General features: G+C 64.0%; 51 protein-coding genes (1 of these 51 only partly in view). 29 read left to right on the top strand and 22 right to left on the bottom strand.

Annotated features, from left to right (window positions below; translation table 11 throughout):
- Nucleotides 1-842, bottom strand: partial view of a PhoH family protein gene (locus tag ACIQUS_RS12810; RefSeq protein ID WP_403047503.1) — the 5' portion only. 553 nt of this gene lie to the left of the window's left edge; 842 of the gene's 1,395 nt are visible here — the first part of the coding sequence; it begins with the start codon at nucleotides 840-842; its stop codon lies beyond the left edge, outside the window.
- 338 nt (nucleotides 843-1,180) lie between these two features.
- Entirely contained in the window at nucleotides 1,181-2,308 is a 1,128-nt protein-coding gene (locus tag ACIQUS_RS12805) for a polysaccharide deacetylase family protein (protein ID WP_403047501.1), read from the bottom strand.
- Nucleotides 2,309-2,441: 133 nt separating this feature from the next.
- Here ACIQUS_RS12805 and yaaA point away from each other — a divergent pair, with 133 nt between their 5' ends.
- The 16 genes from yaaA to ACIQUS_RS12725 all read left to right on the top strand — a co-directional run bounded on the left by yaaA (nucleotide 2,442) and on the right by ACIQUS_RS12725 (nucleotide 22,065).
- A complete protein-coding gene (gene yaaA / locus ACIQUS_RS12800; protein WP_403047500.1) occupies nucleotides 2,442-3,221 on the top strand; it encodes a peroxide stress protein YaaA in 780 nt (259 codons plus the stop codon).
- A gap of 825 nt (nucleotides 3,222-4,046) precedes the next feature.
- The gene (locus ACIQUS_RS12795) at nucleotides 4,047-5,363 is read left to right on the top strand and encodes a nucleotide sugar dehydrogenase (protein ID WP_403047498.1); all 1,317 of its coding nucleotides are present in this window, start codon (nucleotides 4,047-4,049) and stop codon (nucleotides 5,361-5,363) included.
- A 56-nt stretch (nucleotides 5,364-5,419) separates the two neighbouring features.
- Nucleotides 5,420-6,910, top strand: a complete 1,491-nt coding sequence (gene alg8, locus ACIQUS_RS12790) for a mannuronan synthase (RefSeq protein WP_403047496.1) — start codon at nucleotides 5,420-5,422, stop codon at nucleotides 6,908-6,910.
- Between the two features lie 37 nt (nucleotides 6,911-6,947).
- Nucleotides 6,948-8,114 carry a PilZ domain-containing protein gene (locus ACIQUS_RS12785; protein WP_403047495.1) on the top strand — a complete coding sequence of 389 codons (1,167 nt, stop codon included), beginning with the start codon at nucleotides 6,948-6,950 and terminating at the stop codon, nucleotides 8,112-8,114.
- Nucleotides 8,115-8,126: 12 nt separating this feature from the next.
- Nucleotides 8,127-9,635 (top strand): alginate biosynthesis TPR repeat lipoprotein AlgK, encoded by a 1,509-nt coding sequence (algK, locus tag ACIQUS_RS12780; RefSeq protein ID WP_403047493.1) that lies wholly within the window; start codon nucleotides 8,127-8,129, stop codon nucleotides 9,633-9,635.
- Nucleotides 9,632-11,113 (top strand): alginate export family protein, encoded by a 1,482-nt coding sequence (locus ACIQUS_RS12775; RefSeq protein ID WP_403047492.1) that lies wholly within the window; start codon nucleotides 9,632-9,634, stop codon nucleotides 11,111-11,113. The genes algK and ACIQUS_RS12775 overlap by 4 nt, the downstream gene beginning before the upstream one ends.
- 18 nt (nucleotides 11,114-11,131) lie before the next feature.
- Complete coding sequence (algG, locus tag ACIQUS_RS12770; RefSeq protein WP_403047490.1) at nucleotides 11,132-12,697, top strand: mannuronan 5-epimerase AlgG; 1,566 nt, start codon at nucleotides 11,132-11,134, stop codon at nucleotides 12,695-12,697.
- A gap of 10 nt (nucleotides 12,698-12,707) precedes the next feature.
- Nucleotides 12,708-14,150 (top strand): alginate O-acetyltransferase, encoded by a 1,443-nt coding sequence (locus ACIQUS_RS12765; protein WP_403047488.1) that lies wholly within the window; start codon nucleotides 12,708-12,710, stop codon nucleotides 14,148-14,150.
- An 8-nt stretch (nucleotides 14,151-14,158) separates the two neighbouring features.
- On the top strand, nucleotides 14,159-15,256 hold the full coding sequence (locus ACIQUS_RS12760; RefSeq protein WP_403047486.1) for a mannuronate-specific alginate lyase: 1,098 nt from the start codon (nucleotides 14,159-14,161) through the stop codon (nucleotides 15,254-15,256).
- Nucleotides 15,257-15,423: 167 nt separating this feature from the next.
- On the top strand, nucleotides 15,424-16,881 hold the full coding sequence (locus tag ACIQUS_RS12755; RefSeq protein ID WP_403047485.1) for an MBOAT family O-acyltransferase: 1,458 nt from the start codon (nucleotides 15,424-15,426) through the stop codon (nucleotides 16,879-16,881).
- Between the two features lie 11 nt (nucleotides 16,882-16,892).
- Nucleotides 16,893-18,050: an alginate O-acetyltransferase gene (locus ACIQUS_RS12750; RefSeq protein WP_403047483.1), complete on the top strand. Its 1,158-nt coding sequence runs from the start codon at nucleotides 16,893-16,895 to the stop codon at nucleotides 18,048-18,050.
- A gap of 13 nt (nucleotides 18,051-18,063) precedes the next feature.
- Nucleotides 18,064-18,720, top strand: coding sequence for an alginate O-acetyltransferase AlgF (locus ACIQUS_RS12745; RefSeq protein WP_403047481.1), 657 nt, complete (start codon nucleotides 18,064-18,066; stop codon nucleotides 18,718-18,720).
- 33 nt (nucleotides 18,721-18,753) lie between these two features.
- On the top strand, nucleotides 18,754-20,205 hold the full coding sequence (locus ACIQUS_RS12740; RefSeq protein ID WP_403047480.1) for a mannose-1-phosphate guanylyltransferase/mannose-6-phosphate isomerase: 1,452 nt from the start codon (nucleotides 18,754-18,756) through the stop codon (nucleotides 20,203-20,205).
- Between the two features lie 119 nt (nucleotides 20,206-20,324).
- Nucleotides 20,325-20,786: a multidrug transporter gene (locus ACIQUS_RS12735; RefSeq protein WP_403047478.1), complete on the top strand. Its 462-nt coding sequence runs from the start codon at nucleotides 20,325-20,327 to the stop codon at nucleotides 20,784-20,786.
- Nucleotides 20,787-20,943: 157 nt separating this feature from the next.
- Complete coding sequence (locus ACIQUS_RS12730) at nucleotides 20,944-21,204, top strand: TlpA family protein disulfide reductase (protein ID WP_403047476.1); 261 nt, start codon at nucleotides 20,944-20,946, stop codon at nucleotides 21,202-21,204.
- Between the two features lie 36 nt (nucleotides 21,205-21,240).
- Entirely contained in the window at nucleotides 21,241-22,065 is an 825-nt protein-coding gene (locus tag ACIQUS_RS12725; protein ID WP_403047475.1) for an SDR family oxidoreductase, read from the top strand.
- On the opposite strand, the gene ACIQUS_RS12720 is transcribed toward ACIQUS_RS12725, so the two are convergent.
- The 4 genes from ACIQUS_RS12720 to ACIQUS_RS12705 all read right to left on the bottom strand — a co-directional run bounded on the left by ACIQUS_RS12720 (nucleotide 22,066) and on the right by ACIQUS_RS12705 (nucleotide 27,162).
- Nucleotides 22,066-23,520 (bottom strand): efflux transporter outer membrane subunit, encoded by a 1,455-nt coding sequence (locus tag ACIQUS_RS12720; RefSeq protein WP_403047474.1) that lies wholly within the window; start codon nucleotides 23,518-23,520, stop codon nucleotides 22,066-22,068.
- Nucleotides 23,517-24,587 (bottom strand): HlyD family secretion protein, encoded by a 1,071-nt coding sequence (locus ACIQUS_RS12715; protein ID WP_403047473.1) that lies wholly within the window; start codon nucleotides 24,585-24,587, stop codon nucleotides 23,517-23,519. The genes ACIQUS_RS12720 and ACIQUS_RS12715 overlap by 4 nt, the downstream gene beginning before the upstream one ends.
- Nucleotides 24,588-24,610: 23 nt before the next feature.
- Complete coding sequence (locus ACIQUS_RS12710; RefSeq protein ID WP_403047472.1) at nucleotides 24,611-26,152, bottom strand: MFS transporter; 1,542 nt, start codon at nucleotides 26,150-26,152, stop codon at nucleotides 24,611-24,613.
- Between the two features lie 104 nt (nucleotides 26,153-26,256).
- A complete protein-coding gene (locus ACIQUS_RS12705) occupies nucleotides 26,257-27,162 on the bottom strand; it encodes a LysR family transcriptional regulator (RefSeq protein WP_403047470.1) in 906 nt (301 codons plus the stop codon).
- Nucleotides 27,163-27,327: 165 nt separating this feature from the next.
- Between ACIQUS_RS12705 and ACIQUS_RS12700 the strand changes: the two genes are divergently transcribed.
- Complete coding sequence (locus tag ACIQUS_RS12700) at nucleotides 27,328-27,780, top strand: universal stress protein (RefSeq protein ID WP_403047468.1); 453 nt, start codon at nucleotides 27,328-27,330, stop codon at nucleotides 27,778-27,780.
- A gap of 109 nt (nucleotides 27,781-27,889) precedes the next feature.
- Here ACIQUS_RS12700 and ACIQUS_RS12695 read toward each other — a convergent pair whose 3' ends face one another.
- From ACIQUS_RS12695 to ACIQUS_RS12680, 4 genes are read right to left on the bottom strand one after another with little or no spacing between them, the layout of a single operon-like run.
- Nucleotides 27,890-28,756: an efflux RND transporter periplasmic adaptor subunit gene (locus tag ACIQUS_RS12695; protein ID WP_403047467.1), complete on the bottom strand. Its 867-nt coding sequence runs from the start codon at nucleotides 28,754-28,756 to the stop codon at nucleotides 27,890-27,892.
- An 11-nt stretch (nucleotides 28,757-28,767) separates the two neighbouring features.
- Complete coding sequence (locus tag ACIQUS_RS12690; RefSeq protein WP_028943216.1) at nucleotides 28,768-28,968, bottom strand: DUF1656 domain-containing protein; 201 nt, start codon at nucleotides 28,966-28,968, stop codon at nucleotides 28,768-28,770.
- Nucleotides 28,958-31,144, bottom strand: a complete 2,187-nt coding sequence (locus tag ACIQUS_RS12685; protein ID WP_403047466.1) for an FUSC family protein — start codon at nucleotides 31,142-31,144, stop codon at nucleotides 28,958-28,960. The genes ACIQUS_RS12690 and ACIQUS_RS12685 overlap by 11 nt, the downstream gene beginning before the upstream one ends.
- Nucleotides 31,141-32,667, bottom strand: a complete 1,527-nt coding sequence (locus tag ACIQUS_RS12680; protein WP_403047464.1) for an efflux transporter outer membrane subunit — start codon at nucleotides 32,665-32,667, stop codon at nucleotides 31,141-31,143. The genes ACIQUS_RS12685 and ACIQUS_RS12680 overlap by 4 nt, the downstream gene beginning before the upstream one ends.
- A gap of 187 nt (nucleotides 32,668-32,854) precedes the next feature.
- On the opposite strand from ACIQUS_RS12680, the gene ACIQUS_RS12675 reads away from it, so the two are divergent.
- A complete protein-coding gene (locus tag ACIQUS_RS12675; RefSeq protein ID WP_285864496.1) occupies nucleotides 32,855-33,802 on the top strand; it encodes a LysR family transcriptional regulator in 948 nt (315 codons plus the stop codon).
- A gap of 72 nt (nucleotides 33,803-33,874) precedes the next feature.
- Nucleotides 33,875-34,846: a 2-hydroxyacid dehydrogenase gene (locus ACIQUS_RS12670; RefSeq protein ID WP_403047462.1), complete on the top strand. Its 972-nt coding sequence runs from the start codon at nucleotides 33,875-33,877 to the stop codon at nucleotides 34,844-34,846.
- A gap of 112 nt (nucleotides 34,847-34,958) precedes the next feature.
- Here the strand turns inward: ACIQUS_RS12670 and ACIQUS_RS12665 are convergent, their stop codons facing one another.
- From ACIQUS_RS12665 to ACIQUS_RS12650, 4 genes are all read right to left on the bottom strand, one after another.
- A complete protein-coding gene (locus ACIQUS_RS12665; RefSeq protein ID WP_403047460.1) occupies nucleotides 34,959-35,897 on the bottom strand; it encodes a glycosyltransferase family 2 protein in 939 nt (312 codons plus the stop codon).
- Entirely contained in the window at nucleotides 35,894-36,265 is a 372-nt protein-coding gene (locus tag ACIQUS_RS12660; RefSeq protein WP_403047459.1) for a GtrA family protein, read from the bottom strand. Before ACIQUS_RS12660 ends, ACIQUS_RS12665 begins: the two co-directional genes overlap by 4 nt.
- Entirely contained in the window at nucleotides 36,259-37,761 is a 1,503-nt protein-coding gene (locus ACIQUS_RS12655; RefSeq protein ID WP_403047458.1) for a glucosyltransferase domain-containing protein, read from the bottom strand. The genes ACIQUS_RS12660 and ACIQUS_RS12655 overlap by 7 nt, the downstream gene beginning before the upstream one ends.
- Nucleotides 37,762-37,837: 76 nt before the next feature.
- Entirely contained in the window at nucleotides 37,838-38,755 is a 918-nt protein-coding gene (locus ACIQUS_RS12650; protein ID WP_403047457.1) for a DMT family transporter, read from the bottom strand.
- 134 nt (nucleotides 38,756-38,889) lie between these two features.
- Between ACIQUS_RS12650 and ACIQUS_RS12645 the strand changes: the two genes are divergently transcribed.
- The gene (locus ACIQUS_RS12645; RefSeq protein WP_403047455.1) at nucleotides 38,890-39,765 is read left to right on the top strand and encodes a helix-turn-helix domain-containing protein; all 876 of its coding nucleotides are present in this window, start codon (nucleotides 38,890-38,892) and stop codon (nucleotides 39,763-39,765) included.
- Between the two features lie 12 nt (nucleotides 39,766-39,777).
- Here the strand turns inward: ACIQUS_RS12645 and ACIQUS_RS12640 are convergent, their stop codons facing one another.
- The 4 genes from ACIQUS_RS12640 to ACIQUS_RS12625 form a co-directional block, all read right to left on the bottom strand.
- On the bottom strand, nucleotides 39,778-40,104 hold the full coding sequence (locus tag ACIQUS_RS12640; protein ID WP_403047454.1) for a DUF3325 domain-containing protein: 327 nt from the start codon (nucleotides 40,102-40,104) through the stop codon (nucleotides 39,778-39,780).
- On the bottom strand, nucleotides 40,104-41,687 hold the full coding sequence (locus ACIQUS_RS12635; protein WP_403047452.1) for a PepSY-associated TM helix domain-containing protein: 1,584 nt from the start codon (nucleotides 41,685-41,687) through the stop codon (nucleotides 40,104-40,106). Before ACIQUS_RS12635 ends, ACIQUS_RS12640 begins: the two co-directional genes overlap by 1 nt.
- Nucleotides 41,687-41,989 carry a DUF3649 domain-containing protein gene (locus ACIQUS_RS12630; RefSeq protein ID WP_403047450.1) on the bottom strand — a complete coding sequence of 101 codons (303 nt, stop codon included), beginning with the start codon at nucleotides 41,987-41,989 and terminating at the stop codon, nucleotides 41,687-41,689. Before ACIQUS_RS12630 ends, ACIQUS_RS12635 begins: the two co-directional genes overlap by 1 nt.
- Nucleotides 41,990-42,064: 75 nt before the next feature.
- Nucleotides 42,065-44,032, bottom strand: a complete 1,968-nt coding sequence (locus ACIQUS_RS12625; RefSeq protein WP_403047449.1) for a ligand-gated channel protein — start codon at nucleotides 44,030-44,032, stop codon at nucleotides 42,065-42,067.
- 217 nt (nucleotides 44,033-44,249) lie between these two features.
- Between ACIQUS_RS12625 and ACIQUS_RS12620 the strand changes: the two genes are divergently transcribed.
- The 4 genes from ACIQUS_RS12620 to ACIQUS_RS12605 all read left to right on the top strand — a co-directional run bounded on the left by ACIQUS_RS12620 (nucleotide 44,250) and on the right by ACIQUS_RS12605 (nucleotide 48,691).
- The gene (locus ACIQUS_RS12620; RefSeq protein ID WP_403047447.1) at nucleotides 44,250-44,744 is read left to right on the top strand and encodes a sigma-70 family RNA polymerase sigma factor; all 495 of its coding nucleotides are present in this window, start codon (nucleotides 44,250-44,252) and stop codon (nucleotides 44,742-44,744) included.
- A 5-nt stretch (nucleotides 44,745-44,749) separates the two neighbouring features.
- Nucleotides 44,750-45,676 carry a FecR domain-containing protein gene (locus ACIQUS_RS12615; RefSeq protein WP_403047446.1) on the top strand — a complete coding sequence of 309 codons (927 nt, stop codon included), beginning with the start codon at nucleotides 44,750-44,752 and terminating at the stop codon, nucleotides 45,674-45,676.
- A 90-nt stretch (nucleotides 45,677-45,766) separates the two neighbouring features.
- On the top strand, nucleotides 45,767-48,106 hold the full coding sequence (gene fecA, locus ACIQUS_RS12610; RefSeq protein WP_403047445.1) for a TonB-dependent Fe(3+) dicitrate receptor FecA: 2,340 nt from the start codon (nucleotides 45,767-45,769) through the stop codon (nucleotides 48,104-48,106).
- A 177-nt stretch (nucleotides 48,107-48,283) separates the two neighbouring features.
- Nucleotides 48,284-48,691, top strand: coding sequence for an HPF/RaiA family ribosome-associated protein (locus ACIQUS_RS12605; protein ID WP_403047443.1), 408 nt, complete (start codon nucleotides 48,284-48,286; stop codon nucleotides 48,689-48,691).
- A gap of 69 nt (nucleotides 48,692-48,760) precedes the next feature.
- Here the strand turns inward: ACIQUS_RS12605 and ACIQUS_RS12600 are convergent, their stop codons facing one another.
- Together ACIQUS_RS12600 and ACIQUS_RS12595 are read right to left on the bottom strand one after the other, a co-directional pair.
- Entirely contained in the window at nucleotides 48,761-49,159 is a 399-nt protein-coding gene (locus tag ACIQUS_RS12600; RefSeq protein ID WP_403047441.1) for a hypothetical protein, read from the bottom strand.
- On the bottom strand, nucleotides 49,152-50,576 hold the full coding sequence (locus tag ACIQUS_RS12595) for a PAAR domain-containing protein (RefSeq protein ID WP_403047440.1): 1,425 nt from the start codon (nucleotides 50,574-50,576) through the stop codon (nucleotides 49,152-49,154). Before ACIQUS_RS12595 ends, ACIQUS_RS12600 begins: the two co-directional genes overlap by 8 nt.
- Before the next feature lie 324 nt (nucleotides 50,577-50,900).
- On the opposite strand from ACIQUS_RS12595, the gene ACIQUS_RS12590 reads away from it, so the two are divergent.
- Entirely contained in the window at nucleotides 50,901-51,200 is a 300-nt protein-coding gene (locus ACIQUS_RS12590) for a DUF3509 domain-containing protein (protein WP_403047439.1), read from the top strand.
- Here the strand turns inward: ACIQUS_RS12590 and ACIQUS_RS12585 are convergent.
- Nucleotides 51,169-51,639 (bottom strand): phosphate-starvation-inducible protein PsiE, encoded by a 471-nt coding sequence (locus ACIQUS_RS12585; protein ID WP_285864511.1) that lies wholly within the window; start codon nucleotides 51,637-51,639, stop codon nucleotides 51,169-51,171. The two genes, ACIQUS_RS12590 and ACIQUS_RS12585, sit on opposite strands and share 32 nt — an antisense overlap.
- A gap of 170 nt (nucleotides 51,640-51,809) precedes the next feature.
- Nucleotides 51,810-52,991: an NO-inducible flavohemoprotein gene (hmpA, locus tag ACIQUS_RS12580; RefSeq protein ID WP_403047437.1), complete on the bottom strand. Its 1,182-nt coding sequence runs from the start codon at nucleotides 52,989-52,991 to the stop codon at nucleotides 51,810-51,812.
- Between the two features lie 154 nt (nucleotides 52,992-53,145).
- Here hmpA and norR point away from each other — a divergent pair, with 154 nt between their 5' ends.
- The 4 genes from norR to ACIQUS_RS12560 all read left to right on the top strand — a co-directional run bounded on the left by norR (nucleotide 53,146) and on the right by ACIQUS_RS12560 (nucleotide 56,813).
- A complete protein-coding gene (norR, locus tag ACIQUS_RS12575; protein WP_403047436.1) occupies nucleotides 53,146-54,699 on the top strand; it encodes a nitric oxide reductase transcriptional regulator NorR in 1,554 nt (517 codons plus the stop codon).
- Nucleotides 54,700-54,779: 80 nt separating this feature from the next.
- Entirely contained in the window at nucleotides 54,780-55,679 is a 900-nt protein-coding gene (locus ACIQUS_RS12570) for a chemotaxis protein (RefSeq protein WP_403047435.1), read from the top strand.
- Between the two features lie 79 nt (nucleotides 55,680-55,758).
- Nucleotides 55,759-56,070: a hypothetical protein gene (locus ACIQUS_RS12565; RefSeq protein ID WP_403047433.1), complete on the top strand. Its 312-nt coding sequence runs from the start codon at nucleotides 55,759-55,761 to the stop codon at nucleotides 56,068-56,070.
- Complete coding sequence (locus tag ACIQUS_RS12560) at nucleotides 56,067-56,813, top strand: YkgJ family cysteine cluster protein (RefSeq protein ID WP_403047432.1); 747 nt, start codon at nucleotides 56,067-56,069, stop codon at nucleotides 56,811-56,813. The genes ACIQUS_RS12565 and ACIQUS_RS12560 overlap by 4 nt, the downstream gene beginning before the upstream one ends.
- Nucleotides 56,814-56,955 lie beyond the last annotated feature (142 nt).

The raw sequence follows: 56,955 nt of genomic DNA, 5'->3' as shown, positions 1-56,955 counted from the left end.
GCGCCGGTCAGGTTGACCAGGTGGATGTCCGGATCGAGCAGGGCGAACAGCGCCAGGCTCTGGTGGATGTCACGCGGCTTCAGGCCCCAGGCTTCCTGGTGCAACAGCGGTTCCTGGTGCAGGTCGAGCAGCAGCAGTTCGTCTTCCTTGATGCCCTTGATCCAGCCGACGAAGCCCTGTTCGTCGATGATGAACTCATTGATGTGCACTGCCGGCAGGTTGTCGATCATTTGCACCCGATGCCAGGTGCGACCGTGATCCTGGCGGGTCTCGACCTTGCTGACCCGGTCCCAGAACGACCCCGTCACGCTGTGATAGCCCTTGGACAGCAGGGAAACGTCGTCAACCAGTTGGTCGGTACTGTAGTCCTCGGCCGCGATCCCGCAGGCGCGGGCCTTGAGGCGCATGTTGATGTCTTTGGTCACCAGCACCACGTCCAGGTCCTTGCGCCGGCTACGCAGCTCAAGCAACTGGTTGATGATGATGTTGTCGTTCAGCGTTTCCGGCAGCAGGCGGTGGGGTTCGTTGCGCGGGCTCATCAGGATCGACAGCAAGCCCTTGGGCCCGCTCTTGCCCCGCTGGATCGGCACGCCCTGCTCGACATCGGCAGGCGAGGCATCGCCCAGGGTCTGGTCGATCAGGCGGATGGCCTGGCGGCATTCGGCGGCGACGGTGTGCTTGCCGGTCTTGAGTTTGTCGAGCTCCTCCAGCACCGTCATCGGTATGGCGACGTGGTGCTCCTCGAAATTGAGCAAGGCGTTGGGATCGTGGATCAGTACATTGGTATCGAGCACATACAGGATTGGCTTGTGGGAGGAAGTGGTGCGTCCTTGGTCATCCATACTCGGTCACCTTTGTCGGGGCCTGACGACGCACTACCAAAGCGGTGCTGCGCCGAGAAGTGGCCGCCGTTCTCCCCGGGTACCGCGTCGTTACGGTCGGGAAGCTCCCACAGACAGGGTGCCCAGTGACGCCACCTGTGCTGCAGGGTTCGGCGGTCTGTCTTCTTGATACCGCAAAACCCATGACCGAAAAAAGCATTTTTACGCATTTTTGAAGTTTATTTTTCGCCAGGACAAATAGCCCTTGGCGCAGGGCCAATGCACCGCTACAGTCATAAATCAGGCCCTGTAAAATGCATGTAACTGTTTCTTTCTGAGCGCCCTTTCCTGTCGGTATTTCAGCTTTTTCCGGCAAAATGCCGGCAATCTTCCCACCCTATCCCCGTCTGCGCCGTGCGCTTGAGCAACCAGGCCACCGCCTCCTGCGCCTTGGGTTGGGCGTCATGAAACTGGATCACCCCGCGTCGCCAGAGCAGCATCAGGGTCAGCACCCGCTGCGCCGACTGTTCGGCACTCAACGCGCCCTGGTCCTGGGCATCGATGTTCCACAGCACCACCTGCAATCCCTGGCGGGCGAAGAACCCCTGGCTGTCGGCCCGACGCTGGCCATAAGGCGGTCTGAACAGCGGCACATACTGCTCGGGCAGATCCGCCTGGACCCGCGCCTGGCTGCGCAGCACCGAGTCCTGCCAGTCTAGCCACTGTCCGTGGGAGCGGTACTGCCAACCCTGGATGCCCACGCACTGGCCTTGATAGAGCGTGCGCAGATCGGCCAGCGAAGTCTTGTCGCGACGCGTCTGCAGGCTGTTGCCGAGCACGAAGAAGGTGGCCGCAAGCTTTTGCCGGCGCAGGTAGTCGGTCAGTGCATCGGTGCTGCTGCCGACCGCCCCCGGCCCCGCGTCGAAGGTCAGCATGAACAGCCGGTCGTTGAGCTCATCGCCGCTGCGTTCCTGATCCGAATAGCGTTCGACCTCGCTGGCGGTCTGCGGGAACAGCGCGGCCTTGCGCAGCAGTTCATTGAGGTACAGCACGTGGAACTCGCTGGCAGGCCCGGACCAGCCGGCGTAGAAGGAGTCACCGGCCACCGCGAACTTCACCGCCTGCTGGCGCAGTTCGGCCTGGCCGTCGATGGCATAGCAAAACGAGGCATCCTGGTCGCAGCTCTGCTGGGCCAGGTCATAGTTGCGCCACAGTTGCCGCCACAGCCGCTGGCGCACCTGGTTGATCGAGGCCAGGTTGATCTGGCGCAGCCCCAGGCGTGCGGCCAGGGTCGGTTCGTCCAGCGCCTCGCTGGCCTGCAGGGCGTGGGCAAAACCGAGGATCTCGGCCCGCGAGGCGACATCGAACAGCGCCGGGCTGTCGAGTTGCTCCGGCCAGTGGCTACGGTCGAACGTCGCCAGCGGCAGCGGCGCGGCGTGGGCGGCAAGACTCAGCAGTCCGCTCAGAAGTACAAAGGCAATGCGCACGATCGGGCTCCCCGGTTTGCTCGCCGCGCACTATAGCGTCAAGCGTCGGGATGGTCTGTGGCTATCGATGTCATAGCTGGAGATCACAGCCCCCGCCCCGTAGAATCGCTCCACGATTTCAGGAGCCCGACCGATGCTGACGGTGATTTCCCCCGCCAAGACCCTCGACTACGACACCCCGCCCGTGACCCAGCGCTACACCCAGCCGCAGTACCTGGACGACTCCCAGGAGCTGATCGTGCAGTTGCGCGAGCTGTCGCCGGCGCAGATCAGCGAGTTGATGCACCTCTCCGACAAGCTCGCCGGCCTCAACGCCGCCCGCTTCGGCAGCTGGACCCCGGCTTTCACCCCGGACAACGCCAAGCAGGCCCTGCTGGCGTTCAAGGGTGATGTGTACACCGGTCTCGATGCCCAAAGCCTCAGCGAGGACGACTTCAGCTACGCCCAGGAGCACCTGCGCATGCTCTCGGGCCTGTACGGCCTGCTGCGCCCGCTGGACCTGATGCAGCCCTACCGCCTGGAAATGGGCACCAAGCTTGCAAACGCCCGCGGCAAGGACCTGTACGCCTTCTGGGGCACGCGCATCAGCGAATGGCTGAACCAGGCCCTGGCCGACCAGGGCGACGACCTGCTGTTGAACCTGGCCAGCAATGAGTATTTCAGCGCGGTCAAGCGCAGCGCCCTGAAGGGGCGGATCATCAACACGGAGTTTCGCGACTTCAAGAACGGCCAGTACAAGATCATCAGCTTCTACGCCAAGAAAGCCCGCGGGATGATGAGCCGCTTCGTGATCCAGGAGCGCATCAACGATCCCGAGCAGCTCAAGCAGTTCGATGTGCAGGGCTACTACTACAGTGCCGAGCTGTCGAAGCCGGACAACCTGGTGTTCCTGCGCGACCATCCGCAGGAGTAAGAGCCCGGGGCTGCCTTGCGCCCCGATCGCAGGCTTCGCCAGCTCCCACAGGTCTGAACTGCCCCCAGAAGTTGGGCAGTACCGATTGTGGGAGCCGGCAGCGCCGGCGATGAGGCCCGAACAAGCAACAAAACGCTGACGCCAAAAATCCGCCACGCCCTCGTTCATTGCAAAACGCCATATCCCCGCTCGCAATTTTTTGACGAATTTCGAAAAATATTTTTCGATACTGGCACATAAATATCCCTCCCCGAGTTCGCCCTTTATATACAGGGATGAAACTACCCGGTGCTATCAAAGTGGAAGTAGTGGCACTTTAAAAAATATTTAAAAAACTTCCACAGACGCCGAACCACCCTCGGAACTTATCCCCTCGCCCATCGCTCATAGCACCCGTAACGATTCTCCAGCCCAGTGTGAGAGATGACCTACAACACTGCTGGAACTGCACAACTGGTGTGCACCCAGCAACTTTTGACTTGAGTATCGACGACTGAAGCCCAGTCGAACCCAGGAGATACGCGCCCGACAGAATCGTCCTAGTGGTTGATTTCAAAGGATTTTATCCACTTGAAAGAGCAAGCACTGCAGTGCCGGAGCACCGGTCTGCAATAAAGACGGCTGCAGTAAAGGGCACGCCATTAGTTATTGGATATTAACTGCCAATTTTGAGTGCAGCGTATTTCGCACTCCACATTTATATGCCTGCGCCCGGTGAAGTGACATCTTTTTGCCACAACTCCGCTCGCCCAGACATTGCTGGTTAATCAACCCGGCCTGGCTCTGCTAGTTGAGCCGGCATGATAAACACATGAGGTGAAAGCGATGCGTATCAGCATCTTTGGTTTGGGTTATGTAGGTGCAGTCTGTGCAGGCTGCCTGTCCGCACGGGGTCATGAAGTGATTGGCGTGGATGTGTCCAGGACCAAGATCGACCTGATCAACCAGGGCAAGTCGCCCATTGTCGAACCCGGGCTTGAAGCCCTCCTGCAGCAGGGTATCGCCAGCGGCCGCCTGCGCGGCACCACCGACTTTGCCGCCGCCATCCGCGACAGCGACCTGTCGATGATCTGCGTCGGTACGCCGAGCAAGAAAAACGGCGACCTGGGCCTTGAGTACATCGAGTCGGTGTGCCGCGAAATCGGCCTGGTACTGCGCGAAAAAGCCAGCCGCCACACCATCGTGGTACGCAGCACCGTACTGCCGGGCACCGTGAAGAACGTGGTCATCCCGATCCTCGAAGACTGCTCGGGGAAGAAAGCCGGCGTCGATTTCGGCGTTGCGGTCAACCCGGAGTTCCTGCGCGAGAGCACCGCGATCAAGGACTACGACCAACCACCGATGACTGTCATCGGCGAGCTGGACACGGCCAGCGGTGATGTCCTGCAATCGCTGTACGAAGAACTCGATGCGCCGATCATCCGCAAAGCCATCGAAGTGGCCGAAATGATCAAGTACACCTGCAACGTCTGGCACGCAGCCAAAGTGACCTTCGCCAACGAGATCGGCAACATCGCCAAGGCCGTCGGCGTCGATGGCCGCGACGTGATGGACGTGGTCTGCCAGGACAAGACCCTGAACCTGTCGCAGTACTACATGCGTCCAGGCTTCGCCTTCGGCGGCTCGTGCCTGCCCAAGGACGTGCGCGCTCTGACCTACCGTGCCAGCAGCCTGGATGTGAAGGCGCCGCTGCTCAACTCACTGATGACCAGCAACGAGTCCCAGGTGCAGAACGCCTTCGACATCATCGAAAGCCACGACAAGCGCAAGATCGCCCTGCTCGGCCTGAGCTTCAAGGCCGGCACCGACGACCTGCGTGAAAGCCCCCTGGTGGAACTGGCCGAACGCCTGATCGGCAAGGGCTACGAGTTGAACATCTACGACAGCAACGTCGAGTACGCCCGTGTCCATGGGGCCAACAAGGATTACATCGAGTCGAAGATCCCGCACGTCTCGTCGCTGCTCAATGCCGACTTCGACCAGGTCATCCACCACGCCGATGTGATCGTGCTGGGCAACCGCGACGAGAAGTTCCGCGCCCTCGCCCAGCAAGTCCCTGAAGGCAAGCAGGTCATCGACCTGGTTGGCTTCATGAGCAAGGCCACCTCCCCGGCCAGCCGCACCGAAGGTATCTGCTGGTAAGCCGGCAGGCGCGGGGCCTTCGGGCTCCGCGCACCACCTCCCCCTACTGGATACGGATGCAGAACATGCAAAGGCTCAAGCACGGCCTGCTTCAGGTCGCCGGTTGGCTGTTCTACGTGAGCCTGCTCATGTTGATCGCCCTGGCTTTGCCCAACTCCATTTTCGACCCCGACTCGAAGGACTTCATCTTCCTCGTCGGCGCCGTCGGCATCTGGCGCTATTCCATGGGTGCCACGCACTTCGTGCGCGGCATGCTGTTTCTCTACGTGGTCTACCCGCTGCTGCGGCGCAAGGTGCGCAAGCTGGGCAGCGCCGCGGACCCGTCGCATGTGTACCTGATGGTCACCAGTTTTCGCATCGATGCCCTGACCACCGCCCAGGTCTACAGCTCGGTGATCCGCGAGGCGATCGACTGCGGTTACCCGACCACAGTGGTCTGCTCGCTGGTGGAAATGTCCGACGAGCTACTGGTGAAAAGCCTCTGGGAAAAATTCAATCCGCCAGACCACGTAACCCTGGACTTCGTGCGCATTGCCGGCACCGGCAAGCGTGACGGCCTGGCCTATGGCTTTCGCGCCATCTCCCGCCACCTGCCCGACGAGAACGCCGTGGTAGCGGTGATCGACGGCGACACCGTGCTCGGCGAAGGCGTGGTGCGCAAGACCGTGCCCTGGTTCAAGCTGTTCGCCAATGTCGGCGGCCTGACCACCAACGAGTTCTGCGAAGTGCGCGGCGGTTACATCATGAGCGAATGGCACAAGCTGCGCTTCGCCCAACGCCACATCAACATGTGCTCCATGGCCCTGTCCAAGCGCGTGCTGACCATGACCGGGCGCATGTCGGTGTTCCGCGCCGCGGTGGTGACCAACCCCGAGTTCATCAAGGACGTCGAGAACGACTCGCTGCAACACTGGCGCCTGGGGCGCTTCAAGTTCCTCACCGGTGACGACAAGTCCAGCTGGTTCAGCCTCATGCGCCTGGGCTACGACACCTTCTACGTGCCGGATGCGGCGATCAACACGGTCGAGCACCCGCCGGAAAAGAGCTTCATCAAGGCCAGTCGCAAGCTGATGTACCGCTGGTACGGCAACAACCTTCGGCAGAACTCCCGGGCCCTGGGCCTGGGTATCCGCCGCCTGGGCCTGTTCACCAGTGTGGTGCTGTTCGACCAGCGCGTGTCGATGTGGACCAGCCTGCTGGGCCTGACCGTCGCGGTGATCGCCAGCCTCAAGTTCGGCCCGGCGTTCCTGCTGGTGTACCTGCTGTGGATCGGCATCACCCGCCTGATCCTGACCATCATGCTGCTGTGCTCGGGCCACAACATCGGCCCGGCCTATCCGCTGATTCTTTATTACAACCAGATCGTCGGCGCGATCATGAAGATCTACGTGTTCTTCCGCCTCGACAAGCAGTCCTGGACCCGCCAGCCCACTGCCCTCAAACGCGACCTCGCCAGCTTTCAACAATGGTTCAACACCTGGTCCTCCCGGACCATGACCTTCTCGGCGGCCAGCATCTTCGTTGCTGTGCTGTTCATGGTCGTGTGAGCCGGAAACCGATTGGATTAAACAGGAACAAATCGCCATGAATACCGCCGTGAACGTCAATGTCGTGCATGAGTCCGAAGCCCAGCGCCAGCACGCCCGGGTGCGCATCCCGGCCAAGTTGCGGTACCTGGGGGCCAGCCGCGAAACCCTGGAAGTGAAGGTCGACGACCTGTCTGCCGGGGGCCTGAGCTTCCATGCCAAGCACCCGTTGAAGGTCGGCGAAGTGCTGCGCGGTCGCCTGCAGTTCACCGTCGACAAACTCGGCCTGGCCATGGACATCGAGTTCCAGGTGCGCTCCTTCGACCCCTCCAGCGGCCGCACCGGCGTGCAGTTCCAGAAGCTTGAACCCCGCGACATCGCCACGTTGCGCCACATCATCACCTCGCACCTGTCCGGCGAGCTGATCACCATGGGCGATGTGCTGAGCACCCTGCAGCGCGACAACTTCACCAAGGCGCGCAAGCACAAGGACGCCGGCGGCGGCCTGAGTGCCCTGGGCCGCCTGCGCGCAGTGACCTTCAGCCTCGGCGTGTTCGTGGTCGGGGTGGCGGCGTTCGGCTTCATCGCCAAGTCGGTCTACGGCCTGTACTTCGTCAGCCATGCCCAGGCCGGCGTGGTCAGCGTGCCGACCACCAACGTCACCATGCCTCGCGACGGCACGGTGCAGAGCCTGGTGGAGAACGGCGGCAATGTGCTCAAGGGCGCGCCGCTGGCCTCCTTCAGCACCAGCATGCTGGACATGCTCAAGGGCCATCTGGAGGACCAACAGCTTGAGCCGGCCAAGGTCGAGGAACTGTTCGGCAAGCAGTTGAGCGGCACCCTGACCAGCCCCTGCGATTGCGTCGTCGCCCGCCAGCTGGTGGACGACGGCCAGTACGCCAGCAAGGGCCAGGTGATCTTCCAACTGATCCCACGCACCACCACCGCTTCGGTTGAAGCGCGCTTCAGCTACCGCCAGTTCGACGACGTCAAACCCGGCACCCGCGTGCACTTCACCGTCGCCGGCGACGACGAGCGCCGCAGCGGCCAGATCGTCAGCAGCACCAGCCTGAACAGCGCCGACCTGTCCTCGGACATTCGCGTGCAGATCACGCCGGATGAAGCCCTGCCCAGCGAACTGGCCGGTCGCCCGGTGGCGGTGGACAGCAATCGTGGCCCGTCGCTGGACTGGCTGATCGACAAAGCCGTGGCCCGTGGGCTCTAAGAGGATCTGCCCATGAATATCACCAACCACTCTGTGGGAGCCGGCATCGCCGGCGATGAGGCCCTCGACCGCCGTGCGCTCGATCGCAGGCTTCGCCAGCTCCCACAAGATCCGCTGTCATCACGCCATGCCCTGGCTTTCTGCGGACTGGCCCTGGCTGTGGCACTGGCCGGTTGCGCCGGCCTGCCCGACCAGCGCCTGGCCAACGAAGCACTCAAGCGCGGTGACACCGCCCTGGCCGAACAGAACTACCGGCAACTCGCCGACCTCGGTTACAGCGAAGCCCAGGTCGGCCTGGCCGATATCCAGGTGGAAACCCGCGACCCGGCCAAGCTCAAGGAAGCCGAAGCCACCTACCGCGCCGCCGCCGATATCTCGCCTCGCGCCCAGGCACGCCTGGGCCGCTTGCTGGCGGCCAAACCGCAGGCCACCGACGCCGAGCGCCAGGAAGCCGAAACCCTGCTGAAGAAGGCCTTCGCCAATGGCGAGGGCAACACCCTGATTCCGCTGGCCATGCTCTACCTGCAGTACCCGCAGAGTTTCCCCCGCACCAACGCCCAGCAGCAGATCGACCAGTGGCGCACCGCCGGTTACCCCGAGGCGGGTCTGGCCCAGGTGCTGCTGTACCGCACCCAGGGCACCTACGACCAGCACCTGGATGAGGTCGAGCGGATCTGCAAGGCCGCCCTGGCCAGCACCGATATCTGCTACGTCGAACTGGCCACCGTCTACCAGAAACGCGCCCAGCCCGAACAACAGGCTGCGTTGATCGAACAGGTAAAGAGCGCCTACCAGCGCGGCGTTATCCCCGCTACCCGGGTCGACAGTGTCGCCCGCGTACTGGCCGACCGCAGCCTGGGCCAGACCGATGAGAAAACCGCCCAGGCCCTGCTCGAACAGGTGGCCCCGGTCAACCCGGGGTCCTGGGTCAGCCTGGCGCAACTGCTCTACGACTTCCCGGAACTGGGCGACACCGATCAGTTGATGGCCTACATCGACAAGGGCCGCGCCGCCGAACAACCGCGCGCCGAACTGCTGCTCGGTCGCCTCTACTACGAAGGCAAGAGCGTGCCGGCCGATGCAAGCAAGGCCCAGACGCACCTTCAAAGCGCCGCCAGCGCCGGTGAAATCAGCGCCCATTACTACCTGGGCCAGCTCTATCGCCGTGGCTACCTGGGCAGTGTCGACCCGCAAAAAGCCGTCGACCACCTGCTCAGCGCCGCCCGCGGTGGCCAGCTCAGCGCCGACTACGCCCTGGCCCAGCTGTTCAGTGAAGGCCACGGCATCCGCCAGGACCTGGTCAACGCCTGGGTCTTCATCCAGCTGGCACAAGCCAACCCCAGCGACCAGTCGCGGGCCCTGGCCGAACAGCTCGACCAACAACTCACCCCGGCGCAGAAAGCCCAGGGCCAGCGCCTGCTGCAACAGGAACGCCAGGCCCGTGGCGCCATGGGCCCCGGCCCCGGCGCCCTGGCCCTGCACGCCGTGCAACAACCCGAACAAGGCGAGGACTCCCTATGACACTCAATCCGTGGATGAAAGCAGGTGTAGGCCTGGGCTTCGCCCTGCTCTGGTCGTGCCCGACCCTGGCGGCCATGACGGCCGAAAAGAACTTCGGCCTGGACGTGAAGATCACCGGCCAATCCGAAGACGACCGCGACCTGGGCACCCGCTCCGGCGGCGACGTCAACGGCCTGGGCCTGGACCTGCGCCCCTGGGTCTATGGCGAGCGCGGCAACTGGAGCGCCTTTGCCATGGGCCAGGCGGTGGCCGCCACCGACATCATCGAGACCGATACCCTGCGCCAGTCGGGCGATGAGGCCGAGTCCGACAACGGCAGCGCCGATGGTCGCGAAGCCGACAAGAGCTACCTGGCCATGCGTGAGTTCTGGGTCGGTTACAGTGGCCTGACCGCCTACCCGGGCGAGCAACTGCGCTTCGGTCGCCAGCGCCTGCGCAATGAAGACGGCATGTGGCGCGACACCAATATCGAAGCGCTGAACTGGACCTTCGACACCACCCTGCTGCGCGCCAATCTGGGCGTGGCCGAGCGCTTCAGCGAATACCGCACCGACCTCACCGAACTGGCCCCGGAAGACAAGGACCGCCTGCACGTCTACGGCGATGTCGCCACCCAATGGACGCCCGGTCACTGGGTCGGCCTGCGCGCCCACCACACGCACGACAACGGCAACCTGAAAAGCCCTGGCGAGACCGTCGACACCCTGGACAAGACCCGCACCGGCGACCTCACCTGGCTGGGTCTTGAGGCCAACAGCGACGCCTACAACTGGCGCAACCAGAACCGCGTCAACTACTGGGGCAGCGTGACCTGGCTGACCGGCGACCGCGACAGCCTCAACACCACCACCGTCAACAGCGAGCAAGTGGCCACCGGCAAGCAGAGCGGCGATGTCAACGCCTGGGCCACGGACCTGGGCATCCGCCTGCGCCTGGACCCCAACTGGCAGGTCGGCGCCGCCTACGCCCGCGGCAGTGGCGGCGGTGGCAGCGACGGTTCGGGCAACTACGAGCAAACCGGCCTTGAGAGCAACCGCTCCAACTTCACCGGTACCCGCTCGCGCGTGCACCGATTCGGCGAGGCCTTCCGAGGCGAACTGGGCAACCTGCAGGCCGCCACCCTGTTCACCTCCTGGCAGTTGCGCGACGACTACGACGCCAGCCTGATCTACCACAAGTTCTGGCGCGTCGATGGCGACCAGAACATTGGCAGCAGCGGCATCAATGCCGTGGTCGACGACAACGGCATCAACCGTCCGCTGATCCAGGGCGAGAAAGACCTGGGCCAGGAAATGGACGTCGTGGTCACCAAGTACTTCAAGCAGGGCCTGCTGCCAGCCTCCTTGAGCCAGTCGATCGACGAGCCGTCGGCGCTGGTGCGCTTGCGTGCCGGCGTGTTCAAGCCGGGCGACGCCTACGGCAAGGAAGCGGACTCGTACATGCACCGCGCGTTCGTCGACGTGGTCTGGCACTTCTGATGCCTGGAGTGCACTGATATGAGCCTTCAATCGAACACCCTGCAGCGCCTGCTGGCCGGCACCCTGTTGCTGGCCAGCAGCATCGCCCTGGCCAACAGCCAGGCGTCGGCGCCGCTCGCCAAAGGGCTGCAGCAGGCCAAGACCTACACAGTCAGCAGCGCGCCGATCGAGCCGCTGCAGATCCCCGCACCGACCCTGCCGGACCTGTCGGGCTACACCGCCCAGGCCGTGCAGAAAAAGATCGAGCGCACCCGCAAGGGCAAGGTCTCGGTGCGGCGCATGCTGCAGGAAAACGCCCTCAAGGAGTTCATCGGTGGCGACAACAAGATGGCCGAATGGGTGGCGCGCCAGCACGGCATTCCCCAGGCGATCTTCATCGATGACGGCCATGTCGACTTCACTGAACTGAGCAAGCACGTGCCCCGGCAGTACCTGAGCGAAACCGCGCCAGGGGTTTACCTGGCGCGCCTGCCGATCGTGGTCGGGCAAAAGGGCGTGCTGGAGATCGACGCCAAGGTCAAGGAGCTGCGCCTGTCCCAGGAGGGCGGTTCGTTCATCGTCAACGACGGCAAGCTGTTCGTCACCGACAGTAAAGTGACCGGCTGGCGCGAGAAGGACAACGGTCCGGCCACCTTCCGCTCGCCCAAGGAGTTCCGCCCGTTCCTGCTGTCCTGGGGTGGCACCCAGACCTACATCGTCAACAGCAAGATGGCCAGCTTCGGCTACGCCAAGTCCAAGTCCTACGGTGTGAGCATTTCCCAGTACACGCCGAACATGGCCAAGCAGATGGGCCGCCCGGAACCCACCGGCTGGATCATCGGCTCTGAATTCAGCGACATGTGGTACGGCTTCTACTGCTATGAGACCAGCGACTTCGTGGTCAAGGACAGCACCTACCGCGACAACATCGTCTACGGCATCGACCCCCACGACCGTTCGCACCGGCTGATCATCGCCGGCAACACCGTCTACGGGACCAAGAAGAAGCACGGGATCATCGTCTCCCGCGAGGTCAACGACAGCTGGATCATCAACAACAAGAGCTTCGACAACAAGCTCTCGGGCGTGGTGATCGACCGTAACAGCGTCAACAACCTGATCGCCTACAACGAGATCTACCGCAACCACACCGACGGCATCACCCTGTACGAAAGCGGCGACAACCTGATCTGGGGCAACAAGCTGATCAACAACCGTCGCCACGGCATTCGCGTGCGCAACAGCGTGAACATCCGCCTGTATGAAAACGTCGCCATGGCCAACGGCCTGGTGGGTGTCTACGGGCACATCAAAGACCTGTCCGATACCGACCGCGACATCGCCCTGGACCCGTTCGACACCAAGGTCTCGCTGATCGTGGTCGGCGGCGAGCTGGCGGCCAATGGCAGCGGCCCGCTGTCGATCGACTCGCCCCTGAGCGTCGAGCTGTACCGGGTCTCGATGCTGGCGCCGAGCAAGGCCAACGGCATCAGCTTCTCCGGTGTGCTGGGTGAGCGTCAGGACGAGATCCTCGACCTGATGGTGCGCCAGCGCAAAGCGGTACTGATCGACCCGGTCGAACGCCAGACCGAAATGGCGGATTGAGGAAGCCTACATGACCCCACACCTGATGAAACTGCTTGGCCTCAGTGCCGCCCTGCTGGCGACCGGCAATGCGGCCCGTGCCGCTGAAGTACAGGCGCCGAGCTTTACCGCCGAGCCCTGCTGCCAGCTGTGTCCCGAAGCCCATGACGCCAGCCGCTACACCACCCGCTACCAGCAGAACTTCACCACCCTGGTACAGGCCCAGGGCGACTGGCTGTTCCGTACCCGCGAAGACCTGCGCACCGAATTCGACACCACCCCGGCCGGCTACCGCCGCCTGCAGCAACTGCACGATGCCTTCAAGGCCAGGGGCGTGGAACTGGTGATCGTCTACCAGCCGACCCGTGGCCTGGTGAACCGCAACATGCTCAACCCGGCCGACAAGGCTGCCTTCAACTACGCCAAGGCCCTGGGCAACTACCAGGCCATGCTCGGGCGCTTCAGCAAGATGGGCTACAACGTGCCCGATCTCTCGCCGCTGACCAACGAGCAACTGGCCGCCGCCGACCAGGGCAAGGATTTCTACTTCCGTGGCGACCAGCACTGGACGCCCTACGGCGCCGAGCGGGCGGCGAAGATCGTCGCCGACACCGTGCACAAGATGCCGGCGTTCGCAGGCATCCCCCGGCGTGAGTTCGAGAGCCACAAGTCCGGGCGCATGGGCAAGACCGGCACGCTGCACAACGTCGCCGGCCAACTGTGCGGCACCAGCTACGCGGTGCAGTACATGGACCAGTTCATCACCGAACCCAAGGGCGAGAGTGGCGGCGGCGACCTGTTCGGCGACGCCGGCAACCCGCAGATCACCCTGGTCGGCACCAGCCACAGCGGCAAGAACTACAACTTCTCGGGCTTTCTCGAGCAGTACATCGGCGCCGACGTGCTCAACGTCGCCTTCCCCGGTGGCGGCCTGGAAGGCTCGATGATCCAGTACCTGGGCAGCGATGAATTCCAGAACAGCCCGCCGAAGATTCTCATCTGGGAGTTCTCGCCGCTCTACCGCCTGGACCAGGAAACCATCTGGCGGCAGATGCTCGCCCTGGTCGACAACGGCTGTGAAGGCAAGCCTGCGCTGATGAAGGCCAGCACCACCCTCAAGCCCGGCAAGAACGAGCTGATGGTCAACGGCAAGGGTGGCGTGATCAAGGACCTGGTCAATGGCCGCCACCAACTGGACATCCGTTTCGAAGACACCTCGGTCAAGGTGCTGCAGGCCACCCTGTGGTACCTCAATGGTCGCCATGAAGACGTGAAGATCGAGAAACCGGAAACCTCCGACACCGACGGCCGCTTCGCCTTCCAACTGCGCGAGGACGAAGACTGGGCCAGCCAGACCCTGCTCGCCGTGGAGCTCCAGGGGCCGCAAAGCGGCAGCCAGAAAGTCGAGGCCACGCTCTGCAAACGCAACCAAATTCCTGGCACTGCGCGGCATACCGCACAGGCCGGTTTGTGAGGTACACCATGCACATGAGCAAAGTTGCCGCCCCCGCCCTGCTCGCCCTGGCCCTGTTCGGCCCGGTCGCCCAGGCCGCCGGGCTGGTTCCGCCCCAGGGCTACTACGCCGGCATCGAGAAACTCAAGAGCGGCTCCGGCGGCTACCGGTGCGAGGCCATTCCCAAGCCATATACCGGCAAGCTGTTGTTTCGCAGCAAGTACGAAGGCTCGGACGGCGCTCGCGCGACCCTGAACAAGGCCTCGGAAAAGGCCTTCCGCGACTCCACCGCGAGCATTACCACGCTTGAGCGCGGCGTCAGCCAGCAGGTCATGCAGTACATGCGCGATGGCCGCCCGCAGCAGTTGGACTGCACCCTCGAATGGCTGGGTGCCTGGGCCCGCGCCGATGCGTTGATGTCCACCGACTACAACCACACCGGCAAGTCCATGCGCAAATGGGCCCTGGGCAGCCTCAGTTCGTCCTGGCTGCACCTGAAGTTCTCCAGGTCCCAGCCCCTGGCCGCACACCAGCAGGACGCCGAACTGATCGAGAAATGGTTCGCGCGCCTGGCCGACCAGGTGGTCAAGGACTGGAGCGGCCTGCCGCTGGAGAAAATCAACAACCACTCCTACTGGGCCGCCTGGTCGGTGATGGCCACGGCCGTGGTCACTGACCGCCGCGACCTGTTCGACTGGTCGATCAAGGAGTACCGGGTAGCCGCCAACCAGGTCGACGCCCAGGGCTTCTTGCCCAACGAGCTCAAGCGCAAGCAACGCGCCCTGGCCTACCACAACTATGCCCTGCCGCCGCTGGCGATGATTGCCAGCTTCGCCCAGGCCAACGGCGTCGATGTGCGTCCCGAGAACAACGGCGCGCTCAAGCGCCTGGGCGACCGGGTGCTGGCCGGGGCCAGGGACCCGAGCCCCTTCAAAGCGAAAAACGGCGAGAAGCAGGACATGCACGACCTGAAGGTCGACAGCAAATACGCCTGGCTCGAGCCCTGGTGCAGCCTCTACCGCTGCAGTGCCGATGCGCTGCAAAAGAAGCACGACATGCAGCCGTTCAAGAACTTCCGCCTGGGCGGTGACCTGACCCGGGTCTATGACCCGCAGGCCGGCCTGTAGGAGCGGGCTTGCCCCGCGATTGCATGCTTTCAGCCCCATCGCATCGCGGGGCAAGCCCGCTCCTACAAGGACAGTGCAAGACAAGGTTTTTGTGTGCTCCCCCGCTGACTTTCACGGGGGGTTTGGGGGGCTGCTGCCCCGACTGATAACGACAAGGAGAGATCGGGATGGTGTTTTCGTCCAACGTGTTCCTGTTCCTGTTCCTGCCGATCTTTCTCGGCTTGTACTACCTGAGCGGGCAACGCTATCGCAACGCACTGTTGCTGCTGGCCAGCTACATCTTCTACGCCTGGTGGCGGGTGGACTTCCTCGCCCTGTTCGCCGGGGTGACCCTGTGGAACTACTGGATCGGCCTGAAGGTCGGCGCCGCCGGCGTGCGCAGCAAGCCGGCCCAGCGCTGGCTGCTGCTGGGCGTTGCCGTGGACCTGTGCATCCTCGGCTACTTCAAGTACGCCAACTTCGGCGTCGACAGCCTCAACGCGATCATGACCTCCTTCGGTCTTGAGCCGTTCATCCTCACCCATGTGCTGCTGCCGATCGGCATCTCGTTCTATATCTTCGAGTCGATCAGCTACATCATCGACGTGTACCGTGGCGACACCCCGGCCACGCGCAACCTGATCGACTTCGCCGCCTTCGTGGCGATCTTCCCGCACCTGATCGCCGGCCCCGTGCTGCGTTTCAAGGACCTGGCCGACCAGTTCAACCACCGCACCCACACCCTGGACAAGTTCTCCGAAGGCTGCACGCGGTTCATGCAGGGCTTCATCAAGAAGGTGTTCATCGCCGACACCCTGGCGGTGGTCGCCGACCAGTGCTTCGCCCTGCAGAACCCGACCACCGGCGACGCCTGGCTCGGCGCCCTGGCCTACACCGCGCAGCTGTACTTCGACTTCTCCGGCTACAGCGACATGGCCATCGGCCTGGGACTGATGATGGGTTTCCGTTTCATGGAGAACTTCAAGCAGCCCTACATCAGCCAGTCGATCACCGAGTTCTGGCGGCGCTGGCACATCAGCCTGTCGACCTGGCTGCGCGACTACCTGTACATCACCCTGGGCGGCAACCGCGGCGGCACCGTCGCCACCTACCGCAACCTGTTCCTGACCATGCTGCTGGGCGGCCTGTGGCACGGCGCCAACTTCACCTACATCATCTGGGGCGCCTGGCACGGCATGTGGCTGGCCATCGAGCGGGCCCTGGGGCTGGACACCAACCCGCAGCGCTTCAACCCGGTCAAGTGGGCCTTCACCTTCCTGCTGGTGGTGGTCGGCTGGGTGATCTTCCGCGCCGAGAACCTGGAGGTGGCCGGCCGCATGTACGGCGCCATGTTCAGCTTCGCTGACTGGCAGCTGTCGGAACTCAACCGCGCCAACCTCACCAGCCTGCAAGTGGCGACCCTGCTGGTGGCCTACGCGACCCTGGCCTTCTTCGGCCTGCGCGACTTCTACCGCAACGCAAGGCCGGCGCCCAAGGCCAGCCCCGTCGCCGTGCAGGCCGACGGCAGCCTGAGCCTGGACTGGGGCCTGTACCTGACCCGGGCGCTGGTACTGCTGCTGTTCGCCGCCTCGATCCTCAAGCTCTCGGCGCAAAGCTACTCGCCGTTCCTCTACTTCCAGTTCTGAGCGAGCCGACCATGACCCGATCATTACGCAAACTCTATTCCCTGCTGTTCCTCGCCCTGTTGCTGGGCCTGGGCCTGTGGTCGCTGGGGGGCCTGAGCGGCTTCCAGCGCACGGCGCAGATGAGCGTGCTCGACGGCAAGCTGGCCAAGGCCGCCGAGACCTACTACGACGAGCAGTTCCCGCTCAAGCGCATCGGCACCAACCTCTGGGCGGCGCTGGACTTCAAACTGTTCAACGAAGGCCGCCCCGGCGTGGTGCTGGGCCGCGAGCACTGGTTGTTCAGTGACGAAGAGTTCAAGCCGATCGCCGACAGCGACCAGTTCGAACAGGAAAACCTGGCACTGATCCGTGGCGTACGCGACACCCTGCAGCAGCGCGGCATCCAACTGGTGCTGGCCATCGTCCCGGCCAAGGCGCGCCTGTACAGCGAGTACCTGGGTGAACAGACCCCGTCCACCCTGCACAACGACCTGTACAACGAGTTCCATGCCCAGGCGCGCCAGGCCGGCGTGTTCGCGCCAGACCTGCTGGCCCCGCTGCAAAGCGCCAAGGCCCACGGCCAGGTGTTCCTGCGCACCGACACACACTGGACGCCGATGGGCGCCGAAGTGGTCGCCCAGCAGCTGGCCGAGGCCATCGGCCGGCAGAACCTGCTCAACGGCGAGCCGCAGCAGTTCGTCACCGAGCAGCGCCAGAGCGCCCCGTACAAGGGCGACCTGACCAACTTCCTGCCGCTCGACCCGTTGTTCAGCCATCTGTTGCCACCGCCGGACACCCTGCAGCAACGCAGTACCCGTCCGGCCGAAGGCCCGGCACAGGACGGCGACGCCCTGTTCGCCGACAACGAAATCCCGGTGGCGCTGGTCGGCACCAGCTACAGCGCCAACGCCAACTGGAACTTCCTCGGCGCCCTGCAGCAGGCCCTGCGCAGCGACGTGGTCAATTACGCCGAAGACGGCCATGGCCCGCTGCTGCCAATGCTCAAGTACCTGCGCAGCGATGCCTTCAAGAACAGCACCCCGCAGGTGCTGATCTGGGAGTTCCCGGAACGCTATCTGCCAATGAAGAACGACCTGGGCGACTTCGATCCGCAGTGGGTCGCCCAGCTGAAGAAAACCCGAACTGCCAACCAAGACCTGGCCCAGTCGTCCATCCGGACGCAACACTGAAGAGGAAATACCCATGACCCTGCACACCACCAAGCACCGCATCGCCAAAGCCTGCGCCCTGGCCGCAGGTCTGAGTCTGCTCTCGCTGCAGGCCCTCGCCGGCGCCGACGCCGCGCTCTACGGCCCAAGCGCGCCGAAAGGCTCGACCTTCGTGCGCATCTACAACGCCGGCAACCAGGCGGTCAGCGCCAGCGTCGGCACCACCAAAATCAACGACGTGGCCGCCCAGGCCAGCAGTGACTTCAGCTTCATGCCCCAGGGCGACTACAGCGCCCAGGTCGGCAGCCAGAGCCTGCCGGTCAAGCTCGCCTCCGATCACTACTACACCCTGGTCAACAACGCCTCGGGCAGCCCACAACTGGTCGAGGAACCGCCGTTCAAGAACAAACAGAAATCCCTGGTACGGGTACAGAACCTCAGCGACCAGGCCCTGACCCTCAAGACCGCCGACGGCAAGACCGAAGTGGTCAAGGCAGTAGCCGCCAAGGCCCGCGGCGAGCGCGAGATCAACCCGGTCAAGGTCAGCCTGGCGCTGTATGAAGGCGACAAGAAAGTCAGCGACCTCAAGCCCGTGGCGCTGGAGCGCGGCGAAGCCGCGGTGCTCTACGTCACCGGCTCCGGCAGCAACCTGTCGCCGGTCTGGGTCAAGCGCCCGGTATCGACCCGTTAATCACCTGCCTCTTTCAATCTTCGGAGAACACTCATGATTCCAGTCATCCTGTCCGGTGGTAGCGGTTCGCGTCTGTGGCCCCTGTCGCGCAAGCAATTCCCCAAGCAGTTCCTGGCCCTCACCGGTGAACACACCCTGTTCCAGCAGACCCTCTCGCGCCTGGTGTTCGAGGGCATGGACAGCCCCATCGTGGTCTGCAACAAGGACCACAAATTCATCGTCAGCGAGCAACTGGGCAACCTGAAGCTGCAGACCCAGGGCATCCTCATGGAGCCCTTCGGACGCAACACCGCCCCGGCCGTGGCCCTGACCGCGATGAAGCTGGTCAACGAAGGCCGTGACGAGCTGATGCTGGTGCTGCCCGCCGACCACGTGATCGACGACCAGAAAGCCCTGCAACGCGCCCTGGCCTTGGCCACGGTGGCGGCCGAGCGCGGCGAGATGGTGCTGTTCGGGGTGCCGGCGACCAAGCCGGAAACCGGCTACGGCTACATCAAGTCGAGCCAGGACGCGCTGCTGCCCGAAGGTGTCAGTCGAGTGGCCCAGTTCGTCGAGAAGCCGGATGAAAAGCGCGCTGGCGAGTTCGTCCGCGCCGGCGGCTATTTCTGGAACAGCGGCATGTTCCTGTTCCGCGCCAGCCGCTTCCTCGAAGAGCTGAAAAAACACGATCCGGACATCTACGACACCTGCCTGCTGACCCTGGAACGCAGCGTCGAAGACGGCGACAACCTGAGCATCGACGAAGCCTCCTTCGCCTGCTGCCCGGACAACTCCATCGACTATGCGGTGATGGAAAAGACCCAGCGCGCCTGCGTAGTGCCGCTGAGCGCCGGTTGGAGCGATGTCGGCTGCTGGTCGTCGCTGTGGGACGTGCACGAGAAGGACGACAACGGCAACGTCACCAAGGGCGACGTGGTGGTACAGGACAGCCGCAACTGCATGATCCACGGCAACGGCAAGCTGGTGTCGGTGATCGGCCTTGAGAACATCGTGGTGGTCGAGACCAAGGACGCGATGATGATCGCCCACAAGGACAAGGTCCAGGGCGTCAAGCAACTGGTCAACACCCTCAACGAACAAGGCCGCAGCGAGACCCAGAACCACTGCGAAGTGTACCGGCCGTGGGGCTCCTACGATTCGGTGGACATGGGCGGGCGTTTCCAGGTCAAGCACATCACCGTCAAACCGGGCGCCAGCCTGTCACTGCAGATGCACCACCACCGCGCCGAACACTGGATCGTGGTGTCCGGCACCGCCGAGGTGACCTGCGACGAGAACGTGTTCCTGCTCACCGAAAACCAGTCAACCTACATCCCGATCGCCTCGGTGCACCGCCTGCGCAACCCGGGCAAGATCCCGCTGGAGATCATCGAGGTGCAGTCGGGCAGCTACCTGGGCGAGGACGATATCGAGCGTTTCGAAGACATCTACGGGCGCTCGACGCCGATCGAGCGCGGGATTTCGATCAAGACCATCGCGCAGTAAATCCCCCTCGCGGGGCAAGCCCGCTCCTACGGTAGGAGCGGGCTTGCCCCGCGATGCTTTTTGAGGCCCACCCGATTTCCAGTTAGGATAAAAGCTCACTGGCACTCAAGGCTTCGCCCATGCTGATCGGCGCCCTGCTCATCCTTACCTGGCTGGTCCTGCTGCTGCGCTACCCGGCCAAGGCCCTGCCCATTTCCCTGGCCGCCGTGTTCGGCCTCGGGCTGGTTGCGCTCTGGGTGGTCTGGCAGGACAACCGCGAATCCAGCCAGCTGGCACGCCTTGACCTGCGCCTGAGTTACGCCCCCGACCAGTGCCCCGCCGACCGTCCACTGCGCGTGCAGATGAAGAACGGCAACGACGTACCGCTGCAAAACGTACGCTGGCGCGTGGCCGCCTACGCCCCGGGCGACAGCGTCAACCTCAGCGAAAACACCTACAGCGCCCCCCGCTATCGTGGCCCCGAGTTGCAGCCCGGTGCCGACTGGAGCGAGTGCGTGCCCCTGCCGCCACTGCGTTCCGGGTATCGTCCACAATCGCTGGAGTTTCGGGCCGAACAACTGCAAGGCAGTTTTGCCAACTAGTATTTTTGTCAGTTACCGACTCCGCGAAAATGGCGTTCAATCAGGCCAACTCATTACTGCCTGGAATCAGCCTATGGGACAGCTCGTGGAAATCCAACCCAGTGAAATCGATCGCCTCAGGCAACTGTCAGGTAGCACTGCTCGCCAACGACCCACTGTGATTTTCCTGCATGCCAGGCACTGTCAACCCTGTGAACAGCTACGCCCGCAAGTCGAGCAGGTAGCCAGCAACACCCCCGAAGTGGACTTCTATGCCTTGGCCGCCGAAGGGCAACGCCACCTGTGCAAGCAACTGGGTATTGTCGGCTTCCCGGCGCAAGTGTTCATCGATCGCAACGGTAACCGAAGCGTGGTGATGGGCAGCGACTGGAGGCATATCAACAAGGCACTCGATAAGCTGCTGGAAGTGCACGTATGATCGGGCACTCCCCCTCTTCTGCGCTCAGGTTCGCTCATGCCCATTGTCCTCATCACGGGTTGCTCCAGCGGTATCGGTCGTGCCCTGGCCGACAGCTTCAAAAACGCAGGCTTCGAGGTCTGGGCCACCGCCCGTAAAGCCGACGATGTGGCGCAGCTGCAGGCGGCCGGTTTCAAGAGCCGTCAACTGGACGTCAATGATGCCCCCGCCCTGCAACGCCTGAGTGAAGAAATCGAAAGCGCCCATAACGGCCTCGACATCCTCATCAACAACGCCGGCTACGGCGCCATGGGCCCGTTGCTCGATGGCGGCGCCCCGGCCCTGCGCCGACAGTTCGAAACCAATGTCTTCGCCCTGGTCGGCGTCACCCGCGCGCTGTTCCCGGCATTGCGTCGCAACAAGGGCCTGGTGGTGAACATCGGCAGCGTCTCCGGGGTACTGGTCACGCCGTTTGCCGGTGCCTACTGCGCCTCCAAAGCGGCGGTGCATGCCCTGAGCGACGCCCTGCGCCTGGAGTTGGCGCCCTTCGGTGTGCGGGTGATGGAAGTGCAGCCCGGCGCGATCGCCTCGCAATTCGCCAGCAATGCCGGACGTGAGGCTGAACAGGTGATCGAGGAAAACTCGCCCTGGTGGCCGCTGCGCGAAAGCATTCGCGCCCGCGCCCGGGCATCCCAGGACAAGCCGACTCCGGCCAGCGAGTTCGCTGAAGGCCTGCTCAAGGCAGCACGACAGCCACAGCCTCCAGCGCTGCTGCGCCTGGGCAACGGCAGCCGTGCCCTGCCATTGCTGCAAGCCTGGCTACCCCAGGGCTTGCTGCAACGCGTGCTGAAAAAGCGCTTCGGCCTCGACGGCGTACTCTGATCAGCCCTGTGCGGCGAGCTGCGCAGTCTGCTCGAACGACTGCCAGCCGCCGCCCAGCGACTTGTACAGACCGACCAGCGCCTGGGACACCGCTGCCGAGCTTTCGACCCACTGCTCCTCGCTGGCCAGCAAGGCGCCCTGCACGCTGAGTACGTTGAGGAAGTCCACCGCGCCCTCGACGTACTGCTGCTGCGCCGCCTGCAAGGCGATGCGGTTCTGCCGCACGGCTTCGGCCAACAGGTCGCGGCGCAGCTGGCTGGCGTTGTACAGGCGCAGCACATCATCGATTTCATGCCAGGCGCCCAGTACCACTTGCTGGTAGTGCAAGGCAGCTTCCTGTTGCTGGGCCTGGCGCAATTCGAGCACGCCGCGCAGGCGCCCGCCCTCGAAGATTGGCAGACTCAGCTGGGGGCCGATACCGAAGCGGCGCGAGTCCCAACTGCCGAAATCGGACAGTTGCATGGACTGGAAACCGACATTGCCCGACAAGCGAATGCTCGGATAGAAGTCGGCCTTGGCCACACCGATGCTGGCCGTGGCCGCATGCAGTTGCGCCTCGGCCTTGCGGATGTCCGGGCGACGCTGGGCCAGTTCCGACGGCACGCCAATGGCAAAGCGCTGTTGCGGGGCCGGCATGGCAGCAGGTGCCAGCAGCTCAGCCTGCAAACTGCGCGGCGGCTCGGCCAGCAACAGGCTCAGGGCATTGATCAACTGCGCCTGGCGTTCTTCCAGGATCGGCAGGCGCGCCTCGATCGAGGCCACCTGGGCGCTGGCCTGGGCCACGTCCAGGGTGGTGGCGACGCCATCGCGCAAGCGCATTTGCGACAGGCGCAGGCTGTGCCGGGACACGTCGAGGTTTTCCCGGGTCACGGCCAGGGTTCCCTGCACCGCACGCAACTGGATGTAATCGCCGGCCGTCTCCGCCAGCAGTGCCAGCAACACACCACGACGATCGTTCTCGGCCACCTCGACCACGGCATCGGCGGCTTCGACCTGACGCCGCACCCGGCCCCACAGGTCCAGCTCCCAACTGGCCACCAGGTCGCCCTGCCAGAGGTTGAAAGCCGACTTGCCGCTGTGGCCGGAAGGGTCGCTCAAGCCTTCGGCGCTGTTGCGGGCGCGGTTGTAGCCAGCGCCCAGATCGGCGGAAGGGGTTTGCTCGGCGGCGATGCTGGTGCGCAACGCCCGGCTTTGCGCCAACCGCGCCGTAGCGATCTGCAGGTCGAGATTGCGCTGGCTGGCGCGTTCGATCAGGTCGCTGAGCCTGGCGTCATGAAAGCTCTCCCACCAGCGTTGTTCCAGCGGTTCGGCCACGGCCTGGCTGGGTGCGGGCGTTTCCTGCAACGGCGCCCAGTTGGCCGGGGCCTGGCTGGCAGGCTGATGGAAATCCGGGCCAAGGGTGCAGCCGGCCAGCAGGCTCAGCAACAAGGGACTGAAGGCGAACGAAGGCTTCATCGGGCGCTGACCTCATGGCCGGTGGAGAGCTTCGCGCCGGTGTCGATTTTCGCCACCACCGACATGCCCACCCGCAGGCGCTGGAGCAAGGGCTGGTCGGCATCGAAGACGATCTTCACCGGAATGCGCTGCACCACCTTGGTGAAGTTACCGGTGGCGTTGTCCGGCTTGACCGCCGCGAAGGTCACCCCGGTGGCCGGAGCGATACTCTCCACCCGGCCGTGCAGGTACTGGTCGGCGAAGGTATCGACACGAATCTGCACCGGCTGCCCGGGCTGCACGTGGGTCAGCTGGGTTTCCTGGAAGTTGCCGACCACATAGGCCTGTTCCAGCGGCACCACCGACAAAAGCCGCGCCCCCGGATTGACGTAGGCTCCGACCCGCACTGCGCGCTCGCCGACCATGCCGTCGATCGGTGCCTCGATACGGGTGTAGGACAGCTCCAGCTGCGCCCGTTCCAGGCTGGCCTGCGCATGCTTGAGGCCCCCTTCGGCGCTGTCGACCTGGGCGGTGAGGATGTCCACCTGCTTACGCGCAGCGGCCAGTGCCGCTTCGGTGTTGGCCAGCCGGGCCCGGGCCTGGTCGACCCGGCTGCGCGCCTGCTGGGCGTTCTGCACGGTACCGGCGCCCTGCTCGGCCAGGCGGCTGTGACGGATCAGCTCATGGTTGGCGAAGGCCAGTTCGGCCTGGTCGGCATTGACAGCCGCCTGCGCCTGGGCGATCAGCGAGGCCTGGCGCTCCAGGGTGGCGCGGGCGTTGTGACGCTGGGCAGTGGACACCAGCAGTTGTGCCTGGGCCGCCGCCAGGGCGGCCTGGTAGTCACGGTCGTCGATCACCGCCAGCAATTGTCCGGCCTTGACCTGCTGGTTGTCCTCAACCAGCACCTGCTTGATGAACCCTGCCACCTTGGGGGCGATCACGGTGTAGTCGGCCGACACATAGGCGTCGTTGGTGCTCTGCTCGGCATCGCTGCCCAGCAGGCTCGGGCCGACGATACCCGCCAGCCCGGCCACCACCAGGGCAGCGACGATCAAGGCGGTTTTTCGATGCGTTGTTGTAGTCGTCATGTCGTTCTCTCAAGGCCACGAAGCTAGGCCACCGCACGCGGCGGATAGATCCGTGTAGGTACAAAAGGAATCAGCAGGATCAGCGCCGCAGCCAGCACCGCCATGCACAGGTAGAGGTCGGCCGAGGTCAGCACCAACGCCTGCTCGTGGATGCGCCGGGCCAGGCCAGGGGTGCTGCTGTCGGCCAGGGGGGAATTGCCCAGGCTGTCGACCAGCGCGTTGGAATGAAAATGCCGGCGAATCGTGGTCAGGGCTTCGAGCAACCCGGTGGCGACCACCGAGGCCAGGCCCTTGATGGTGTTGAACCAGGCCGAGGCAAACGGCCCGTCCTGCGGGGTCATGCCACCGGTGGCGAGCATCAGCAGGGGGATCACCGACATCGGCTGGGCAAAGATGTGCAGCAATTGCAGCAGGTAGAAGTTGTCGCGAATCCACACGCTGGTGAGCTGGGTACCCAGCACGCACGACAGCGACAGCATGCCCAACCCCGCCGCCAGCACCCAACGGCAATCCACCGCGCGCAGGTTGCACAGCGCGGCCACCAGAGGCAGCGCCAGGAGCTGCGGCAAGGCCACCAGCAGCATCAAGGGGCCGGTCTGCACCGGACGATAACCCTGGATCTGGGCCAGGTAGCTGGAAGGGATGACGATCGCTGCGGTCAGCACGATCAACACACCGAACAACGTGACCAGGGCGTGGGTCAGGTTGCGGGTCTTGAGCATCTGCAGCTTGAAGAACGGCAAGGGCTCGGACCACTCGTTGAACAGGAACAGCGACAGCAGCACCAGGCCGCCGCCGAGCAGCCAGCAGATCAGCGTCGAGCTGAACCAGCCCATGCGGTCGCCCAGGGTCAGGCCGATCACCAGCGAACAGATCGCCGGCAGCCCGAGCAACACACCGCGCCAGTCGAGCTGCTTGAAGCGCTCCAGGCGCAGCGGATCCTGGGGCAGGCCCCAGGCCACACACGCCATGGCCAGCAACGATGGCAGGATGATCTGCCAGAACGCCCACTGCCAGCCGACGTATTCGGTCCACAGCCCCGCCAGCGGCGTGCCCAGGTTGGGGCCGAAGGTGGCGGTCAAGGCGTAACCGGCCAGGCCATAGACCTTGATCCCCGGCGGCAGGAAACGCAGCGCGACACTCATCAGCATCGGCGGCAAGGCACCCGAGGCCAGCCCCTGCAAGGTGCGCAGCAACATCAGGCTGGACAGGTCGGGCGCATAGGGTTGCAACAGGCCCAGCAGGGCAAAGGCCGCGATGGCACAGAGGGTGAAGCGGCGCAGGGAAAAGGTCGCCGCCAGCCAGGGCGAAAAGGCCATGGCCGACACCGACGCCGCCGCGTACACCGCGATCAGCCAGGCGCCTTCATCGGCACCGATGAACATCCCGCCACGGATATCGGCCAGCGAGGCCTTGGTGACCATCTCGTTGAGGCCGGCGCACAGCACCGCCAGCAACACACCCAGCAGGCCGACCAGAATGCGCGTGCCGAAGGCTGCCGGCGCTGCGGGAGCGGCAACAGGTGTCGGCACGACAGGTAAAGGAGTCGCGGTCAGCGAGCTCATGACAGGCATCTCCGGGCTGGTAAGGAACCCGAAGAAGTTTACGAAGGGGCAATGTTAACGAAAATCGACATATTGACAGCTTACTAGTGCAGCAAACGCAATCCTCAGACAGGTTCGCTGCAGCAGGCCTTGAGCGTCTGTCGCAGCCAGCGGTGGGCCGGGTCGTTGTCAAAGCGTGGGTGCCAGGCCTGCATCACCGTCACCCGCTCCATCGGCAGCGGAATGGCGAACGAGCGCAACGGCAGGCCCAGCTTGTTGACGCTGTTGAGGATGTTGGCCGGCATCGGCAGCAGCAGGTCGGAATCGGGCAAGGAGAACATCGCCGAGTGAAAGCTCGGGGTAATCAGTGCCACCCGCCGCTGAACCTTGTAGTGGGCAAGTTCGACATCGATCGGACCGTTGGCCCGGCCACGGCGCGACACGCTGATCTGCGGGTAGGCGGCAAAGCGTTCGGGCGTAATTTCGGCGTCGAAGATCGGGTGGTCCTGACGCGCCAGGCCCACGTAGAGGGTGTGGAACAGGCTCTGCATCTTGATCTCGGGCCCCAGGTCGATGGTCGAACTGACGATCAGGTCGGTGCGTCCGTCGCGCAGTACGCTGTCGTCGTCACCGACGCTTTCCGGCACGAAACGCAGCACGGTACGCGGCGCCTGCTCATGCATCATGCGCAGCAGTTGCGCGCCGTAGAGCGCGATGAACAGGTCATTGGTGCGGATGTTGAATGCCCGGTCCAGGGTGCTCAGGTCGACTTCTTCGCGGCTGCGGAACACCAGCCCGGCCTGCTCGACCAGGGCCCGCACCTGCTCGTGCAGGGCCAGCGCCCGGGGCGTGGGCACCAGGCCCCGGCCGGCACGGACCAGGATCGGGTCGCCGATGGCCTCGCGGATGCGCCCCAGGGTCCGGCTCATGGCGGCTGGGCTTAGGTTCATGCGGCGCGCCGCGCCCACCACGCTGCCCTCGTCGAGCAGGGCGTCGAGGGCGACCAGCAGGTTCATATCCGGGATCTGCATTGCCAGGCATCCATGAACAAGAGTGAAGAAGGGAGGGATCTTAGCAGCTCGGCCAGCACCGACAGCTTGCGCCGGACGCAATCACACAGTGCACGGCAGGCCATTTATCCGCACCGGCGGTTGGCCAACAATGGGCGGCTCGACATTGGTCTTATGGAGTCCTGCATGCTCAGTCCGGTCTTGATCGCCATCGATGGTTCCAGCGCTTCGCGGGGCTTGCTGGAGCTCGCGCAACGGTTCTGCCTACCCAACCACCACCGCCTGCAGGTGATGCTGGCCATCGATAGCGCCTTTGCCTTGAACGACGGGCACGGGACGATCAGTCTCTACGAGCAGCAGGAATTTCCGGCGGCCACTGAAGAGCAGCGGCACGCCAACCAGGTGGTTGCGCAAGCCTTGCAGCAACTGCGGGCCCAGGGCTTCGCGTGTGAAGGCAAGCTGGTTCAAGCAGAGCCGGTGGCGGCGATCGTGGCCCAGGCCCGACAGCTCGATTGCACCTTGATCATCATGGGGCATCGGCATCTGAATCGAATGGGGCGGCTGCTGGATCCTTCGATCAGCAGCAAGGTCATCGATCAGGTCGACTGCCCGGTGCTGGTGGATTCGCGGCAGGTCTGAACCTTCCAGGGCCGCTCTGCGGCCCATCGCAGGCTTCGCCGGCTCCCACACGAGTCGGGGTTGCTCCGGCCCCTGTGGGAGCTGGCGAAGCCTGCGATGAAAGCACGACCTAACCCTGGTCTTTCGCCGGTTTGACCACCACCGTACAGGTCGTCCCCGCCGCCAGCAGGAACCCCTCCGGCACTTCGTCGATGTGAATCCGCACCGGCACCCGCTGGGCCAGGCGCACCCAGTTGAAGGTCGGGTTGACGTCGGCGATCAGCTCACGGCTTTGCGGGTTGTCGCGGTCGTAGATACCGCGGGAAATACTCTCCACATGGCCCTTGAGCACCTCGCCACTCATCATCTGCAGCTCGGCCTGGTCGCCCACCTTCACATGGGGCAGCTTGGTTTCTTCGAAGAAGCCGTAGACCCAGAACGAATCCTTGTCGACCACCGCCATCTTCGGCTCACCGGTGCGCGCATAGTCGCCACGATGGACGTTGAGGTTGGTCACGTAACCATCGACGGTGGCCAGGATCTTCGTACGCTTGAGATCCAGCTCGGCAGCGGCCAGTTGCGCCTGGGCCTGCTGGTAGTCGGCCAGGGCCGAGTTGGCGATGTTGCTGGCGTCGTCACGGTTCTCCCGGGAGATCACCAGGTTGTCCATATCGGCACGGCGATGGGCGTTGACCTTGCGCATCTCCCAGGTGGCCTTGCGCGAGGCCACCAGCGCCTGGGCCTGGCGCACCGCCACTTCGTAGTGCTCGGGGTCGATCTGCATCAAGAGGTCGCCCTTCTTCACCAGTTGATTGTCGCGCACCGGCACATCCACCACATAGCCCGGCACATCGGCGGCGACGTTGATGATGTCGGCGCGTACCCGACCGTCGCGGGTCCAGGGCGTGTTCATGTAGTGCAGCCACAGCTGACGGCCGATCACCACGGCAGCGGCCAGCACGAGCAAGGTGGCGATCAGGCTGAAAAACTTTTTCATCAACAAGGGTCTCAACGGTAGAGAGTCAGGGCCATGGAACCGAACAGGCAGATAAACAGGCACAGGCGCAGCAGCGCCGGGTGCCAGAAGAAGCGGTAGCCATCATGGCTGGCAATAAAGCGGTCCAGGCCCCAGGCAAGCCCGGCGGCAAACAGGAACATCAAGGTCATGGTCGGCATGTAGACGCCATGGAAGGCGATTTCACGGGGCATGGGGCAGTCCTTGCGCCGGGGCCAGGGCGGCCAGCGGCGACTGGGGGTCGAGCAGTGAAGTACGGATGAAATGCAGGTAGCTCTGCACCCGGCGCAAGGCCGAGGTGTCGAAGTGCCGGGCAAAGGGTTCGTCGGTGGCCTGCACGCGGCTGATGGCGTGATCCACGGCGACCAGGGCGCGCTCGTGGTTGCTCGCGCTCGGTTGCAGGAACAAGCGCGCCAGGGCGCGGCCCATGACCCGGATCGCCTGGCGCCAGGGTTGCGATTCGGCGTAGCACGGGTGCACCGGCAGGATCGCCTGCTCCTTGCGCAGCTCGATGATCGCGTGGCCGACCTCCAGCACCAGGAACATCCAGCGCAGCAGCTGGCTTTGCACCAGCGGCTTGCCGGCGGCCAGGCCATAGGCCTGGTGCAGCAGGTCGCGGGTACGACTCTCGAAGGCCGAGCCCAGGCCGCGCAGGCGACCGCTGATGGCGAACAGCACCTGGCCGCGCAGGTCCTGCTCCAGGCGGCTCCACAGCCAGCGGCTGTTGGGTGGCAGGATGATCGCCCCGGCAGCGGCACAGACCAGCATGCCGATGACCATGGCGATGTAGTCATTGATGAAGTTGTAGGGGTTGTAGACCGTCAGGTTGTCCGGCACGGAACCGGTGGCGAAGAAGATCAAAAGACCCAGCCCCACCCCGGCATAGGCCGGTCGCGAAGCCAGGAAGGCACCGAGCACGAACACCGGGGCCAGCACCAGGCACAACAAGGGGAAGCCATCGATCCAGGGGAACACGAAGAAGGTTTCGAAGAAGCCGACGAAGGCGCCGAACAAGGTGCCGCAGGCCATCTGGAACGACATGCGCTTGGGGTTGGGCGTGGCCGCCGACAGGCCCACGGTGGCGGCGGCGATCAGCGTCATCATCGCCCCGCTGGGCCAGGCCGTGGCGATCCAGTAGCTGCCCAGCACCAGCAGGATGAACGATGCACGCAGCCCGGCCGCCAGCGACACCATCCAGTTGGTCTGGGCCACGTAGGGCTCGTCCCACTGCTCGCGGGCATGGTTGTGATCGGCCAGCGATGCGTGGGTCAGGGCGTAGCTGTGCAGGTCGTCGACGAAGCGGTAGAGCAGTTCGTAGGCGGTGTGGAAGTCCAGCAGGTCGGCATCGCTCGGCCCGCTCTCGACAAAAGCGGCACGCAGGCTACGCACTCGCTCCGGCAAGCCTTCCTTGTAGGCCGCCAACTGTTCGGCCAGGCGCGCGGCGTCGGCATTGGTCAGGGCCCGGCCGGCATAGCCGTCGAGCAGTTCGGCCAGTGCCTTGAGGCCCGGTTCGATGGCGGTGACGATCTGCAACGGGCCGCGCAGACGCAGGCGTTCGAGCAACTGGTGCAAGGCATTGAAGCGCGTGGTGATGGCCATGAACTCGCTGTTCATGCGCCCCAGGCGGCCATTGCGGCGGCGCATGTGCGGGTCTTCGAAGGCGGTGACATTACGCAGGCTTTCCAGCCCCACCGCTTCGGCGATAAAGCGCACGTTGCTGCTTTCGAAGCGATCGCGCTGGCTGTCGCCACGCAGGCCTTCGGCGACGAAGCCGGCAAACACCCCAAAGCGCTGGTACAACGCATTGCGCATCGCCGCACTGGCCGACTGCGGCAGGATCGCGGCACTGACCAGGGTCGAGACCAGGATCCCCAGGGAAATCTCCAGCACCCGCCAGACCGCGGCCATGAAGGCGCCATCCGGGTGCTGCAGGGCCGGCAGGCCGACCATCGCCGCGGTGTAGCCGGCGAGGACGAAACCGTAGGCCTGGAAGGTCCGGTAGCGCATGGCACCGGCGGAGCACAGGCCGACCCAGATCGCCAGGCTCGGCAGGAACAGCTCGGTGTTCTGTGGAAACAGGGCGATCAGCAAGACCATCATCGACGAGCCGGCCAGGGTGCCGAGCAATCGCCAGAAACTCTTGGCGAACACATGCCCGCTCTGTGGCTGCATGACGATGAATACGGTGATCATCGCCGTGCGCGGCTGCGGCAGCTCCAGGCGCATGGCCAGCCACAGGGTGAGGAAGGCGGCGCTGAGGACCTTGAAGATGTAGACCCAGGTCACCCCGTCGGTGCGCGCCCACTCGAAGAAACCGCGACGCCACTCAAGGCTCGCCAGCCAGCGAAACGGCAAGCTCAGTGTGCTCATTCGGCATGGCCCGGTTTGTCGAAGATCGCCAGGGTTGCCGGTGTCCTGGGGGCCTGCTGCTTATCCTCGTCCGGCACATCGCTGCCCGCCCCCAGGCCGCCGCCCAGGGCGGTGACCAGCTCGGCATGGGCGGTCAGGCGCGCGGCCTGGACCTGCTGCTGGATCTGCTGCTGGCGGAACAACAGGGTCTGGGCGTTGAGCACGTTGAGGTAGTCGGTCAGGCCGCGCTGGAAGGCGATCATGGCGATGTCGTAGGTCTTCTGCGCCGAGGCCACCGACTCGGCGGCAAAGTGCTGCTGCTCGTTCATCGACTCGCGGCGGATCAACTGATCGGAAATGCCCTTGAGCGCCTCGACCACGGTCTGGTTGTAGTGCGCCACGGCGATGTCATAGCCGGCGGACGCCACGCCCAGCTGCGAGCGCAGACGGCCGCCATCGAAGATCGGCAGGCTGATGGCCGGGCCGACGTTGTAGTTGAACTTGCGCCCGGTGATGAACTCCAGCGGACCGCCGCCGGTGGCCATGAAACCAAGCCCGCCGACCAGGTCGACGTTGGGGAAGAAGCCGGCGTGGGCGACATCGATGCCCCGCGCCTGGGCCGCCACCTGCCAGCGGGTGGCCACCACATCCGGACGCTGGCCGACCAGCTCGGCCGGCAGGGCCGAGGGCAGTTTCAGCGGCGCACCGAGGCTCAGGCTCGGGCGCTGCAATTGTGCGCCCTCGCCCGGTCCCTTGCCGGCCAGTGCCGCCAGTTGATTGCGTGCCAGGGCGATTTCTTCGTTCAGGGCATCGAGCTGGCGGTGGGTTTCCGGCAGCGGCGTCTGCGCCTGGCTGACTTCGAAGTGGGTGCCGATGCCACCGGCCAGGCGGCGCTCGGCCAGGGCCAGGATCTGCTCCTGCTGTTCAAGCTCGGCCTTGACGATATCGCGCTGGGCAAAATGCAGGGACAGCTGGATGTACACCTTGACGATGTTGTTCTGCAGCTCCAGCTGTGCCTGACGCAATTGCGCCGCGCTCATGTGGGCCATGTCCACCGCCTGCTCGCTGGCATTGCGCTCGCGACCCCAGAGGTCCAGGGCGTAGCTAAAGCCCAGCGCGGCGTTGTTGTCCCAGGTGTTGGCCCCGGACAGCGCGCCAGGGCCGTAGAACTGGTCTTCCGGCCAGTTGTGGCGCTTGAGTGTCGCCTGGCCGTTGACCTGCAGTTTTTCCGCCGACTCGACCACGCCGGCCATGGCCTTGGCCTCACGCACCCGGGCCGCGGCCATGGCCATGCTCGGGCTATCGTTGACAGCCAGGGCAACCCAGCGATCGAGTTGCGGGTCGCCGTAGGCGCGCCACCACTGCTGGGCGGGCCAATGGGCATCACGGGCGGCCTCGCGGATCGCCTCGTCGGTGGCCAGGGTATTGGCTTGCAGCGTCTTGCTTTGCGGGGCAATGCCCCAGGTTCCGATACAGCCGCTCAAGGTCAAGCTAAGGGCACAGACACTGAGCGCATTCAGCGCTCTGATGATGCGACGCGGCACAGCTGCGAATTCCCGACGTAGAAGGTGGATGACGCTTGGAGATGGCAATTCTAGGGGGCGGTCGCACTGGCGATAAGCGTGTATTACTGCGAATCTTTGTTACGAAAACGGCGATAATCCGGCTTTAGTCTGAAGACCGACACCGTAACTTCATGTCACAATTTGTCGTCTACTTTGAGAGCGACCCATGGACACCCTGCAAAACATGCGTGCTTTTAGTTGCGTGGCGCAAGTCGGCAGTTTTACTGCCGCGGCCGTGCAGCTGGATACGACCACCGCCAACGTCTCGCGGGCGGTCTCCAATCTTGAAGCGCATCTGCAAACCCGCCTGCTCAACCGCACTACCCGGCGCATTGCCCTGACCGAAGCCGGCAAACGCTACCTGATGCGTTGCGAACAGATCCTCACCTATGTCGAGGAAGCCGAAGCCGAAGCCAGCGACGCCCACGCCCGCCCTGCCGGGCAGTTGAAAGTGCATTCGATGACCGGCGTCGGCCAGCATTTCGTCATCGACGCCATCGCCCGTTACCGTGAAACCCATCCGGACGTGACCTTCGACCTGACCATGGCCAACCGCGTGCCGGACCTGCTCGACGAAGGCTACGACGTGTCCATCGTGCTGGCCAGCGAGCTGCCGGACTCGGGCTTCGTGTCCCAGCGCCTGGGCATCACCTACAGCATCGTCTGCGCCTCGCCCGACTATGTGAAACGCCACGGCATCGCCCAGAAGCCCAGCGACCTGCTGGGCCATGCCTGCCTGCGCATGGTCAGCCCGGTGATCCCGCTGGAAAAATGGCTGTTCGACGGCCCGGAAGGCCAGGAAGTGGTGAACATCACCCAGGCGCCGTTCCAGGTGAACTCGGCCGATGCAATGAAAACCGCTATCCGCAGCGGCATGGGGGTCGGCGTGCTGCCGATCTACTCGGCCATCGACGGCCTGCGTGACGGCTCGCTGGTACGGGTGATGCCCGAGTACCGCCTGCAGGAGCTGAACCTGTACGCGATCTACCCGTCGCGCCAGTACCTGGATGCCAAGATCAAGACCTGGGTCGAGTACCTGCGCAACTCGTTGCCGGAAATCCTCGCGGCCCACGAAGCGGACCTCAAGACCCACGAATTGCGGATCGCCAACTGAAATCTTGCTGCACAGCGGCGGCGGAGAATGATAGCGTGCTACCCATTGTCCCCCGCCCGCAGGATTTCGCCGATGAAAAAGACCGTCCTTGCCTTCAGCCGCATCACCCCGGCGATGGTCGAACGCTTGCAGCAAGACTTCAACGTCATAGTGCCGAACCCCAAGCTCGGCGATATCAGTGCCCAGTTCAACGAAGCCCTGCCCCAGGCTCATGGCCTGATCGGCGTGGGCCGCAAGCTGGGCCAGGCGCAGCTGGAGCACGCAGGCAAGCTTGAGGTGGTTGCCAGTGTTTCGGTCGGCTATGACAACTACGACCTGAACTACTTCAACGAGCGCGGCATTGCCCTGACCAACACCCCCGACGTGCTGACCGAAAGCACCGCCGACCTGGGCTTCGCCCTGATCATGGGCAGCGCCCGCCGGGTCGCCGAGCTCGACGCCTGGACCAAGGCCGGGCAATGGCAGGCCACCGTCGGCCCGGCGCAGTTCGGCAGCGACGTGCATGGCAAGACCTTGGGGATCGTCGGCCTGGGCAACATCGGTGCGGCGATTGCCCGGCGTGGCCGGTTCGGCTTCAACATGCCGATCATCTACAGCGGCAACTCGCGCAAGCTGGCACTGGAGCAGGAGCTCGGCGCCCAGTTGCGCAGCCTTGACCAACTGCTGGCCGAAGCCGATTTCGTCTGCCTGGTGGTGCCGCTGGGCGCCGACACCCGGCACCTGATCGGCAGCCGCGAGCTGCAGCTGATGAAGCCCAGTGCGTTCCTGATCAACGTCTCCCGCGGACCGGTGGTCGATGAAGCGGCGTTGGTGCAGGCCCTGCAGCAGGGCACCATTCGTGGTGCCGGCCTGGATGTGTACGAGAAAGAGCCACTGACCGAATCACCGCTGTTCCAGCTACCCAACGCCCTGACCCTGCCCCATGTCGGCTCGGCCACCGCCGAAACCCGTGAAGCCATGGCCAACCGCGCCATCGACAACCTGCGCAGTGCCTTGCTGGGTGAGCGGCCACGGGACCTGGTCAATCCTCAGGTCTGGAAGTAATCCCGACATCGCCATCGCAGGCTTCGCCAGCTCCCACAATGGTTCACCTTGCACCTGACCTTGTGGGAGCTGGCGCAGCCTGCGTTCGACCGCGCAGCGGTCGCCAAAGCGCTCACCGCGGCCGGCGCCGCCTGCCCAGCACCTTGCGGATCACATACCGCGGCCGGTGCTTGGTCTCCTGGTAGATGCGACCGATGTACTCGCCCAGAATGCCGATGCCGATCAACTGCACCCCGCCCAGGAACAGGATCGCGGTCATCAGCGATGGATACCCCGGCACATCGGTGCCGAACAGCAGCTTGTCCACCACCATGTACAGGGCAAAACCCAGGGCGAACAGCGACACACCGCCTCCGATGTAGGTCCACAACCGCAACGGCACGGTGCTGAACGAGGTGATGCCATCGAGCGCCAGGTTCCACAAACTCCACGGATTGAACTTGCTCGCCCCGGCCAGACGCGGCGCGCGATCGTATTCAACGATCTCGGTACGAAACCCCACCCACGACAACACGCCTTTCATGAACAGCTGCTGCTCCGGCAACTGGCGGATCGCGGTCACGACCTTGCGATCGAGCAGGCGAAAATCGCCGACGTCCTCTTCGATCGGCGTCGAGGCGATGCGATTGTGCAGCCAGTAGTAAAACCGGGCACTCCAGCGCTTGAGTCGGGTGTCGGCGGAGCGGTCACGACGTTTGGCCAGGACCACGTCGGCCCCCTCCTGCCAGCGCCGCACCAGCTTGGCGATGACCTCGACAGGGTCCTGCAGGTCGACGTCGATGGGCACCACGGCATCGCCATCGGCATACTCCAGGCCAGCGAACAAGGCCGATTCCTTGCCGAAGTTGCGGGAGAAGTTGATCACCGTGACCCACTCGTCGCCTGCCGCCAGCTGCGCGCAGATTGCCTCGGTGTCGTCGCTGCTGCCATCGTTGACGAACAGGATCTCCACCTTCATCCCCTGCAACGACGGCTCGTCGCGCACCGCCCGGTAAAAGCGCTCGATCGTGGCTTGCTCGTTGTACACCGGCACGATCAGGGAGATGTTCATGGTGTCCTGCGCCTGAAGACCACATTGGATGAAAAGCCGTAACCCACTATCAGGCTGATGGTGGAAAAGGTCACCAGGGTCAACCAGGGCGACAGGTGCGCCCAGTCGGAAATAGCCCCCAGCAACAGGCTCAGGCTGCCCATCCCCAGGAGGAACAGCAGGTAGCGCCAGCCACCCGGGCGGATCCCGAAAGTAAATCGGGCGTTGAGGAAGTAGGACAGCGTGGCGGCCACGGTGAAGGCCAGCAGGTTGCTCAGTGCCTGGGACTGGCCCAACGGCAGGTGCAGGATGAAAAACACCATCCAGTGCACCAGCGTATTGCCGATGCCGACCAGCCCGTAGCGGGCGAAGCGCTGCAGGTTCACCACCGGTAGCTCTCCGGATCGCGTGGCGTCTTCATCAGCACGTAGCCGACATCATCGACCAGGTGGATGGCGTAGAACTTGTGATCCACCCGTGGCTGCGGGCTGCGCGCCAGCACCTGCCTGCGGCTGAGCGGCACATGGGAGCCGAAGTTGCTCAGCCCGAGCCGCGGCATCATTTCGGGCAGCAGCAGGAAGTTGATGTTGAGCACGTATTTCAGGGCCGGCATGGCCCGTACCGAGCCACTGGCAGCCGGCAACCACTGGCCGCTGGAGCCGATGTCCAGCACGTAGTAGCGCCGGGCCGAGGCAAGGTCCGGCCGGGCACTGATGTCGTGGGCCAGGGAAAAGCCCACGGCCTGCTGCAACTCCTTCTCCACCAGCAGCACACGTCCATAGGCATAGGCGAACGACAACATGCACAGCAGCGGAATCACCAGCAGCCAGCCCAGGCGCAGGTGCAGGCCGGTCAGCAGGCGATGGGCGAACCACAACACCAGCACCATGACCGTCGCCAGGCCCAGCAAGGTCCGTGCGCCGTCGTTGAACTCAGCGAACAGCAGGGTCAGCCCCGGTATCAACAACAGCAGCATCGGCACCGGCAACAGCAGCGCCAGCAACAAGCCCAGGCGCGCCAGGACGCCATCCTCGCTGCGCAACACACGCACAGCGGCGATCATCACGCCGAGCACCGCCAACGCCAGCAGGCCGAGGATGAACCAGGCCGTTCCCGGTGTGTACAACAGCCCCAGGTGCCCTGCGATCACCTGCAGGCGTTGCTGGACAATGGCCGGCCACTGCCCGTCGAACGCCAGCAAGGACTGGCGCAGCGGCGTCATCAGTTGAAACGCACTGAGGTAATAGAGCAGGCAGCCGCCGAGCAACTGACCAAGGCGCCCCAGGGCGTGGACACAGGTTTGCCGCAAGTCCGCCCCTTGTACCACCTGGCGCAGCACCTCGACACAACAGAGCCCGGCAAACAGGTTGAGGCTGACCTGGTAGAAGCTGGCAGCAATCGCCACCCACACTGCACCGTAGACCAGGTAGCGGCGACGCTCCGGATCGAAGGTGATCGCCAGCACGCTGGCCGCCAGGGACAAGGCCATGGTTGGCCCGTCAAACTGATAAGAGAGGTTCTGTAAAAAAAAAGGGTTGTACCACAAGGGCAGGACCACCAGCACGGCACTGGCATCCGGTGCGACGAAGTAATGCTGCACCAGCCGCGCCAGGGCCAGGGCACTGGCAACCGCAGCCAGCAGCAATGGCAGTGGAAACAGGTTCGGCGCCCCCGGGCCAAAACTCAAGACCGCATAAAGCCAGCCGGTGAGCACCCTGCCCTCGCCCGTCCAGCTGTCGCTGGCCACCTGGGTTCGCCAGACATCATCCATGTAGGTGTAATCGGCCAGCAGCAGCGGCAACAGGTGCAGGCCGATCGCGAGCAGGCAGAACACCTGGACCTCGCGATGAGACAGGTGCCTGCTCCACAGTGCTGATGACAACATGGCCGCTCCCCGCAGCGTGCATTCACTGGCCTAGTCTAGCCAGCGCACGGCACTGCGCACGCCGTGTCGAGGGAAGCTATCCGGCGAGCGGTTTGGCCTGAGCGCTCGAAGGCTTGGCGGCCGCAGCTTGGCGGCGGCGAAACACCAGCACGTTGCCCAGCATCACCAGCACCAGCCCCAGCAAGGCCGGCGCCGTCCACTGATAACCCTCGTAGAAGGCCGAGACGTTCAGCGCCACCAGCGGAAACAACACCGTGCAGTACGCCGCCCGTTCCGGCCCCATGCGACCGACCAGGGTCAGGTAGGCGGTAAAGCCGATCACCGATCCCGGAATCACCAGGTACAGCAGCGAGCCGATGTAGCGAGTGTTCCACTCCATCGCAAAGGGAATGCCGCTGAACAGGCAATACAGTCCAAGCATCGTCGCACCATAGAGCATGCCCCAGGCGTTGGTGGTCATCGGCCGCAGCCCGGCTTTCTGCTGCAGGGTTGACAGCATGTTGCCAGCGGAAAAGCACAAGGTGCCCAGCAAGGCCAGGGCCAGTCCCATCAGGGTCTGCGGGCTGGCCGCATGCCCGGACAGCTCGGGCCAGAACAGTAGCCCCAGGCCGACGAGCCCCAGGCCGCCACCGGCCAGCACATTGCTGGCGATCTTCTGGCCGAAGAAGATCCGCGCATTGAGCGCGTTCCACAGGGTGGCGGTGGAAAACACCACGGCGATCAGGCCGCTGGGGATCCACTGGCTGGCGGTCAGAAAGCACATGAAGTTGACGCAGAACAGGCACAAGCCCTGGGCCAGGCAGATGCCATGCCCCCGCCGGTTCATCGGCTGCAGGCGCCGGCTGAGCAACAGGATGGCGAACAGCACCAGCGCCGCCAGGGCAAAGCGATAGACAATCGACACAGGAATGGCGACCACGCCCAGTTGCCACTTCAGGGCAATCCAGGTGGTGCCCCAGATCAGGACGGTGAGCAGGTACAAGGACAGGTTCATGGCAGCACTCCTTTAACTGGAGGCCAGTGTCTGCCCGTAACGCCGCAGCGCGCTTGCACAAACTTGCGCTTTTCCCGCACGACCCGCTGTCAGCCAGGGCCGACAGGGGTAGGATGGCAGCAGAGGAGAAAACGATGATTCCCCTGAACCAGCTGCAAGTCTTTCAAGCCCTGCACGATTCGCCCAACACCCGCCTGGAACACAGCGCGCAACTGGGCGACGGCATGGTTGCAGCCTTGTGGAACAACCGCGACGACGCCCGCGATTACCACGCACCGAGTCATCACACCCTGTCCTGCTACATCGCCGGCGGCACCGGCACTTTCCGCCGTGACCGGCCGTCGGCCAAGGGCGCGCCGGGCAAGTTGTGCATCCTGCCGGCCGGTCACGAGTCGAACTGGGTGATCAACGGCTCTATCCGCCTGGCACACCTGTACATCACCCAGGAGCAGTTCGCCCTGGAGTGCATCCGCCTGCTGGACCGCGAGCCCCGGGCCCTGCAATTGCAGGAAACCACCTTTCTCGACGATGCCGGGCAGACCGCGCGCTTTCGCCAGTTGATCGCACTGAACTGGGAGGAGCCGGGTGAACGCCTGCTGACCAGCAGCCTGGCCCATGAGCTGGTCGACCATGCCCTGCTGCACCAGGTCGGCCTGCGCCAGGGCCTGCGCCTGAAGGGCGGGCTGGCGCCGTACCAGCGCCGGTTGCTGGCCGACTATGTCGAGCAGCACATCGAGCAGCCGCTGAGCCTGGGGGAACTGGCGGCCTTGTGCAACTTGTCCGAATACCACTTCGCGCGGATGTTCCGTGAAAGCTTCGGCCTGCCGCCGCACCAGTACCTGTTGGCCCGGCGCCTGGCCAAGGCACGTCAGTTGCTGCGATTTGGCGAACTGCCGCTGGTCCAGGTCGCCCTGCTGTGCGGCTTCGCCAGCGCCAGCCACTTCAGCAATCGCTTCCGCCAGGCGCTGGGGGCCACGCCCGGCGAGTACCGGGCGGCGTTCAGGGGCTAGAACGGGCAGGTCCTATCCTGGCAGCACGGCCACTACCGGCCCCAGCACCAGGCTGACACCCAATAGCCCCAACAACAGTTTCGGCTGGTAGGGCAGCAGGAACACCCAGAGCGTCACACCCGCCATCAACACCGCAAACAGTTCGACCAGGCCCATGGCCCAGCCGCTGTGGCGCACCGCCAGCCACAAGGCCAGCACCAGCAACAACCAGCCGCCAATGCGCAAGCCACGCAAGCGCGAAGCAGCGGGCGTGGCGCCGAGCAGCTCCTTGTAGTGTTTTTCCATGGCCAGGCACAGGCTGGCGAAGCCGGCAAAACCGAACAGGGCAACGGCCAGCATCAGTTCACCTCGCTTTCGATCAGGTTGGCGCTGGCCGTTCTGGCCACCTTGGGTGCCCGTTTGGGCGCTGCCACCGGTGCACGCCACATCTTGCCGGCGCCCCAGGCCAGGAACAGGCCGCAGCCCAGTGCCGTCAGGTCGAAGCCGGCCATGGCCCAGTCACCCGCAGGAATCGACTGCAAGAGGCCTGCGTTCGTGGTCAGTTGATTGAGCAACGGCAGGCCGGCCCACAGCAGTGCCGCCAGCCCCAGTTGCTCGGCCCAGGCGCGCCTTCCTGCACGCAGCATGGCGTGCAGCAGCGACAGGGCCCAGAGCAGGAAGAAGCTGTTGATCTCCCAGCCGGCCCGCCCGTCGAGTCCCAACGGCAGCAAGCGGTTGGCCCAGAAGAACGCCGCCACGCCGATCAGCAAACCGCTCATGCTGGCGATGTTCAGCACCTCCACCAGACGCAGTTCGAAAGGCTGGGTGCCGCTCTTGGCATGCTTGAGCTGCCGCTTGCCCAGCCACAGCACCAGGCCGGTGCCGATCACCGCCGTCCCCGCCAGGCCGAAGAAGAAGTACAGCCAGCGCAGCCAGGGTCCGGCAAATACGCCCATGTGCAGGCCATACATGCCCCCGGAAATCACCACTGGAATGGCTTCGAGCTTGCTGTCGCCCTGCAGCGTGCCGCTGACGCCATCGTAGATCCAGCCACCACCGCGCTGGTAGGCGATGCGCTCACCGGCATGGCGGGTAAAGCGTACGCGGGCGTTCTGGTCACCGGGGTTCTGCACCTCGATCCAGCCCAGGCGAGTACCCGGCGCCTGCGCCTGGACCTGCTGGTACAGCGTCGGCAACGGCAGCAGCGGCGCGGCGACGCCGGCCACCTTGACGTTTTCAGGGGCACCGAACAGGTCATTGAAAAAGCCGCGGCTGTTGTCGCCGTAGCTGGCGATGATACTCGCCGGCATGACCATGGACATGAAGATCACCAGGCTGCTGTAGCTGATCATCAGGTGGAACGGCAGCACCAGCACGCCGATGGCGTTATGGCCATCGAGCCAGGAACGCTGGCCCTTGCCCGGACGGAAAGTGAAGAACTCCTTGAAGATCTTCTTGTGGGTAATGATGCCGGTCACCAGCCCCAACAGCATGATGAAGGCGGCAAAGGTCGACAGCCAGCGGCCCCAGGGATGCGGCATCTCCAGCTGGAAGTGGAAGCGATAGAAGAAGTTGCCGCCGCGGGTCTCGCGGGGCTGCAACTCGGCACCGGTGGCAGGGTCCAGGGTCTTGTCGATGAAGTCGCGGCGCCCGGCATTGGCGGCGCGCCAGCTGACGCTCAAGCCCGGCTCGCGGGCATCGGGCAGGCGGATGAACCAGCTGCCGGCACCGGCGGCGTGTTCCTGCAGGTAGGACTGGGCCAGCGCCAGGCTGGCTTCGGGGTCCAGCGCCCGCACCGGCACCTCGGGCTGGGTCCAGTGACTGATCTCCTCCTTGAAATAGGACATTGTCCCGGTGAGGAAAATCGCGAAAAGCAACCAGCCGAAAATCAGACCGGTCCAGGTGTGCAGCCAGGCCATGGCCTGGCGAAAGCCCTCTTTCATCAGTTTTTCATCCAATAGGCCAGGCCATTGATTGCCCCCAGCACCAGGCTCGGCAGCAGTACGCCCAGCCAGGCCTGCCAGGCACTGCGGCTGGCGAAGCACCAGAGGAAGGCCACCAGGTAGAAGAGAAACGACAGCATCATCCCGCTGAGCACCGCCTCGGCCTTGGGCATCGGGGCCAGCAAGGTGATGCAGACACTGGCCATGGCCGCCAGCAGGTAACCGCCAAACACGGCGGCCAGGCATCGTGACGTCACGGCCAGTCGATAACTCAGGGGCATCCCGGCGGCTTTGCTTTTCATGGCATCCATTCCTGGTGAAGAACTGCTAATACTAAATGATTTGTATTCTCACAAGCAAAGCCGCCGGGCGCTCGATCAGAACGAGAAGTCGACGCCCAGGGTGTAGCGCCGGCCATCCAGCACGGTCTGGTAGTTCTCGTAGTCCACTTCCTTGTTGAACACGTTGTAGACACCGGCCAGCAGCTTCAGGTTTTTCGTCACCTTGTAGGTGCCGCCCAGGTCGACGAAGGTGTAGGACGGCGTGCCGTCGGACATGGTGGTCCGGCCCAGGTAGTCGGAGGTCTTGCCGCGGTAGTTGACCCGCGCCCAGGTGCCCAGCTGGTCGGTGTTCTGCCAGTCCAGGGTGGCGTTGAACATGTGCCGTGGCATCTGGTTCAGCGGTTTGCCCTTGAGCGGGCCGCTCTTCTGCTCGGAGTCGGTGAAGGTGTAGTTGGTGGCCAGCGACAGGCGCTGGGTGAGGTCCCAGTCCAGGGTCGCCTCGATGCCACGCATCTGCGCCTCGTCGACGTTCACCCGGTCGCTGATGAACTTGTACGAGGTGCCACCGATCTGGCACTGGCCCGAAGCCGTGCCGGTGCTGTCGGTGCAGCGGCGCTGTTCGGTGATCTTGTCCTTGAAGTCGGTGTTGAACAGGGTGATGCCGGTGGAGAAGCCCTCCAGGCTGTCCCAGATGACCCCGACTTCCTGGCTCAGGCTCTTCTCCGGCTTGAGGCTGGAGTTGCCGACGATGATCGCCGGATCGCCACCACCACCGGTGATCTGCCCCCAGTCGTCCACGGCCGCACGGATGTCCGGCGAGCGATAACCGCTGGACACACCGCCCTTGACGGTCCAGTGCGCAGTCGGGTGGTAGACCCCGTACAAACGCGGCGACCAGTGGGTGCCGTAGTTTTCGTCGCGGTCCATGCGCAGGCCGCCGGTCAGGGCGAAGGTGTCGGTCAGGCGCCATTCGTCTTCGGCGAACAGGGCCCAGGACCAGCGCGTCAGCTGGTTCACGCTGGAGGCCGAGGCCAGCTGGTTGCCCTCGTCGCTCAGGTCTTCGTACTTGTACTGGCCACCGAAGGTCGTGGTGTGCGAATCGCTGAAGAACGACACCTGGGAGTTGAGAACGGTGTTCTCCAGCTCCATGCGCCGACCCGGGTTTTCGATCTTCTCGCGCTGCAGGTAGCTGTCGGTGGTGATGCTGTCCCAGCGGCCGGAATGGCTGATGGCGAAGTTGGTGCGGTCGTAGTCGTTGTTGCTGTCGGACGAACGCGCCGAGCGGCCGACATGGGCATTGCGCTCCTGCTCGGACTTGCCCGCCTCCAGGGTGATGTCGTTGTGCACGTCAGGGGTGAAGGACAGTTTGGCGGTGCCGCTGTCGGTGCTCTGCTCGTTGAAGCCGTTGACGATGTGGTCCTCGTCGCGGCGCGAGCGCTGGCCGTAGAGCTGCAGGCCGACCAGGTTCTCGACCAGCGGCCCGGAAACGAAGGCGCTGGTGCTGTTGTAGTCACCCGAGTCGGAGCGGTCCTGGAAGGTCGCTTCGCTGCGCACGCCGCCATACCAGGTCGGGGTCACCTTGCGGGTGATGATGTTGATCACCCCGCCCATGGCATCGGAGCCATAGAGCGAAGACATCGGGCCACGGACCACTTCGATGCGCTCGATGGCTTCCAGCGGTGGCATCCAGCCCTGCTCGATACCGGCGCCATCGCTGTTGGGACGGGTTGCCCGGGAGTCCTGGCGCTTGCCGTCGACCAGCATCAGCGTGTACTTGGAGGCCATGCCACGGATGCTGATGTCGCTGGAGCTGGCGCCACCGGTAACCACGACGCCGGGCACATCACGCAGGGCATCGGTCACGTCACGGTATGACTTGTTCTCGATCTGCTCGCGGGTAATCACCGAGATCGACGCCGGGGCGTCCTTGATCTGCTGGGAAAAGCCCGAGGCGGTGACCACCATGTTGTCCAGCTCCAGCGGCTGGCTTTCAGCGCTGGCCTGGGCGGCATACAGCGTGCCGATGGTGAGTGCGAGGCAGGATCTGACGAAAAGCGGGGACACGAGGACCTCTCCCTGAGAAATGTAAATTTTGGGTAAACCCAATCAGGGAGCGAATGCTATTTATTCTCAATTGAGAGTAAAGCGTATTTACGTTTTTTACATTCTCACGGCCGTGCAAGTGCCATCAGTCAGCGCCTGATTGCCGAACAACCGTCGATAACACTACAATGAGAACAATTCTTATTCTGTTGCGCATCCCGGCGCCGGAGTGTTCACGGTGCCCAGCGCTCCCTCTTCTTCGCTCGAAGGGCTCTACCACGCCCATCACAACTGGTTGACCGGCTGGCTGCGCCGTCGCCTGGGCTGCCCGGACAATGCCGCGGACCTGGCCCAGGACACCTTCATGCGCTTGCTGCAGGCCCGGGAAACACCGGTGCTCAACGAGCCACGGGCATTCCTCACCACCGTGGCCAAGCGCGTGCTGTTCAACCACTACCGCCGCCAGGACCTGGAGCGCGCCTACTACCAGGCGCTGGCGCAGTTGCCGGAAGAACTGGCACCGTCCGAAGAACACCGGGCCATCATTTTTGAAACCCTGCTGGAGCTCGACCGCCTGCTCGACGGCCTGGCACCGCTGGTCAAACGCGCCTTCCTGCTGGCCCAGGTCGATGGCCTGAGCTATGGCGAAATCGCCGCTCAGCTGAACATCTCCCTGGCGACGGTCAAGCGCTACCAGAACAAGGCAGCCCTGCGCTGCTACTTCGCCCTGTGAACGGCATGCATCAAGAGTTTTCGCCCAAAGTCGCCGAACAGGCGGTCTACTGGCTGATCGAGCAGCAAGGCGGCACCCTCGACCCGCGCCAGCAGCAGGCCCTGCAACAGTGGTTGCAGGCCCATGAGGAACATCGCCGGGCCTGGGAGCATATCCAGCGGGTCAACCAGCGCCTGCGCGGGCTGTCTTCGCCCCTGGCCCATGCAGCCTTGCAGGCGCCTCATTCGGCCAGCCGGCGACGGGCACTCAAGACCCTGCTGATACTCGGTGTCGGCGGCGCCACGGGGCTGGCCTTGCAGCAGCACAACGCACTGCCTCCCCTGTTCGCCGATTACCGCAGCCCGGTAGGTGAGCGCCGACGTCTGCAACTGGACGACGGCAGTCAGCTGCAACTCAACACCCGCAGCGCCGCCGATGTGCGTTTCGATGGCCAGCAGCGCCTGGTGCGCCTGCTCGAAGGCGAACTGCAGCTCACCGTGGCCGACGATGCCCGGCCGCTGCGCCTGCTCACCGATTTCGGCCAACTGCAGCTGAGCAGCGGTCGCTTCAACCTTCGCCAGTACCCGAACCACAGCCAGGTGGCCGTCCACCAGGGCGTCGCCAGCCTTGCCGGCATGCCGCTGGAGGCGGGCCAGCAGGCGCAATTCAACGGCCCGCAGTGGCAGGTCCGACAGGCCCTGGACGGCAACGCCGGGGCCTGGGTCGACGGCATGCTGGTGGCCGCGCACATGCGCCTGGGCGATTTTCTCGACGAACTGGGACGCTATCGCCGTGGCCAACTCAACTGCGCACCTGCGGTGGCCGACTTGCTGGTATCGGGCAGTTATCCACTGGCCGACAGCGAGCGGATTCTCGACTTGCTGGAGGTGGCGTTGCCGGTGCGGGTCAAGCGCTTTACCCGCTACTGGGTAACGGTCGAAGCCCGGGCCTGAAACTTTTTTCAAAATCCCTGAGCCGATTTTTCATCTCGCGTGACAGAGAAGGCAGAACCCTTTGCCCTGACCTTCTCAAGGATCCCTTGCATGCCCCTTTCCCCGAGCCCACTTGCCCAGACATTGCGTGCCTTGCTGCTGGGTGCCGGCCTGACCTTTGCAGCTGTTGCGGCCCACGCCGTAGACGCGGTCACGCGCAGCTACCACATTGCGCCGATGCCCCTGGAAAGTGCCCTGAACCAGTTCGGCCGGGAAAGCGGTGTGCTGATCTCGTTCGGCTCCCAGGTCACCAGCGGGATGCACAGCCCGGGCCTGGACGGCCAGTACAGCCCGCAACAAGCGCTCGACACCCTGCTCCAGGGCAGCGGCCTGCAAGCCCGCGCCGAAGGTGACAACGCCTTCAGCCTGCAACCGCTGGCAGCCTCCAGCACGCCTGTCGAACTGGGCGCCTCGACCGTGGTCGGCGACTGGCTGGGCGCAGCGCAACAGGACAACGTCTTCGAACACCCCGGCGCCCGGGATGTGGTCCGCCGCGAGGAATTCGAACGCACCGGCGCCACTACCGCCCGTGAAGTGCTCAACCGCATCCCCGGGGTCAACGCCCCGGAAAACAACGGCACCGGCAGCCACGACATGGCACTGAACTTCGGCATTCGTGGTCTGAACCCACGCCTGGCGGCCCGCTCCACGGTGCTGATGGACGGCATTCCGGTGCCCTTCGCGCCCTATGGCCAGCCGCAGTTGTCGTTCGCCCCGATCAGCATGGGCAACATGGACGCCGTGGACGTGGTGCGCGGCGGCGGTGCAGTGCGCTATGGCCCGCAGAACGTCGGTGGCATCGTCAACTTCGTGACCCGGGCGATACCGGACGAGCCGACGGTGAAAGCCGGCTTGCAGACCCAGACCAGCCCCTCCTCCACCCACGACGGTTTCAAGACCAGCGCCAACCTGCTCGCCGGTGGCACCAACGACAACGGCCTGGGCGGCGCCCTGCTCTATTCCGGCACCCGCGGTGGCGACTGGCGCGAGCACAGCGACACGCAGATCGACGACCTGATCCTCAAGGGCAAGCTCAAACTCGACGAAGCCAACAGCCTGCACGCCATGGCCCAGTACTACGAGGGCGAAGCGCAGATGCCCGGTGGCCTGAGCGTGGCCGACTACGATGCCGACCCGTACCAGTCGACCCGCCTGCAGGACAAGTTCTGGGGCCGCCGGACGATGTTCAACTTCGGTTACGACTACCAGGAGGATGCCCGCCAGTTCAGCGTCAACAGCTTCTTCACCAAGACCCTGCGCAGCGGCTACCTGGACCAGGGCAGCTTCGTCTCGCTGTCGCCGCGCGAGTACTGGGTGCGTGGCCTGGAAACCCGCTTCTCCCAGGGCTTCGCCCTCGGCCAGAGCTGGCATGAAGTCGGCGTCGGCCATCGTTACATCAGCGAGGCCGGCCACGAACTGCGCTACCGCGAGCCGATCAGCGCCAACCAGTTGCCCACCACCGCCAGCCGCAACGACCGCGACACTCGCGGCAGCACCGAAGCCCACGCTTTGTTCCTCGACGACCGCATCGATATCGGCCAATGGACCCTCACCCCCGGCATCCGCTACGAGATGATCGACTCCGAGCAGAGCAACAAGCTCAGCGGCCAGCGCTACCAGGGTGACTACAACACCGCCCTGCCGGCGTTGAACGTCATGTATCACCTGACCGAGAGCTGGAACCTGTACGCCAACACCGAAGGCTCCTTCGGCAGCGTGCAGTACAGCCAGATGCCCAACCGTGTCACCAGCGGCGAAGTCAAACCGGAAAAGGCCCGCACCTGGGAGCTGGGCACCCGCTATGACGACGGCGTGTTGCAGGCCGAGATCGGCGCTTTTTTGATCAACTTCGACAACCAGTACGAAAGCAACCAGACCAACGACTCGGTGATCGCCCGCGGCGAGACCCGCCACCAGGGCATCGAGACCAGCGTCAAGTATGCACTGGAAGGTCTGGACCCGGCGCTGGCGGGTTTCGATGTGTATGCAACCTACGCCTTTGTCGATGCGAAAATCCGCGAAGACGGGCCTAACAAGGGTAATCGTGTGCCGTTCTCGTCACGCCACAAAGGCACCCTGGGCGTCGGTTACACCGAAGGTCCGTGGCAGCTGAACCTGGACAGCAGCTTCCAGAGCGACCAGTTCGCCGACAACGCCAACACCTCGGCCGAAAGCGCCGACGGCAGCAACGGCCGCATCCCCGGCTACATGCTGTTCAGCAGCCGCGCGGCCTATGATTTCGGCCCGCAACTGTCGAACCTCAACGTCGCCGTCGGGGTGAAGAACCTCTTCAACCACCAGTACTACACCCGCTCTTACGACGACAACAACAAGGGCAAGTATGTGGGTGAACCGCGTACGGTATACCTGCAGACCTCGGTCGCGTTCTGATCCAGCGCATGCAAAAGCCCGGCCGCCACCGGGCTTTTGCTACAAGATATTTATCTTTGCCAAGGGGTTGAAAAGTTTCGCCAAGTGCCTGACCTTGTAGTCAAGAGGCGATGAGTTCCATTGGCCGCAACGGCCCCATCGATTCTCTTGCGAGCTAGCTGAATAAGGGATTGAACTATGCAAATCCAAGTCAATAGCGACAACCATATTCAAGGCAACATCCGGCTGAACGAATGGGTTCGCAGCACGGTAGAAAGCATGCTCGAACGCTACGAAGAAGACCTCACCCGCGTCGAGGTCCACCTTCGCGATGAAAATGGCGACAAGCCAGGCCCACATGACAAACGCTGCCAGATGGAGGCACGCCCAAAAGGCCATCAACCGATTTCCGTAACCCACAAGTCAGCCTCGCTGGACCAGGCGGTCGACGGCGCTGCCCAGAAACTCAACCATGCCCTGGAGCATTTCTACGGCAAACTGCGCAGCAAGCGCGCAGTCACTCAGCAAAGCGCCAGCATCGGCCCGGCCGATGGCCTGCTACAGGAAGAATTCCTGGAGAACGAGCAAGCTCGCAGCATTAGCTGAATAACGTGACGCAGAGGGTAAAAAGGCGAGCCAGGGGCTCGCCTTTTTTAATCATCTGACTTCCGTAATTCAGCCTTCTGACAGTTTGATCAGGCCAACACCCAACAGCAACCAAGTCAAGCCAACGAATGTGAGCCAGACTGAGGCGACAAGCCATCGCCTTAAGTAAGGGGGGAAATTACGTACATCATTAACATCCAACAAGCCCTTACGAATGCTGTACGACGGGAAAAGCAAGAAACCGCTGATGCCTCCGACCATGTTAAGCCTTGAGGTCTGAACGATAATTCCCCATTTGACCAGCTGCTGTTGGGGCCAAGCGCTGTTTGGCAATGCCGCGAGCATGATGTGGAAGTGACGGCTACAGGCAACGTAGTAGTGAATAGCTACACCAGGCATAGCGATAACGAAGGGGGCAAGTCCGAAGGCAATCGCAATACTCGGTGGCCAGGCATTGATATCAATCACTTTGCGCCTCGTAGATGCTGTCTCCCACCCACTCTCCCAATGATCCGCCGCCGACTCCGCCGGCAAGTGACCCACCTCCTACCATTACGATGTTGCACACGGGCTTACCAATCCCGCGTGTTAGAGCAACCGTCGCAACGCAAACAGCAGCACCGACGACCCTTCCAGCTATCGCACCAGCGGACCCACCACCGAGCCCACCCGTAAAACTTCCCGCCTCAGTAAATCGAATCTTCTTGCACGCCTCCGTCTCCCCGGCACGGCAAACCTCCTGCACCTTGAGCACCGATGCACTGCCACCAAGCGCAATCCCAACGTAGCCCCCGTACTTGAGGTACTGCGCTGTCTTCGCCACCTGGTCCAGGTGTGTGGCATAACCGGGAATCTGCCCGGGCGCACCGGCTCGGCTCCAGTGGTGCACCAGACTCTTGGTCGAAATGCCCAGGTCACGGCGCAAAGTGTCGTAGCCACCCAGATTCAGTCGCTTGTTGAGGAAGGAGCCTCTCAGCTGTGCAGCCAGTTGCTGGAGCACCTGCTGGCGCGAGGCGAAGAACTCCGGGCTTTTCAAATGGCCATGGGCAATGAACGAGCGCTGGTACAGTTGCTCCACCGCGTGCAAGGTGCCCTCGACCTGGCGCAGCCCATGCGTGAGCATCGCCTGGCCAACGCCCATCGACTCGCTCGCCCCGCCGAGCAATCCAGCGATCTCGCCCTGGTAGCGGACCATGAAGTTGGCTTCTTCCTCGGTGAGAGGCGCCAGCACCTCGCGGACCTGGGCAGCGGCCGCCATCAGGTCGGCTTCTTCTCGGGTACACGCCGTGCCATTGTTGGGATCGCCAATGACAAACAGCTCACCGGCCTTGTAGCCCTGGGCAAAGGTCGGATTGAGCCGGTGCAGCCGGGCCGACAGGTAACGGGTTTCGCCGCCGAGCTGGGCCAGTACCTGCTGGCCGGACATGCTGCGCGGCACCACATGGAAGCCAGGCTCCAGCGTGCCCGACGTGGCGGCCATGACCGGCATGGGCCGAGCCGCGGGAGAGACGCCGGACGCAGGCGCCGACGCAGGTGATTTGAACGCCTGAGGGGCCGGCTCGGAAACGCTGCTGGCGGTTCGCGCAGCGCTAGCCCCGCCGCCCACGGGTGCTATCAACCGATTGCGACCAGGTGGGCAACCGCAACTGACCTGCGCACCGTCAACGGCAATCGGTACCCCATCAATGCGCCAGGCCGCGAAGCCTTCGACAATTTTCCCGGCCTGACCGCACTGCGGACAAGGCGTGGTGGCGTCGCCCAGGCGCAAGTGGCCGACCCCGTTCTGGGTGTGAGCGCTCTGACTGCTGAGGCAGGTAGCGCCGGTGGTGGTCTGGTCGCCATGCAACCCGGCGCCGCGGCCATTCATGTTCATACGCAAGGCCATGCACTGATTCCCTGAGCAAGTGAAGCCCGGAACCTAGCACGCGGAAAACAGCTTTTTACGCGGGGAGAATCGAAACGGAAAAGTCCTACATAGCTATCAGAATGAAGCACGTAGCCTGTAGCCGCTGCCGAGGAACGAGGCTGCGATCGACTGCGTAGCAGTCGCAACCCAGGCAACTCCGTTGAGGCTGGTCCATTTCTACGGCCGTTTCACGGCCGATCGCAGCCTGGCGGCAGCGGCTACAACGTGCCATCGAGCAGGCCGCCTGAACCAAACCCGTGCACACCCGGTCAATCACTGTAGGTCTTTACCAGGTGCAGTACGATGTTCAACCCTTTCGAACGGATCAACGACGCCTTCGCGCCACAGTACCGGGTCAATCTGAGTATCGAGCGACTCGACGGCAGTATCATGCTGACGCTCTCCGACGAGCAGGGCGTGGTGGCCAAGCGGCTGATCAGCCCGGCCCAACGCAATGACCCCAAACGCCTGCAACGGGTGATCGACAGCGTGCAACAGGGCATCGCAATCGATCCGGGCGAGCACACCCTGCCGATGCTCGCGTCCGGCAGCAGGCGTCAGGCCGGGAAGGTCATTTGCCTTCCTCGATCTCCTTGCCACTAGCGTCGATGGCCTTGGTCGAGGGGTACTGGTAGGAGGCGTAGCGCACCACCAGGATGGCGAAGGCCAGCAGCAGGATGCCGCCACAGACGTACAGCAGGCCCACATCCGGCGCCTTGTGGTGCGACACATCGCCGATCAGCAGGCGGGTCAGCGCGGTGATCGCCACATAGAGCAGGAAGCGGATGGGCATGTGGTTGGTCTTGAAGTAGATCCCGACCATGGCCCCGAGTTCGAGATAGATGAACAGCAGCAAGATGTCATCGACGCTGACACCGCCCTTGCCGAGCATGTCGATGAAGGTCGCCACCGCCGCGTAGGCAGTGATCGCACCGATGCCGAACAGGGCCAGGTAGTGAAACGCTTCGACGCAGAGGTTGCCCAGCGAGTCGGCCGAGCCATGCAGGCCCTTGCGCAGTTTGTCAGCCCAATTGTTGTTCACGATGACGGTTCCTTGATACGGCGAAAAGGATGATGCGGCAAGCACATGACGTTTTGTCTGCATGCAGTAAAAAGGCCAGGCCACCTGTTTGAGAAGGCGACCAAATGCCGCAAGGCACAGCCATCGCTGGCTGTGCCTTGTCCTTTCAACCGTGGTTCAGGAGAACCCGGTTATTCCAGGGCCGACGCCGGGCCGAAGAATTCGTAGCGGCTTTGCTTCTCCGGTACGCCCAGGCCCTTGAGGTGGCGCTTGATTGCGGCCATGAAGGCTTTGGGGCCGAGGAAGTAGGCGTCCAGGTCACGCTCCTGCGGCAGCCACTGGCCCAGCTGGTCGGCACTGAGCAGGCCGACGGCATCGGCTGGCTCGCTGACGCCATCGTCTTCGGCGTAGCAGTAGAAGCGCTTGAGTTGCGGATGACGCGCCGCCAGGCCATCGACCCAGTCACGGAAGGCATGCACCGCGCCGTTGCGCGCGCAGTGAATGAAGTGCACCACACGACCGCTTTCCAGCGCAGCTTCCAGCATCGGCAGGGTCGGGGTAATGCCCACGCCACCGCTGATCAGCACCAGCGGCTTGTCGCTGCTGCTCAGGGTGAACTCACCCGATGGCGGGAAGAGTTTCAGGGTATCGCCGACCACCATCTGCTCGTGCAGGTAGTTGGACACCTTGCCGCCCGCCTCGCGCTTGACGCTGATGCGGTACTGGCCGTCGTTGCAGAGGGCCGACAGCGAATAGTTGCGGCGCTGTTCCACACCGTCGATGAACAGTTGCAGGCCGATGTACTGCCCGGGTTCGGCCGCAAGGATCGCACCACCATCGACGGGCGCGAAGTAGAACGAAACGATTTCGCTGCTCTCCTCGACCCGCTGCACCAACGTGAAGTCCCGCGCCCCACGCCAGCCACCGGGAGCGGCGGCCTTCTGGTCGTAGACTTGCCCTTCGGCACCGATAAGGATATCGGCCAGCTGTTGATAAGCTGCGCCCCAGGCCGCGATCACTTCAGGGGTGGCGATTTCCTTGCCGAGCACTTCTTCGATGGCGCGCAGCAGGCAGCTACCGACGATCGGGTAATGCTCCGGCAGGATCTGCAAGGCCACATGCTTGTTGATGATCTGGCCGACCAGGCCGCCCAGTTGTTCCAGCTGGTCGATGTGCCGTGCGTACATCAGCACGCCGTTGGCCAAAGCGCGTGGCTGGTCGCCGCTGGCCTGGTGGGCCTGGTTGAACAGCGGGCGCACCTCGGGGTACTCGCTGAGCATCAGTTTGTAGAAATGCGTGGTCAGCGCCTCGCCACCGCTTTCAAGCAGGGGAACGGTGGCTTTGACGATGGCACGGTCCTGGGCATTGAGCATGTGATGACTCCTGAGCCTGTGGCTTCTTGATGAATGCCCTGACTATTACAGGATCCATGCCAACTTTAAATTTCTTATAAATCAATAACTTATAAATTAACAAGTCAAAAAGACAACAGCTGCGATATAGTCATTTCGACCCATAGGAGTCTTTATGACCGCAAAATCCCTGCTCACCGCCCTGCTGCCCCTGGTCAGCGACCTGTCTCGCGAGCTGCCCGAACGTGAACGCTATCGACGCCTGCTCGAAGCCATGCGCAGCCTGCTGCCCTGCGATGCTGCGGCGCTCTTGCGCCTGGATGGCGACTGGCTGGTGCCGCTGGCGGTCGATGGTTTGAGCACCGACACCCTGGGGCGGCGCTTCAAGGTCAATGAACACCCGCGCTTCGAGGCCATCCTCAGCCGTAGCACGCCCACCCGTTTCGCCAGCGACAGCGATCTGCCCGACCCTTACGACGGGCTGGTCGAAGGCCTGCACCAGCACCTGGAGGTGCACGACTGCATGGGCTGCCCGCTGTTCGTCGATGAGCAGCCCTGGGGCCTGATCACCCTGGATGCACTGGACCCCGAACAGTTCCAGCAGGTCGAGGTCGATGCCCTGCAAGCCTTCGCCAGCCTGGCCGCGGCCACGGTCAACGTTGCCGAGCGCATCGAGCGCCTGGCCCTGCGCGCCGAGGATGAGCATGAGCGCGCCGAGGTCTATCGCCAGGCCAGCGGCCAGCAGCACAAGGAGCTGATCGGCCAGAGCAAGGCACATAAGCGCCTGCTCGAGGAAATCCAGCTGGTGGCCAGCAGCGATTTGACCGTGCTGGTCACCGGTGAGACCGGGGTCGGCAAGGAGCTGGTGGCCCAGGCCATCCACCAGATGTCGGGCCGCGCCGAGCAGCCGATGATCAGCCTCAACTGCGCCGCCCTGCCCGACACCCTGGTGGAAAGCGAACTGTTCGGACATGTGCGCGGTGCCTTCACCGGCGCCGTTGGCGAGCGGCGCGGCAAGTTCGAACTGGCCAATGGCGGCACCCTGTTTCTCGATGAGGTCGGCGAGCTGTCGCTGACCGTGCAGGCCAAGCTGTTGCGGGTGCTGCAGAGCGGGCAGTTGCAGCGGCTGGGATCGGACCAGGAGCACCGCGTCGATGTGCGCCTGATCGCCGCTACCAACCGCGACCTGGCCGAGGAAGTGCGTGCCGGGCGTTACCGCGCCGACTTCTACCACCGCCTGAGCGTCTACCCCTTGCTGGTACCGCCGCTGCGCGAACGCGGTCGCGATGTGTTGCTACTCAGCGGTTATTTCCTCGAACAGAACCGCTCGCGCATGGGCCTGGGCAGCCTGCGCCTGAGCAGTGAAGCCCAGGCCGCCCTGCTGGCCTACAACTGGCCAGGCAACGTGCGCGAACTGGAGCACCTGATCGGCCGTTCGGCGCTCAAGGCCCTGGGTCAGCACCGTCAGCGGCCAAAGATTCTCACCCTCGATGCCACGGACCTCGACCTGCGCGCCGTCGAACCTGCCGCGCCCCAGGGGCCGGCCCCGCAGACCGCTGACGCCCCCGTGCCTGCCGGCGATCTGCGCCAGGCCCTGGACGACTACCAGCGCCTGCTCGTCCAGGCCTGCCTGGAGCGCCATCAGCACAACTGGGCCAGCGCCGCCCGCGAGCTGGGCCTGGACCGGGCCAACCTCAGCCGCCTGGCCCGGCGCCTGGGTCTACGCTGATTTGTCCCGGAAGATTAAAGCCAGGGGCTCGCGGGTCGATAACCTGGCATCTCCCCATTCACTCTGTCCTGAAGGTGCCCATGGCCACGCAAAATGCCCGCGCGGACTCGCTGTCGCTGCTGCTGTTCACCCTGCGCAGCGGCAAGCTGATGGCGATCAACCTGCTCAAGGTCAGTGAAATCATCCCCTGCCCGCCGCTGACCAAGCTGCCGGAGTCGCACCCCCACGTCAAAGGCGTGGCCACCTTGCGGGGCAACTCGCTGTCGGTGATCGACCTGTCCCGGGCCATCGGCGAGCGGCCACTGGAAGACCCGCAAGGCGGCTGCCTGATCGTCACCGATATCAGCCGTTCCAGGCAGGGCCTGCACGTGCAGGCGGTGAGCAGGATCGTCCATTGCCTGAGCACCGACATCAAGCCACCGCCCTATGGCGCGGGCAGCAAGTCGTTCATCACCGGCGTGACCCGGGTCGACAACACCCTGGTGCAGGTACTGGATATCGAAAAGGTCATCCATGGCATCGCCCCGCCGGTGCACGAGCCGATCAGCCATGAGCTGAGCAGCGAAGACGCCGCCGTGCTGGCCGCCACCAACATCCTGGTGGTCGATGACAGCCAGGTTGCCCTGCAACAGTCGGTGCACACCCTGCGCAGCCTCGGCATCGAATGCCACACCGCGCGCAGCGCCAAGGATGCGATCAATACCCTGCTGGAACTGCAGGGCACCGAACGGGAAATCAACGTGGTGGTGTCGGATATCGAAATGTCCGAGATGGACGGTTTCGCCTTCACCCGCACCCTGCGCGAGACCCCGGACTTCCAGCACCTCTACGTGCTGCTGCACACCTCCCTGGACAGCGCCATGAACAGTGAGAAGGCCAGGCTCGCCGGTGCCAACGCGGTACTGACCAAGTTCTCCTCGCCGGAGCTGACCGACTGCCTGGTCGTCGCCGCGCGGGCCGTGGCCTACGACGAACGCTGATACATACCCAAAGGTCATTGGGCTTGAAAGTGCCTGAACCTCAGGCAAAATCGGGCCCATTGCCACTTTGGACTTGCGCATGAAAGCCTTTCTTTTCACCCTGCTCGGCGGCGTTGCTGCCAGCACCGCCGCCCAGGCGTCCAGCGACCAGGCCTGGGACCAGCACTACCGGCAGATGAACCAGTACTGCATCGCCGCCAGCGGCCTGAAGGACGTCAAGGCCCTGGGCAAGCCGGCCGAGTTCGACGACCGGGTCGGTTACAGCGCCCTGCTGCTTGAGGGCCGTTACCCGCAAAAACACATGAACAACCGCAAGGGCACCGAACTGTGCCTGTATGACAAACAGCGCAAGGCTGCCTTCGTCACCGAGTGGACGCCTGGAAAACCGTGAACACCGCCCCCGATATTCGTTTCGACTGCACTGGCTGTGGTAAATGCTGCACCGGCCATCATGTCCCCCTGACCCTGGACGAAGCCCGTCAATGGACCGGCTCCGGTGGCCAGGTCATCGTCCTGGCCGAAGCTTTCCTGGCCAGCGGGCCGGGTCTGCCGGCCGAACAGCGCGAGCACGCCCTGCGGCGTTCCTGGCCTGTGCCCTGCGGTAGCACCGAGGTCCATGTGGCGATCACCTTCGCCGCCTTCAACCCGGGGCGCTGCCATCACCTGGATGATGACAACCGTTGCGGCATCTATGAGGCGCGGCCGCTGGTCTGTCGCATTTACCCGATGGAAATCAACCCGCACATTCCATTGCGCCCCGAGGCCAAGGACTGCCCCAGCGAAGCCTGGCAAAGCGGGCCGCTGCTGATTCATGGCGAGCAACTGGTGGACCGGCGCCTGGCCGAGCTGATCGAGCGCTCGCGCCAGGCCGACCGCGATGACATCCGTGGCAAGGTTGCGATCTGCCAGGCACTGGGGATCGACACCAGTGCGTTGAAGGGCAATGGCTTCACCGCCTACCTGCCGGATACCCGAGCCCTGGCCCAGGCGCTGGAACGGGTCGGGCCAGAAGGCGAGATCGCGCCCTGGACCCTGCATGTGCAGGACCCCGGGCTGTATGCGCAACTGGAGGCCTGTGGTGCCAGGGTGCGTAGCGAAGGTGCCGATTACTACAGCTTCATCGGTTTCAATTGAATTGCGACCGCTACGCGGCCGATCGCAGCCTGGCGGCAGCGGCTACACCCACCAAGTGTGGCCGGGCCGCCCGCGGGGGGGCGGCGGGGGGGCCGGTGCCCCCCCCCCCCCCCGCGGTGGGGGGGTTTGTTGGGGGGCCGGG

It is taken from the genome of Pseudomonas sp. NPDC090755 (assembly GCF_044769005.1).
In the GTDB taxonomy this organism is placed as follows: Bacteria; Pseudomonadota; Gammaproteobacteria; order Pseudomonadales; family Pseudomonadaceae; genus Aquipseudomonas.
Note: the sequence above shows the minus strand (reverse complement) of the source record. Positions and strands in the feature narration are given on the sequence as shown.

Bases quoted from the DNA above. Each gene is read 5' to 3' on its own strand.
- yaaA (WP_403047500.1), top strand. From the start codon at position 2,442: ATGCTGACGGTGATTTCCCCCGCCAAGACCCTCGACTACGACACCCCG.
- ACIQUS_RS12795 (WP_403047498.1), top strand. From the start codon at position 4,047: ATGCGTATCAGCATCTTTGGTTTGGGTTATGTAGGTGCAGTCTGTGCA.
- alg8 (WP_403047496.1), top strand. From the start codon at position 5,420: ATGCAGAACATGCAAAGGCTCAAGCACGGCCTGCTTCAGGTCGCCGGT.
- ACIQUS_RS12785 (WP_403047495.1), top strand. From the start codon at position 6,948: ATGAATACCGCCGTGAACGTCAATGTCGTGCATGAGTCCGAAGCCCAG.
- algK (WP_403047493.1), top strand. From the start codon at position 8,127: ATGAATATCACCAACCACTCTGTGGGAGCCGGCATCGCCGGCGATGAG.
- ACIQUS_RS12775 (WP_403047492.1), top strand. From the start codon at position 9,632: ATGACACTCAATCCGTGGATGAAAGCAGGTGTAGGCCTGGGCTTCGCC.
- algG (WP_403047490.1), top strand. From the start codon at position 11,132: ATGAGCCTTCAATCGAACACCCTGCAGCGCCTGCTGGCCGGCACCCTG.
- ACIQUS_RS12765 (WP_403047488.1), top strand. From the start codon at position 12,708: ATGACCCCACACCTGATGAAACTGCTTGGCCTCAGTGCCGCCCTGCTG.
- ACIQUS_RS12760 (WP_403047486.1), top strand. From the start codon at position 14,159: ATGCACATGAGCAAAGTTGCCGCCCCCGCCCTGCTCGCCCTGGCCCTG.
- ACIQUS_RS12755 (WP_403047485.1), top strand. From the start codon at position 15,424: ATGGTGTTTTCGTCCAACGTGTTCCTGTTCCTGTTCCTGCCGATCTTT.
- ACIQUS_RS12750 (WP_403047483.1), top strand. From the start codon at position 16,893: ATGACCCGATCATTACGCAAACTCTATTCCCTGCTGTTCCTCGCCCTG.
- ACIQUS_RS12745 (WP_403047481.1), top strand. From the start codon at position 18,064: ATGACCCTGCACACCACCAAGCACCGCATCGCCAAAGCCTGCGCCCTG.
- ACIQUS_RS12740 (WP_403047480.1), top strand. From the start codon at position 18,754: ATGATTCCAGTCATCCTGTCCGGTGGTAGCGGTTCGCGTCTGTGGCCC.
- ACIQUS_RS12735 (WP_403047478.1), top strand. From the start codon at position 20,325: ATGCTGATCGGCGCCCTGCTCATCCTTACCTGGCTGGTCCTGCTGCTG.
- ACIQUS_RS12725 (WP_403047475.1), top strand. From the start codon at position 21,241: ATGCCCATTGTCCTCATCACGGGTTGCTCCAGCGGTATCGGTCGTGCC.
- ACIQUS_RS12720 (WP_403047474.1), bottom strand. From the start codon at position 23,520: ATGAAGCCTTCGTTCGCCTTCAGTCCCTTGTTGCTGAGCCTGCTGGCC.
- ACIQUS_RS12715 (WP_403047473.1), bottom strand. From the start codon at position 24,587: ATGACGACTACAACAACGCATCGAAAAACCGCCTTGATCGTCGCTGCC.
- ACIQUS_RS12710 (WP_403047472.1), bottom strand. From the start codon at position 26,152: ATGAGCTCGCTGACCGCGACTCCTTTACCTGTCGTGCCGACACCTGTT.
- ACIQUS_RS12705 (WP_403047470.1), bottom strand. From the start codon at position 27,162: ATGCAGATCCCGGATATGAACCTGCTGGTCGCCCTCGACGCCCTGCTC.
- ACIQUS_RS12700 (WP_403047468.1), top strand. From the start codon at position 27,328: ATGCTCAGTCCGGTCTTGATCGCCATCGATGGTTCCAGCGCTTCGCGG.
- ACIQUS_RS12695 (WP_403047467.1), bottom strand. From the start codon at position 28,756: ATGAAAAAGTTTTTCAGCCTGATCGCCACCTTGCTCGTGCTGGCCGCT.
- ACIQUS_RS12690 (WP_028943216.1), bottom strand. From the start codon at position 28,968: ATGCCCCGTGAAATCGCCTTCCATGGCGTCTACATGCCGACCATGACC.
- ACIQUS_RS12685 (WP_403047466.1), bottom strand. From the start codon at position 31,144: ATGAGCACACTGAGCTTGCCGTTTCGCTGGCTGGCGAGCCTTGAGTGG.
- ACIQUS_RS12675 (WP_285864496.1), top strand. From the start codon at position 32,855: ATGGACACCCTGCAAAACATGCGTGCTTTTAGTTGCGTGGCGCAAGTC.
- ACIQUS_RS12670 (WP_403047462.1), top strand. From the start codon at position 33,875: ATGAAAAAGACCGTCCTTGCCTTCAGCCGCATCACCCCGGCGATGGTC.
- ACIQUS_RS12665 (WP_403047460.1), bottom strand. From the start codon at position 35,897: ATGAACATCTCCCTGATCGTGCCGGTGTACAACGAGCAAGCCACGATC.
- ACIQUS_RS12655 (WP_403047458.1), bottom strand. From the start codon at position 37,761: ATGTTGTCATCAGCACTGTGGAGCAGGCACCTGTCTCATCGCGAGGTC.
- ACIQUS_RS12650 (WP_403047457.1), bottom strand. From the start codon at position 38,755: ATGAACCTGTCCTTGTACCTGCTCACCGTCCTGATCTGGGGCACCACC.
- ACIQUS_RS12645 (WP_403047455.1), top strand. From the start codon at position 38,890: ATGATTCCCCTGAACCAGCTGCAAGTCTTTCAAGCCCTGCACGATTCG.
- ACIQUS_RS12640 (WP_403047454.1), bottom strand. From the start codon at position 40,104: ATGCTGGCCGTTGCCCTGTTCGGTTTTGCCGGCTTCGCCAGCCTGTGC.
- ACIQUS_RS12635 (WP_403047452.1), bottom strand. From the start codon at position 41,687: ATGAAAGAGGGCTTTCGCCAGGCCATGGCCTGGCTGCACACCTGGACC.
- ACIQUS_RS12630 (WP_403047450.1), bottom strand. From the start codon at position 41,989: ATGAAAAGCAAAGCCGCCGGGATGCCCCTGAGTTATCGACTGGCCGTG.
- ACIQUS_RS12615 (WP_403047446.1), top strand. From the start codon at position 44,750: ATGCATCAAGAGTTTTCGCCCAAAGTCGCCGAACAGGCGGTCTACTGG.
- fecA (WP_403047445.1), top strand. From the start codon at position 45,767: ATGCCCCTTTCCCCGAGCCCACTTGCCCAGACATTGCGTGCCTTGCTG.
- ACIQUS_RS12605 (WP_403047443.1), top strand. From the start codon at position 48,284: ATGCAAATCCAAGTCAATAGCGACAACCATATTCAAGGCAACATCCGG.
- ACIQUS_RS12595 (WP_403047440.1), bottom strand. From the start codon at position 50,576: ATGGCCTTGCGTATGAACATGAATGGCCGCGGCGCCGGGTTGCATGGC.
- ACIQUS_RS12590 (WP_403047439.1), top strand. From the start codon at position 50,901: ATGTTCAACCCTTTCGAACGGATCAACGACGCCTTCGCGCCACAGTAC.
- hmpA (WP_403047437.1), bottom strand. From the start codon at position 52,991: ATGCTCAATGCCCAGGACCGTGCCATCGTCAAAGCCACCGTTCCCCTG.
- norR (WP_403047436.1), top strand. From the start codon at position 53,146: ATGACCGCAAAATCCCTGCTCACCGCCCTGCTGCCCCTGGTCAGCGAC.
- ACIQUS_RS12570 (WP_403047435.1), top strand. From the start codon at position 54,780: ATGGCCACGCAAAATGCCCGCGCGGACTCGCTGTCGCTGCTGCTGTTC.
- ACIQUS_RS12565 (WP_403047433.1), top strand. From the start codon at position 55,759: ATGAAAGCCTTTCTTTTCACCCTGCTCGGCGGCGTTGCTGCCAGCACC.